Here is a 57671-nt window from a genome sequence, read left to right on the forward strand (position 1 = left end):
GCTTCGACGCCTCGGTGTGGGAGCTGTTCTGGCCGCTGTGCAGCGGGTTGCGCCTGGTGCTGGCGCGCCCGGATGGCCAGCGCGACCCGCAGTACCTGGTGGAACTGATCGAACGGCAGCAGGTGAACGTGGTGCAGTTCGTGCCGGCCTTGCTGCAGCAGTTCCTCGACGAGAACGCCAGCGCCGCCTGCGGCAGCCTCACCGACATCGTCTGCGGTGGTGGCGAGCTCACCGAAGCCCTGGCCTGCCAGGTACGCGAGCGCTTGCCGCAGGTGCGCCTGCACAACGTCTATGGCCCCACCGAGACCACGGTGGATTGCAGCGTCTGGACCCTGGAAGCGCGGGATCCGCTGCCGTCCGGCGCGCTGCCGATCGGCCGGCCGATCGACAACACCCGCCTTTACGTCCTCGACGCCCACGACCAGCCCGTGCCGTTCGGCGTTGCCGGTCAGTTGCACATCGGCGGAGCCGGAGTGACGCGGGGCTACCTGGGCTTGCCGGAGCAACAGGCCGAGCGTTTCATCGCCAGCCCGTTCGTTGACGGTGAGCGTCTGTACCGCAGTGGCGACCTGGTACGCCAGCGCCACGACGGCGTGCTGGAGTTCCTCGGCCGCACCGACCACCAGATCAAGCTGCGCGGCCTGCGTATCGAGCCGGGCGAGATCGAAGCCTGCCTCACCCGTGTGGCCGGGGTGCGCGAAGCCGTGGTGCTGGTGCACGACGCCCAGCCGGCCGGCCCGCGCCTGGTGGCTTATGTCACCGGCGACGTGCCGCCGGCCGAGGCATTGCGCGAAGCGTTGCTCGGGCAACTGCCGGAATACATGGTGCCCGCACTGTTCATTCCGCTGCCGGCCCTGCCGCTGACCGCCAACGGCAAGCTCGACCGCAAGGCCCTGCCGGCAGCGGACCTGCCGACCCGCGACTACGAGGCGCCGGCCGGCGACACCGAACAGCTGCTGGCGCGGATCTGGAGCGAGCTGCTGGGCGTGGAGCGGGTAGGGCGCCATGACAACTTCTTCGAACTGGGCGGCCATTCGCTGCTGGCGGTGACCCTCACCTCGCGCCTGCGCGAAGCGGGCCTGGAGGCCGATGTGCGCAGCCTGTTCGAACACCCGACGCTGGCAGGCTATGCCGCCATCACAGACAGAATGGAGATCGTCCTGTGAGCATCAACGAACTACTGGCGACACTGACCGCCAACAATGTCCAGCTGGCCCTCAAGGATGGCCAGCTGGTGGTCCAGGGCAATCGCCAGGCCTTGACCGACGCAGCCCTGGTGGCACGCTTGCGCGAGCACAAGCCGGCGCTGGTCGCCCTGCTGGAGCGCGGCGAATACGTGGCGGCGCGCCAGGGTAGCGTCGAAGTGCCGGAAAACCGCATCCCCGCCGATTGCGAGCGCATCACCTGCGCCATGCTCAGCCTGGCCGAACTCGACCAGGACAGCCTCGACCAGCTGGTCGCGGCCATCCCCGGCGGGGCGGCCAACGTGCAGGACATCTACCCGCTGGTGCCGCTGCAACAGGGCATGCTGTTCCACCACGCCAGTGCCGGTGAGCATGATCCCTATGTGATGCAGGCGCGCTTCGTGTTTGCCGACAGCAGCCGGGTCGAGGCCTTCGCCCAGGCGCTGCAAGGAGTGATCGAACGCCACGACATCTTGCGCACCTCGGTGCACTGGAAGACCCTGGAAACGCCGCTGCAGGTGGTCTGGCGCCAGGCCCGGCTGCGTGTCGTGCAACTGGCTCCCGGCGCATTGCCCGACATCGGCTTCGACCTGACCCAGGCCCCGCTGATCCGCCTGCAGTGCCAGGCGCCGGAGCCCGGCGGGCAGGTCCACGCCACCCTGCAGTTCCACCACGTGGCCATGGACCACAGCGCCCTGGAAGTGGTGCGCCACGAGATGCTCGCCTTCCTGCTCGGCGAGAGTGCCCATCTGGGCCGACCGGTGCCGTTTCGCAACCACGTGGCCCAGGCCCTGCTGGGCGTGAGCGAGGCCGAACACGAGGCGTTCTTCCGCGACATGCTCGGTGCTGTCGACGGGCCGACCCTGGCCTATGGCCTGGGCGATGTGCAGGGTGACGGCGCGGCGCTGAACGAGCACGCCCTGGATCTCGACCTGGCGTTGTGCCGCGACCTGCGCAGCCAGGCGCGCAGCCAGGGGGTGAGCGTCGCCAGCCTGTTCCACCTGGCGTGGGCGCGGGTGCTGGGTGGCCTGACCGGGCGCGAGCAGGTGGTGTTCGGCACCGTGCTGATGGGGCGCCTGCAAGGCGCCGAGGCCACCGACCGGGCGCTGGGCATCTTCATCAATACCTTGCCGCTGCGGGTCGACCTGGATGCCGCCGACCTGGCCACGGCGATCAAGGCCACCCACCAGCGTCTGAGCACGCTGATGCGCCACGAGCATGCGCCCCTGGCCCTGGCCCAGCGCTGCAGCGGCGTGGCGGCGCCGACCCCGCTGTTCAACGCCTTGCTCAACTACCGCCACAGCGCGCCCTCAGGCTCCGAGGCGGTGCGCCGGGCAGGCTGGGCAGGTATCGAGATCGTGCATGCCGCCGAGGCCACCAACTACCCGCTGACCTTGAGTGTCGACGACTTCGGCGAAGCCTTCCGCCTGACCTTGCTGGCCAGCCCCGAGGTGCCGGCGCAACGCGTCTGCGCCTATCTGCAGCAGACCCTGCGCAGCCTGCTTGCAGCCTTGAACCAGGCACCCGGGGTTGCAGTCCGCGCGTTGCCGATGCTGCCGGACGAAGAGCGCGAGCACATACTGCAAACCTTCAACCAGACCCCTGGCGCCACGGATGCTCATGGGCCGTTGCACCAGCGTATCGAAGCCGTGGCCCAGGCCCATCCGCAGGCCCTGGCCGCCACCTGCGACGACCAGTCGCTGAGCTACCAGCAGTTGAATCAGCTCGCCAACGCCCTGGCCCATCAACTGATCGGCCTGGGCGTGCGCCCCGACGACCGGGTGGCGGTGTTCGCCCGGCGCGGCCTGGACACCTTGGTCGGCCTGCTCGCGGTGCTCAAGGCCGGCGCCGCCTACGTGCCGGTGGACCCGGCACACCCCGATGAGCGCGTGCGCTACCTGCTGGATGACAGCGCGCCAGTGGCCGTGCTGACCCAGCAGGCGCTGCGCGGTCGCCTGGGCACGCGCGCGACGCCGGTGCTGGCACTCGACCAGCCGGACTGGCCAGCGCGCCACGACGATCCCCAGGTGAGCGGCCTGGGCCCGGCGCACCTGGCCTATGTGATCTATACCTCAGGCTCCACCGGCCAGCCCAAAGGGGTGATGGTCGAACACCGCAACCTGAACAACCTGGTGGACTGGCACTGCCGCGCGTTCGACCTGTGCCAGGGGCGCCACACCTCGAGCCTGGCCGGCTTCGGTTTTGACGCCATGGCCTGGGAAGTCTGGCCGGCGCTGTGCGCGGGGGCGACCCTGCACCTGGCCCCGTCCAGCGAAGGCCATGAAGACCTCGACGCGCTGCTGGCCTGGTGGCGTACCCAGCCGCTGGATGTCAGTTTCCTGCCCACGCCGGTGGCCGAGTATGCCTTCAGCCACCAGCTCGAACACCCGACCCTGCGCACCTTGCTGATCGGCGGCGATCGCCTGCGCCAGTTCAACCGCACCCAGACCTTCGCCGTGGTCAACAACTACGGCCCCACCGAGACCACCGTGGTGGCCAGCTCTGGCGTGGTGGAGGCGGGCGGCACCCTGCACATCGGCGGCGCAGTGGACAACGCCCGCTTGTACGTGCTCGATGCGTACCAGCAGCCCGTGCCCCTGGGGGTGCCCGGCGAGCTCTACATCGGCGGCGCCGGGGTCGCCCGTGGCTACCTGGACCGCGCGCAACTGACCCGCGAACGCTTCCTCGACGACCCGTTCAGCGCGACACCCGGTGCACGCATGTACCGTACCGGCGACCTGGTGCGGTGGCTGGCCGACGGCACCCTCGATTACCTGGGCCGCAACGACGACCAGGTGAAGATTCGCGGCGTGCGCATCGAGCTGGGCGAGATCGAAAGCCGCCTGAACGGCCTGCCGGGCATCGGCGAGGCGGTGGTGATGGCCCGCGAGGACCAGCCCGGCCAACCGCGGCTGGTGGCCTACTTCACCGCCCAGGCGGGCCTGGAGCCGGCCCAGCCTGAGCAACTGCGGGGGCAGTTGCTGGCCCATCTGCCGGAGTACATGGTGCCGGTGGCGTATGTGTCGCTGGACGCACTGCCCCTGACCGCCAACGGCAAGCTCGACCGCCGTGCGCTGCCAGCGCCGGAACGCTCGGCCCTGTTCGAGCGTACCTACGTGGCCCCCGAGGGTGAGCTGGAAGAGGCCCTGGCCCAGGTGTGGGGCGAGCTGCTGCACGTGGAGCGGGTTGGTCGGCATGACCACTTCTTCTCGCTGGGCGGGCATTCGCTGCTGGCCATGCGCATGGTTTCCCAGGTGCGCTTGCGCCTCGGCGTGGAACTGGCCCTGGCCAACCTGTTCGCCAACCCCGAGCTGGCGGCGGTGGCCCAGGTGCTGGCCGGCGCCGGGCGCAGCGAGCTGCCAGCGCTGGTCGCGGTGTCCCGTGAGCAACCCTTGCCGCTGTCGTTTGCCCAGCAGCGCCTGTGGTTCCTCGCTCAGCTGGAAGGCGGCAGCCAGGCCTACAATGTGCCGCTGGCGCTGGGCCTGCGCGGAGCACTGGATGCCGATGCGCTGGAGGCCGCCTTGCTGCGCATCGTCGCGCGCCATGAGAGCCTGCGCAGTCGCTTCGTACCCTGCGGCGACAGTGCCGAGGTGATCATCGCCGCGACCCCACAATCCGGCTGGCTGCAGCGCCGGACACTGGCGCCGCAGGCATTGGCCGGGCACCTGCGCGACGAGGCCGCCGCGCCCTTCGACCTGACAACGGGGCCATTGCTGCGGGCCAGCCTGCTGCGCCTGGGTGAGGCGCACCATGTGCTGCTGCTCACCGTGCACCATATCGTCGCCGATGGCTGGTCCCTCGGCGTGCTGACCCGCGAATTGAGCGCGCTGTATCCGGCGCTGCGCGAGGGCAAGGACGACCCGTTGCCGGCGCTGGCCATCCAGTACGCCGACTACGCCGTGTGGCAGCGGCGCTGGCTGGCCGGTGAGCAACTGCAACGCCAGGCCGACTATTGGCGCCAGGCCCTGGACGGCGCGCCGACCTTGCTGAGCCTGCCCAGCGACCGGCCACGACCGACGCGCCAGGATTTCAGCGGCGCCAGCCTGGCGCTGCAGCTGGATGCGCGCCTGGGGGCCGGCCTGCGGGCCCTGGCGCAGCGGCACCAGGTGACCCTGTACATGGTCCTGCTCGGCGCCTGGGCCGCTACCCTGGCGCGGCTTTGCGGGCAGGCCGAGGTGGTGGTGGGCTGCCCGGTGGCCGGGCGCGGGCGCGCCGAACTGGAGCCGTTGGTCGGCCTGTTCGTCAATACCCTGGCCCTGCGTATCGATACCGCCGGGGCGCCAAGCACCGAGCGCCTGCTGGCGCTGGTCAAGGCGCGCCTGCTCGACGCCCAGGCGCACCAGGACCTGCCTTTCGAACAGGTGGTGGAGATCGTCCGGCCGGCGCGCAGCCTCGGCCATACCCCGTTGTTCCAGACCACCCTCAACTGGCTGGCCACCGAGGGCGCCGCGCCGACCCTGGCGGGGCTGCGGCTGGAAGGCGTGGAACAGGTCGGCCAGGTAGCCAAGTTCGACCTGTCGCTGAGCATGGGCGAGCAGGGCGAGGCACTGGTCGGGAGCCTCGAGTACGCCACAGCGCTGTTCGATGAAAGCACCGTGCGCCGCTTCGCCGGGTATTTCGACAGCATGCTGCGCGCCATGCTGGCCAATGACCAGGCGCCGCTGGCCGAGGTCGAACTGGTGGGCGAGGCCGAGCGCAAGCGCCTGCTGGATACCTTCAATCGCAGTGCCCTGGCGTTCCCGAACGGGCAGACCGTGCATGGCCTGGTTGAGGCCCAGGCGGCCCGTACACCGCAGGCACTGGCCGCCAGCCAAGGCGAAATGTCCCTGTCCTATGGCGAGTTGAACCAGCGCGCCAACGCCCTGGCCCAGTACCTGCTCGGGCAGGGTGTCGGCCCCGACGAGCGGGTGGGGGTGGTGGCCCGCCGGGGCCTCGACACCCTGGTGGCGTTGCTGGCGGTGCTCAAGGCCGGCGGCGCCTATGTGCCGGTGGACCCGGCGCACCCGGACGAGCGGCTGCGCTATCTGCTCGAGGACAGCGCTCCGGTGGTGGTGTTGGCACAGCAGGCATTGTTGTCGCGTCTTGCAGGACTGGGCGTGGCGGCGCAGGCACTGGACAGGCCGCACTGGCCGGAGCGTGCGGAAAACCCCGAGGTCCCCGGCCTGCAGGCTAGCCACCTGGCCTACGTGATCTACACCTCTGGCTCCACCGGCCAGCCCAAGGGCGTGATGGTCGAGCACCGCACCCTGGCCAACCTGGTGCACTGGCACTGCAAGGCCTTCGAACTCGGCGCCGGGGATCATACCGCCAGTGTCGCCGGCTTCGGTTTCGACGCCATGGCCTGGGAAGTATGGCCGGCCCTGTGCGCCGGGGCGGTGCTGCACCTGCCACCGGCGCAGTTGGGCAACGAGCAGCTCGACGGACTGCTGGCCTGGTGGCTGGAGCAACCCCTGAAGGTGGCGTTCCTGCCGACCCCGGTCGCCGAGTACGCCTTCGCCCAGGGGCTGCGCCACCCGACCCTGCGCACCTTGCTGATCGGTGGCGACCGTCTGCGCCAGTTCAACAGCGATCCCGGCTTTGTCGTGGTCAACAACTACGGCCCTACCGAGGCGACCGTGGTCGCCACCTCGGGCCTGGTGCTGCCGGGCGGCGTGCTGGACATCGGCCGGCCGATCGCCAATACCCGCGTGTACCTGCTGGATGATGCGCGGCAGCTGGTGCCGTGCGGTGTGGCCGGCGAACTCTACGTGGGTGGCGCCGGCGTGGCGCGGGGCTACCTGAACCGCGCAGAGCTGAGCGCCGAGCGCTTCCTCGACGATCCGTTCAGCGAGGTGCCCGGGGCACGCATGTACCGCACCGGCGACCTGGCGCGCTGGAATGCCGACGGTACCCTGGACTACCTGGGCCGCAACGACGACCAGGTGAAGGTGCGCGGCCTGCGCATCGAGCTGGGCGAAATCGAGGCGCAGTTGCTCGCCCTGGAGGGTGTCGCCGAAGCGCTGGTGCTGGCCCGCGAGGACCAGCCCGGGCAGCCGCGGCTGGTGGCCTACTACATTGCCGGCGCCGAGGCGCAGCCGGTGGGTACCCTGCGCGCCGCGCTGCAACAGCGCCTGCCCGCCTACATGGTGCCGGCAGCCTGGGTACGGCTGGATGCCTGGCCGTTGACCGCCAATGGCAAGGTCGACCGCAAGGCCCTGCCGTTACCCGAGCGCGAGGCGCACAGCCAGGCCTACGAGGCCCCGGCTGGGGCCTTGGAGGCTGCCTTGGCCGAGCTGTGGTGCGAGTTGCTGCAGTTGGAACGGATAGGCCGTCAGGACCGCTTCTTCGAATTGGGCGGCCATTCGCTGCTGGCCATGCGCATGGTTGGCCAGGTGCGCACGCGGCTGGGCCTGGAGTTGTCGCTGGGCGAGCTGTTCGCCGACGACCGCCTGCTGGCGGTGGCGGCGACCCTGGCCGAGGATCGCCATGACGTACTGCCGGCCATCGAGCCGGCGCCGCGCGGCCAGTCGCTGCCGCTGTCGTTCGCCCAGCAACGGCTATGGTTCCTGGCGCAGATGGATGATGCCAGCGCCGCCTACCATATTCCCCTGGGCCTGGCCTTGCGCGGCCCGCTGGACCGTGCCGCCCTGGAGCGGGCGCTGGAGCGCATCGTCGAACGCCACGAGAGCCTGCGCAGCCACTTCACCCAGGCAGGCGCCGAGGCGCGGGTGCGGGTGGCGCCCGGACGGGGCGGCTTCGCCCTGGCCTGGCATGACATGCGCGGCGCGGCGCAGCAGTTGCCCGAACTGATGCAGGCTGAGGCGTTGCTGCCATTCGACCTGGCGCACCAGCTGCCGGTGCGCGGCCGCCTGCTGTGCCTGGCGGCGGAGCACCATGTGCTGCTGCTGACCTTGCACCACATCGTTGCCGACGGCTGGTCGATGGGGGTGTTCACCCAGGAGCTGGCGGCGTTGTACCAGGCCTTCAGCGAAGGCCGCGATGACCCGTTGCCGGCGCTGGCGATCCAGTACGGCGACTACGCCCTGTGGCAGCGTCGCTGGCTGAGCGGTGACGCCTTGCAGCGCCAGGGCGACTACTGGAGCCAGGCCCTGGCCGGCGCGCCGGTGCTGCTGACCCTGCCCACCGACCGGCCGCGACCGGCCCGTCAGGACTACCTGGGCGACCGCGTCGAAGTGCGCCTGGACCGGCGCCTGAGCGAAGACCTGCGGGCGCTGTGCCTGCGTCATGGGGTCACTCCGTTCATGCTTTTCGCCGGCGCCTGGGCGGTGCTGCTGGCGCGCCTGTCCGGCCAGGCCGAGGTGGTGATCGGCACCCCGGTGGCCAACCGCCGGCAGGCCGAGGTCGAGGGGCTGATCGGCTTGTTCGTCAACTCCCTGGCGCTGCGCATCGATACCACCGGCAGCCCCGATGTCGGCGCGCTGCTGGCCCGGGTCAAGGCCTGCGTGAGCCAGGCCCAGGACCATCAGGACCTGCCGTTCGAACAGGTGGTGGAACGCTTGCACCCGCCGCGGAGCCTGGCCCACACACCGCTGTACCAGGTATCGCTGGCGTGGAACGGCGTGCCGGGCGAGGCCCTGCGCCTGGGTGAGCTGCAACTGGAGGCGCTGGGCGGCGCGCAGACCTTCGCCAAGTTCGACCTGACCCTGAGCCTGGGCGAGACCGCCGATGGCTACGGCGGCGCCCTGGAGTTCGCCACCGCGCTGTTCGACCGGGCGACCATCGAGCGGCACCTGGGTTACCTGGAGCAACTGCTGTGGGCGATGGCGGGCAGCGACCAGGCCGTGCCGGCGAAGGTCGAGCTGCTCGGCGCCGCCGAGCGTCGCCAGGAACTGGTGGCCTGCAACGCCAGCGAGCGGATCGGCGGCCTGCAGCAACCGCTGCATGCGCTGTTCGAGGCGCAGGTGGCGCGTACGCCGCAGGCCGTCGCGGTGCAGGCCGAGGACGGGCAACTGACCTACGCCGAACTGAATGCGGCGGCCAACCGCTTGGCGCACCGCCTGATCGAACAGGGTGTGGTCGCCGACAGCCGGGTCGCCGTGTGCCTGGCGCGGGGGCCAGGGTTGCTGGTCGGGCTGCTGGCGGTGCTCAAGGCCGGTGGCGCCTATGTGCCGCTGGATCCGGGCTACCCGGATGAGCGCCTGGCGTACATGCTCGAAGACAGCGCGCCGCTGGCGTTGCTGGTGGATGCCGCCAGCAACCGGCGCTTCAGCGACAGCCCGGTGGCGCGGCTGGACCTCGACCAGCCGGACTGGACCGAGCAGTCGCCGGACAATCCACAGGTGCCGGGCCTTGGCGCCCGCCACCTGGCCTACGTGATCTACACCTCCGGCTCGACCGGCACGCCGAAAGGGGTGATGGTCGAGCACCGCAGCCTGTGCAACCTGGTGCACTGGAGCTCGCGACTGATCGCCCCGAGCGCCGCAGGCGCGCTGCTGCACAAGACCCCGGTGAGCTTCGATGCGTCGGTTTGGGAGCTGTTCTGGCCGTTGTGTGCCGGCCTGCGCCTGGTGCTGGCGCGCCCGGATGGCCAGCGCGACCCGGACTACCTGGCGGCGCTGATCCAGCGCCAGCGGGTCAGCGTGGTGCAGTTCGTGCCCGCGCTGCTGCAGCAGTTCCTCGCCCTGGAGGCCAGCGCGGCCTGCGACAGCCTCACCGATGTGGTCTGTGGCGGTGGCGAGCTGACTTCGGCGTTGCTGCGCCAACTGCGTGAGCGCCTGCCGCAGGTGCGGTTGCACAACGTCTACGGCCCCACCGAGGCCACCGTCGACTGCAGCGTCTGGACCCTCGAGCCCCGGCAACCCGTGCCCGAAGGGGCGCCACCGATCGGTCGGCCGATCGCCAACACCCGGCTGTATGTGCTCGACAGCCATGGCCTGCCGGTACCGCGGGGCGTGGTGGGCGAGCTGTACATCGGCGGCGTCGGCGTGGCGCGTGGCTATCTGGGCCTGCCGGCGCTGGAGGGCGAACGTTTCGGTGCCAGCCCGTTCGTGGTCGATGAGCGCCTGTATCGCAGCGGCGACCTGGTGCGTCGTCGCGCCGATGGCGAGCTGGAGTTCCTTGGCCGCAACGATTTCCAGGTGAAACTGCATGGTCTGCGTATCGAGCTGGGCGAGATCGAGGCCTGCCTGGCCAGCCATCCGCACGTGCGCGAAGTGGCGGTGCTGCTGCGCGACGAGCGCCTGGTCGCCTGGTTCACGGCCGACGATGGCGCGCCGGGCGTGGCGGCATTGCGCAAGCATGCCCAGGCAGGTTTGCCGGACTATATGGTGCCGTCGGCCTACGTGGCACTGCCGGCCATGCCGTTGACGGCCAATGGCAAGCTCGACCGCCAGCGGCTGCCCGACCCCGGTGCCGACGCGGTGCTCAGCCGTGCCTACGAGGCGCCGCAAGGCGAGGCCGAGCGCCATCTGGCGGCGCTATGGGCCGAGTTGCTCAACGTGCCGAGGGTAGGGCGCCAGGATCATTTCTTCGAGCTCGGTGGCCACTCGCTGCTGGCCGTGACCCTGATCGCCCGCTTGCGCGCCGAGGGCCTGGACGCGGACATCCGCGTGCTGTTCGCCGAACCGACCCTGGCCGCCGTGGCCGCGACCCTGGGCCAGCATGGCGCAAGCCGGGTGCCGGCCAACCGCATCGGCGCCGATTGCCGGCGCATCACGCCGGACTTGCTGCCGTTGGTGGCGCTGGAGCAGTCGCACATCGAGCGGATCGTCGACCAGGTGCCTGGCGGTGCCGCCAATGTACAGGACATCTACCCGCTGGGACCGTTGCAGGCGGGGATCCTCTATCACCACTTGGCCAGCGAGGGTGACGACCCCTACCTGCTGCAGGCGCGTTTCGCGGTGGCTGACCAGGCTCGGTTGGAGGCATTGCGCCAGGCGCTGGACCAGGTGATCGCCCGGCACGACATCCTGCGCTCTTCGTTGTACTGGGAAGGTCTGGCGCAGCCGGTGCAGGTGGTATGGCGCCAGGCGGCGTTGCCCGTGCAGGAACTGGCCGCGGATGAGCCGATCAGCTTGCGCCTGGACCTGACCCGCGCGCCGCTGCTGCGCCTGATACACCGCGAGGACCCGAGCAGCGGGCGGATCACCGCCACCTTGCTGTTCCACCACCTGGTCATGGACCACGTGGCCCAGGACGTGTTGCGCGCCGAATTGCAGGGCTGCCTGCTCGGCGAGCAGCTGCGCTTGCCGCCGCCGGTGCCGTACCGCAACTACATCGCCCAGGTGCTACAGGGTGCCGGCGAGGCCGAGCATGAGGCGTACTTCCGCGAGCAGTTGGGCGATATCGACGAGCCAACCCTGGCCTACGGTCCGCATCCACTGGCCCACGCCGACGCCGTGGCCGAAGCCCAGCACTGGCTCGACGACGGGCTGGCGCGGCGGGCCCGCGAACAGGCGCGGCTGCTGGGTGTCGGCGCGGCCAGCCTGATGCACCTGGCCTGGGGCCTGGTGCTGGGGCAGTTGTCGGGGCGCGACAGCGTGGTGTTCGGCACCGTGCTGCTCGGTCGCCTGCAGGGCGGTGAAGGCATGGAGCGGGCCTTGGGTGTGTTCATCAACACCTTGCCGCTGCGCCTGGACGTGGGCCGCCTGCCGGTGCGCGAGGCGCTGCTGGACACCCATCGCCGGCTGACCGGGCTGTTGGTGCATGAGCATGCGCAACTGGCCCTGGCCCAGCGCTGCAGTGCGTTGCCGCCCGGCGCGCCGCTGTTCAGCGCCTTGCTCAACTACCGCCACAGTGCCGCCGCGCTGGCCCATGACACTGCCAGTGGGCGTGCCTGGCAGGGCATCGAGCTGCTGCATGCGCAGGAACGCAGCAACTACCCGCTGGCCCTGAGCATCGACGACCTCGGGGAGCGCTTCAGCCTGACCGCGCAGTGCGCGGCGGGCCTGGACGCCCGGCGGCTGTGCGGTTACCTCGAGCAGGCTCTCGCACACCTGGTCGAGGCCCTGGCGCATGATCCCGAGCAAGGCCTGGAGCGGCTGGACATCGTACCGGCCGAGGAGCGCCGCCGATTGCTCGGCTACAACGCCACGCAGCGCGACTACCCCAGGTCGGTGCCCGTGCACCGCCTGTTCGAGCAACAGGTGGCGCGCCATCCGTTGGCGCTGGCGGCGCTGCATGATGAGCGCCAGCTGAGTTACGCCGAGCTCAATGAGCAGGCCAACCGCCTGGCGCACTGGCTGATCGGCGAGGGGGTGGCGGCCGGCGCTCATGTGGCGATCCTGCTGCCACGCTCGCTGCCTTTGCTGGTCGCGCAGTTGGCCGTGCTCAAGTGTTCGGCGATCTACGTGCCGCTGGACATCAACGCCCCGGCCGAGCGCCAGGCGTTCATGGTCCAGGACTGCCAGGCGGTGATGCTGCTGACCCTCGGCAGCCTGGCGGCGGATTGCGAGACGCGGCGCATCGACCTGGACTGCCTGGCGCTGGACGAGCAGCCCGCGCACAACCCGGGCCTGGCCCTGGAGGCCGACGCGGTGGCCTACGTGATGTACACCTCCGGTTCCACCGGCACGCCGAAAGGCGTGAGGGTGACTCATCGCGGCATCGCCCGGCTGGTGCTGAACAACGGCTATGCCGACTTCAACGCCACGGACCGTTTCGCCTTCGTCGCCAACCCGGCGTTCGACGCCGCGACCATGGATGTCTGGGGCGGCCTGCTCAACGGCGGCCAGGTGCTGGTGATCGACCACCAGACCCTGGTAGAGCCGGCGCAGTTCGCCGCCGCCCTGCGCCAGGGCGGCGCCAGCGTGATGTTCGTCACCACGGCGCTGTTCAACCAGTATGTGCAGTTGATCCCCGAAGCCCTGGCCGGGCTGCGCATCCTGCTGTGCGGCGGCGAGCGCGGCGAGCCTGCCAGCTTCCGCGCCTTGTTGGCCCGGGCGCCGCAGTTGCGCCTGGTGCACTGCTACGGGCCTACCGAGACCACCACCTTCGCCACCGCCAGCACTGTACGTGCGGTAGTCGACGGCACCGAGCATGTGCCGATCGGCGGCCCGATCGGCAACACCACGGCCTATGTCCTCGATTGCCACGGGCGCTTGCTGCCCGAGGGCGTCACCGGCGAGCTGTACATCGGTGGCGACGGCGTCGCCCTCGGCTACCTGAATCGTCCGCAGTTGACAGCCGAACGCTTTCTCGACGATCCGTTCGGCACCGGGCCCGGCGCCAGGCTGTACCGCACCGGTGACCTGGCCCGTTGGCGCGAGGATGGCCAGCTGGAGTGCCTGGGGCGCAGTGACGACCAGGTGAAGATCCGTGGTTTCCGCATCGAGCTGGGCGAGATCGAGCAGCAGCTGGTCCAGTGCCCGGGCGTGGATGAAGTCGTGGTCATGGCCTTGCGCCTGGAACAAGGCCCGCTGCGTTTGGTGGCCTGGTACACCCGCACCGACGCGGCACTCGACGGTGTGGCGCTGCGCGGCTTCCTGCGCGAACGGCTGCCGGAGTACATGCTGCCGGCGGCATTCGTTGTGCTCGAGGCGTTGCCGTTGACCAACAATGGCAAGGTCGACCGGCGGGCGCTGCCGCTGCCGGGCGCGCAAGACCTTGCCGTGGCGGTGTTCGAGGCGGCGGTTACGCCCGTGGAGCTGGCGTTGGCCGCGCTGTGGGCGCAGGTGCTGGAGGTCGAGCGGGTGGGGCGGCATGACAGCTTCTTCGAACTGGGCGGGCATTCGCTGTCGGCGATCCGCCTGGTGGGCGAGATGCGCCAGGCCGGCCTGCACACGACCCTCGCCCAGCTGTTCCAGCACCCGACCATCGCCGCCCTGGCGCCGCTGCTCGACGAGGTGGCGGCCGAGGACGAGGGGCAAGGCCTGGTCACGGTGCGCGCCGCCGGCAGCCAGCCTGCACTGTTCCTGATCCATGAGTTCAGTGGCCTGGACCTGTATTTCCCGGTCCTGGGGCGGCATATCGAAGGTGATATCCCTGTCTATGGGCTGGCCGGCGTCGCCGTCGGGCAGGCGCAACTGAACACCATGGAGTGCCTGGCGGCGCGCCTGGTGCGGCAGATTCGCGCCGTGCAGCCACACGGGCCGTATCGCCTGGCCGGCTGGTCGTTCGGTGGTGTGCTGGCCTACGAGGTGGCGGCGCAATTGCTGGGCGCGGACGAGCCGGTGGCCTTCGTCGGCCTGATCGACACCTACGTGCCGCGCCTGAGCGACCAGGGCAAGGCGCGCTGGCAAGGGCCGCACCTGGTGCAAGCGCAGTTGCTGCTGCATTGCCGCGTGCACTGGCAGGCGCAGGGCGAGGCGGGGGCTATGCAACTGGCCGAGATCGAGGCGTTGCAGCCGGGCGCATTGCCCTTCGAGGCACTGCTTGCCCTCTGCCGTGAGCGACAGTTGCTGGTGCCGGGCCTGGCCCAGGCCAGCGATGGACAGTTGCGCCACTTCTTCGAACGTCACCTGGCCCATGGCCATGCACTGGCTCACTATCGCCTGGCGCCGTTGCCGGTGCCACTGCACCTGTTCGTCGCCGAACAGCGCAGCGCCGGTATCGTCACCGACAGCCCGAGCCTGGGCTGGGCCGAGGCCTTGCCTGGGCAGGAGCTGAAGTGCCAGAGCGTGCCGGGCGATCACCAGAGCATGGTGCAGGACCCGCAAGCCGCCGTGCTCGGCCAGGCCATCGCCCAGGCGATGCAGGCCGCGTCGGCGCTCGCGCCGGCGGCGCACCAGCCGCTACTGGCAATCCAGAGCGGCGTGCCGGGCCATGTGCCGGTGTTCTGCGTGCCGGGCGCCGGCAACAGCGTGACCAGCTTCATCGGCCTGGCCGAGGCGCTGGGGCCGGACTGGCCGGTGCATGGCCTGCAGGCGCGCGGCCTGGCTGCGGGTGAAGTGCCCCATTGCTCGGTCGAGGTGGCTGCGGCGTGCCATGTCCAGGCCATCGAGGCGCTGTACCCCGAAGGACCGTTGAACCTGGTCGGGCACTCGTTCGGAGGCTGGGTGGCCCATGCCATGGCGATACGCCTGCAGGCCAAGGGGCGCGAGGTGCGCTCCCTGACCCTGATCGACAGCGAGGCGCCGGGCGCGGGGGGCAGTTGCGGCAAGCCGTACACCTATACCCAGGCCCTGCAGCGGCTTATCGAGTCGTTGCAACTGTCCACCGGCAAGACGTTGGGCATCGAGCCTGTAGCCTTCGCCGAAGCCGACGATCAGGAGCAGCTGCGCCAGTTGCACGCGGCGATGGTACGGGTCGGCCTGATGCCGTCGCGCTCTTCGCCGCAGGCACTTGAAGGCGTGGTGCGCACCTTCGCCACGGCGCTGCGCACGGTGTATCGCCCCGAGGGTGGCTTCAATGGCTTGGCGCGGCTGGTACTGGTGGCCGATCCGAGCTTGGACGCCGCCGGCAACCAATGCGAGCAGCAGGCGATGGAAGACGGTTGGCGTGAATGGCTGCCGCAGTTGGAGGTGTGGCAGGGGCCGGGCAACCACTTCAGCATCCTCAAGGTGCCGGATGTGTTCAGCCTGGCGGCGTGGTGGCATGACGGGCAGGCCCTGTATCACAGCAGGGTGAAGCAGTAACACCGTCGTGAGAGCGGGCTTGCAAAGCGATGGCGTCACCTTGGAGTGGCGTTATCGCGGGGCAAGCCCGCTCCCACGGGACCTCATCAGCTTCAGGAAGAACGGTTTCATGGAAAAGACGAAGTTTCGCAAGATCACCCTCGGTGTCGCCGTGGCCCTGGTCGCCGGCATCGTGCTCTACGCGGTACAGGCCCCAGCCAAGCCGCCGCAGTACATCACCGCCACGGTCGAGCGTGGCGATATCGAAAACGCGGTGCTGGCTACCGGCACCCTGGAAGGTATTCGCCAGGTCGACGTCGGTGCCCAGGTTTCGGGGCAGCTCAAGTCGCTCAAGGTCAAGCTTGGCGACAAGGTCACCGAAGGCCAGTGGCTGGCCGAAATCGACCCGCTGGTGCCGCGCAACTCGCTGCGCCAGGCCGAGGTCGACGCCGAGAAGCTGCAGGCCGAGCGGCGCTCGGTGCAGGCCAAGCTCAAGCAGGCCAAGCGGGTCTACGAACGCTACGACGTGCTCCAGGCCGACGAGTCGATCTCGCGCCAGGACTTCGAGAACGCCGAGTCCGAATTCGAGGTGCAGCAGGCCAACCTGCGCTCGCTGGACGCGCAGATCAAGAGCGCCCAGGTGCAGATCGATACGGCGCGGGTCAACCTCGGCTACACCCGCATCGTCGCGCCGATCGATGGCCATGTGGTGGGTATCGTCACCCAGGAAGGGCAGACGGTGATCTCCAACCAGCTGGCGCCGGTAATCCTCAAGCTCGCCGACCTCGACACCATGACCATCAAGGCCCAGGTGTCCGAAGCCGATGTGATTCATATCAGCCCCGGCCAGCAGGTGTACTTCACCATCCTCGGTGACGACAAACGTTACTACGCCAAGCTGCGCGGCACCGAGCCCGCGCCGCAGAACTACCTGGAAAGCAGCGACAAGAGCGGCGGCGCCGCCAAGCAGGCCAGCGCGGTGTTCTACAACGCGCTGTTCGAGGTGCCCAACCCCGAGCACCGCCTGCGCATCTCGATGACCGCCCAGGTGCGTATCGTCCTCGACACCGCCCTGGGCGTGCTCACCGTGCCGGTGGCGGCGCTGGGGCCGCGTGATGCCGACGGCAGCTTCCCGGTGCGGGTGCTCGACGGCAAGGGCTTCGCCCAGGTGCGCAAGGTCCAGGCGGGGATCAACAACAACGTCAAGGTGCAGGTCAAGGACGGCCTGGCCGAAGGTGACCGCGTGGTGATCGGCGAGCCGGTGTCGGGCGAGGCGGGGGCGTGAGCATGAACATGAACGTGGAACTGTCGCCGGCACGGGCGGTGTCGGCGCTCGAGGACCAGCCGCTGCTGCGCCTGGACGGGGTCAGCCGCAGCTTCATGGCGGGCGACCGCGAGTTCCTGGCTCTCAAGGGCATCGACTTGGAGATCCATGCCGGCGAGCTGGTGGCAATCATCGGCGCTTCGGGTTCGGGCAAGTCGACGCTGATGAACATCCTCGGTTGCCTGGACCACGCCAGCGCCGGCAGCTACCAGGTCAGCGGCAAGGAAACCCGCGATCTCGACGACGACGCCCTGGCTGCGCTGCGCCGTGACCACTTCGGTTTCATCTTCCAGCGCTACCACCTGTTGCCGCACCTGGATGCCCTGCGCAATGTCGAGATCCCGGCGGTGTACGCCGGCGTGGCGCAGGCCGGGCGTCATGCCCGGGCGCGGGAGCTGCTGGGCCGCCTGGGCCTGGGCGGACACCTGGCGCACCGGCCCAGCCAGCTGTCGGGGGGCCAGCAGCAGCGAGTCAGTATCTGTCGGGCGCTGATGAACGGCGGCGAGGTGATCCTCGCCGACGAGCCGACCGGAGCCCTCGATACCGCCAGCGGCAAGGAAGTGATGAACATCCTGCTGGAACTGCACGGCGCCGGGCACACGGTGATCCTGGTGACCCACGACCCCAAGGTCGCCGCCCATGCTGAGCGGATCATCGAGGTCAGCGATGGGCAGATCGTCAGTGACCGGTGCACCGGCGCCGAGCCGCCCGCGCCGATCGCTGAGGCGGCGCCGGCCCGCGAGCAGGCGCCACGGCGGCTGGTGGCCAGCCTCGGGTTGTTTCGCGAGGCCTTCAAGATGGCCTGGATCGCCCTGGTCTCGCACCGCATGCGCACCTTGCTGACCATGCTCGGGATCATCATCGGCATCACTTCCGTGGTGTCGATCTCGGCCATCGGCGAGGGCGCCAAGGGCTACGTGCTCAAGGATATCCAGGCGATCGGCAGCAACACCATCGACATCTACTCCGGCACCAGTTTCGGCGACAGTCGGGCCAAGGCCATCGAGACCCTGGTGCCGGCCGACGTGATCGCGCTCAACGAACTCTATTATGTCGACAGCGCCACCCCGGTGATCGGCCAGAGTTCGCTGGTGCGCTACCGCAACATCGACGCCGACGTGCAGCTCAACGGCGTCAGCGAGCAGTACTTCCAGGTGCGCAACATCCCCCTGGCCGCGGGGATCGTGTTCAGCGCGGACGATGCCCGGCGCCAGGCCCAGGTAGTGGTGATCGACCACAACACGCGCAAGCGCCTGTTCGGCGACGGCGTCAACCCGCTCGGGCAGGTGATCCTGGTCGGCAACTTGCCGTGCACGGTAATCGGCGTGACCGCCGAGAACAAGAACCTTTTCGTCGCCGGCAACACCCTGAACGTGTGGATGCCCTACGAGACTGCCGCCGGGCGTGTGCTTGGCCAGCGCCACCTGGACAGCATCAGCGTGCGGATCAAGGACGGCATGCCGAGCAAGCGGGTGGAGGAGGAGGTCAACAAACTGATGCTGCAGCGCCACGGCACCAAGGATTTCTTCACCAACAACCTCGACAGCATCATGCAGACCGTGCAGAAGACCAGCCGCTCGCTGACCTTGCTGCTGTCGCTGATCGCAGTGATTTCGTTGGTGGTGGGGGGGATCGGGGTGATGAACATCATGCTGGTGTCGGTCACCGAGCGCACCCGCGAGATCGGCATCCGCATGGCGGTGGGGGCACGGCAGTCGGATATTCGCCAGCAGTTCCTGGTGGAGGCGGTGATGGTCTGCCTGATCGGCGGCGTAATCGGGATCGGGTTGTCGTACGGGATCGGCTATCTGTTCGCGCTTTTCGTCAAGCAGTGGGAGATGGTGTTTTCACTGGGGTCGGTGGTCACGGCGTTCGTCTGCTCGACCTTGATCGGCATCGTGTTCGGCTTCGTGCCGGCGCGCAACGCGGCGCGGCTGGACCCTATCGAGGCATTGGCGCGGGATTAGGCCTGAAGGCGAGCGCTATATGCATGGCGCTCGCTCCCAAGTGTCCTGCGGGAGACTAGATTTCGGCATACATCCAGCGCATCAGCGAGTGGCGTCCGCTGATGCCCAGCTTGATCGCCGCCCGGCGCAGGTAACTTTCCACCGTATTGACCTTGAGCCGCAGATGCTCGGCCTGCTGCGGCGCCGTGCGCCCGGCCAGCAAACCCTCGCACACCTGCATTTCGCGCTCGGACAGGCGGATGCCGGTCTGACGCAGGCGCTCGAGAAAGCGCTGTTCGAGGCTGTCGGGGTCTGCGGGTAGCGGCGCGGCAGGCTGCAGGGCATTGATGTGTTTTTCCAGCATGGGCAGCAGCAAGGGCGAAATGTCCTCCAGGCGGCTGCGATCGGTTGCTGAGAAGCCAGCGCGGGTGTCGGCCCGCAATACGGTGATTTCGTAGCGGAAACCATCCTTGCGCCGGGCCAGGTGCAGGCGCGCCGGATCGTCGAAGCCGTCACCCGTATCGCCGGCGCTGAACACCGTCTCGCTGATCAAGGTCGCGTCTGGCTGGCTGGCGCAAGCCGGGTCGATGCGCAGTTGGCGGATATGCGTGGCATCGATGGTCAGGTGGGTCTGGATCAGGTCGTGCAGGTGCCGGGGGAAATGGCGGCTGCCGGTACTGGCTATGACTTTGCCGATCTGCGGAAAGAGCAGGTGCGAATTCATCGTGTCATCCATGATAGGCGGTGGAACGGAGGCCCTTGCGCCAGCAACCAGCATCCTTGACTGTCGGCCGGGCCATTGGGCTGCTAGCTATCCTAGTACAACGAATCAGTGACGGTTAAATGAAGCGGCGATAATGGCATAACAATATCATGGGTGACGCCAGAGGTGTGTCAAGGCCCGACTCGGGTATGATGCGCATCCCATCCAACAACGAGACCGCCCCATGTCCCTGAGCGCTGAACAGATCGGCGAATTCCGCTCTTTCTCCGAGCAACTGGCCGATGCCGCCGCGGCGGCGATCCAGCCGTACTTTCGCGCCAGCCTGGATGTCGAGGACAAGGGGGGGCGCCTGTACGACCCGGTGACCATCGCCGACAAGGCCGCCGAAGAGGCGATGCGCGCGCTGATCCAGGCCCGCTATCCCACCCACGGCATACTGGGTGAAGAGCAGGGCGCGGCATTGGGCAGCAGCCCTTTGACCTGGGTGCTCGACCCGATCGATGGCACCCGCGCCTTCATTACCGGCCTGCCGCTTTGGGGCACGCTGATCGCCCTCAACGACGGCACCCGCCCGGTGCTCGGGGTAATGAACCAGCCGTTCACCGGCGAACGCTTCATCGGCACCCCGCACGGCGCCTGGCGCAATGACACGCCGCTGAAGACCCGCGCCTGCGCCGACCTGGCGGCGGCCACGCTGATGTGCACCACCCCTGACATGTTCGACACCCCGGCGCGCAAGGCGGCGTTCGAGGCGGTCGCCGGCAAGGCCCGGCTGATGCGCTATGGCGGTGATTGCTATGCCTACTGCATGCTGGCGTGCGGATTCGTCGATGTGATCGTCGAGGCCAGCCTGCAGCCCTACGACGTGCAGGCGTTGATGCCGATCATCGAAGGCGCGGGCGGGGTCATCACCTCCTGGGATGGCGGCTCGGCCCAGGACGGGGGCTGCGTGGTGGCGTGTGGCGATCCGGCCTTGCATGCGCAGGTACTGGCGATGTTGCGTCACGCCATCTGATAGACCCTGCACGAGACGTTTGCCGTGGACTCAATCACCCAAGCCGTGCTCGGCGCGGCCCTGCAAGGCACCGTCCTGGGCCGTATCCAGGGCCGTCGTTCGCTGATCTACGGCGCCGCCCTGGGGACACTGCCCGACCTGGATGTGGTGATCCGCTATGCCGATCCGGTGTCGCAGATGACCTTCCACCGTGGCTTTTCCCATTCGATCTTCGTCCTGACCGGCCTGGCCCTGTTGCTGGCCTGGCTGGTCGCCTGGCGTTGGCCAGGCCGAGGCTATACCCCTGGCAGGCTGTTCCTGGCCTTCTGGCTGGCGCTGGTCACCCACCCGGTGCTCGACGCCTTTACCGTCTACGGCACCCAGTTGTTCTGGCCCCTGCACCTGACGCCGGAGAGCTGGGCGGCGGTGTTCATCATCGACCCGGTGTATACCGTGCCGTTGCTGCTGGCGGTGGGCTATGCGGCGATCAGGGGCCTGAAGGGCAGGGCGACCGCGATGTTGTGCCTGGCACTGGGATTCAGCACGCTGTACCTGGGTTTTGGCCTGGCCGGGCGCATGGCCGCCGAGCAACGTTTCCAGCTGGCCTTGCAGGCGCAGGGGATCGAGGCCAGTGAGGTCCGGGCGGTGCCCATCGCCTTCAACAGCCTGATCTGGCGGGTGCTGGCGAAAACCCAAGACGGCGATTACTACGAGGGCGTGAGCAGCGGGTTCGATCGCGAACCTCCGGAGATGCTGAAGCAGTCGCGCAATCTGCAGGTAGCCAAGGTGCTTGCGGGCGCACCGCTGTACGAGCGTCTGCGCTGGTTCACCGACGACTGGCTGCGCTACGACATCATCGGTGACTCGCTGGTGGTCACCGACCTGCGCATGGGCATGCCGGGCAACTACAGTTTCCGTTTCGAGATGGCCCGGCGTGACGCCGCTGGGCGATGGGCGGTGATCCAGCCCAGGGGCTGGGTTGGTGGCGGTGCCGCCTCCCTGTTCGATGGCGAGCGGTTGGGCTTGATCTGGCGCCGTATCCTCGACCAGCAACCGCCACTGCCACTTGCCATGTGGGCGGGGCATTTGTAGGCGGCTGGTTGGCGAGCAAAAAAAGCCCGCCGGGTGGCGGGCTACAAGGGCTTAGGGAGCAACACACAACAAATTCGGGGTCAGGCGACCAAGGTCTGGTCTAGCAAGCGGCCGGCCAGGGTCTCGGCGCAGCGGCGACTGGTCAACGGGCCACTGATGGCTTCACCGTCGCGCAGCAGGTACCAACAGGCCAAAAGGCCCTGTTGGCGCAGGCTGCTGGGGACTGCGCTGCCGACAACGGACATGATCTGGATCGGGGCCATGGTGGATCTCCTCTCGAACATGGCCCTACCTTACCCAGGCGCCTTCGGGGTTTGAAATCAATGTCCTCGATAGTGGTCATTGCTTTTATCAACTATGCCGCTTACCAGCGCGGCGGGCCGTAGTACACCGGCGGCGGGGCGGGCACATAGCGCTCGACCACGTAGGGCTGGTAATACACCGGCGGTGGCGGCGCCTGTACATAGACCGGTGGCGGTGGATAGTAGGCCGGCTGGCGTTCGACGTAGACGGTGCGGTCGTGGCCGCCCGATACGGCCGCCCCGACCACCGCGCCCACCACGGCCGCGCCGATTACCGGCCCCGGGCCGTACCAGCCGCCACCATGGGCCGAGGCTTGCCCGCTGATGGCCAGCGCGCCGACCAGCAGGGCGATTCCGGGAATGAAACGCTTCATGGTGACACCTCGCAAGACAACCCCACGTTCGGGGTCTGTCTACTATGACCGCAGCCTCGGTCAACTGCGCCCTGGCAAAGGGTAAAGGTTGTGTAAGGGGCGACCGGCGGCAGGGTCTGGTACGCTGGCGCAATCGATTCAGCCATGACAGAGGAACCGCGATGAGCCATTCACCGAGCAGGGACACCGTGTTGTGCATTTCCCTGGCCGGGCGCCCCGGTACGTTCGGCGTGCGCTTTCACAACCATCTGTATCAGCAGTTGGGCCTGGACTATTACTACAAGGCCATGACCACCCAGGATCTGCCGGCCGCCGTGGCCGGCATCCGCGCCCTGGGTATTCGCGGTTGTGGCGTATCGATGCCCTACAAGGAAGCCTGCCTGGCCCTGGTGGACGAGGTCGACCCCTCGGCGGCGGCCATCGACTCGGTGAACACCCTGGTCAATAGCGCAGGCCATCTGAAGGCCTACAACACCGACTTCCTGGCGGTACGGCAACTGCTGGCCGAGCGGCGGATCGACCCGGCGACCGGCTTCGCCCTGCGCGGCAGCGGTGGCATGGCCAAGGCGGTGGCCAGCGCGCTGCGCGACGCGGGCTTTGGCGACGGCATCATTGTCGCCCGTAACGAGCAGGCCGGGCGGCAATTGGCGGATGTCTGCGGCTATCGCTGGCTGCCTGAACTGCAGGACCGTTGCCCGCCGATGCTGATCAATGTCACGCCGATCGGCATGGCCGGGGGCCCTGAGGCCGACCAGCTGGCCTTCAGCGAAACCGCCATCGCGGCGGCCGAGCGGGTATTCGATGTGGTTGCCCTGCCGGCACGCACACCGCTGATCCGCGCCGCCGAGGCGCTGGGCAAACCGGTGATCACCGGTCTCGACGTCATCGCGCTACAGGCGCTGGAGCAGTTCGTGTTGTACACCGGGGTTCGGCCGACAGCCGAACAGGTGGCGGCTGCCGTGGCGTATGCCCGTGAAGGTTGATTGGGTATAGAAGGGTGCCGTATCGCCGGCAAGCCGGCTCCCACACTGTTCGCTTCGCCTGTGAGCGAAGCGCAATCTCTGTGGGTGCTGGCTGCTGGCGTAGGGTTATCAGAACACCCGCTGATCCTTGTCATCCAGCTGCTGGTCAACCAGCGCCCGGCCATGGGCCAGGGACACGTGCTGGGCATTCTCCAGGTCGGCAAAGAACTTCATCGGCATCGATAGTCGCCTGCTGCTGTGGCCGGCAGGGTCGGTGATCACGCAGCCTGCAGCATAGGGCAGGGGCGAGTCGGGGTGGGGCATCACGCTGGCGGTGATGGTGTGGTCGCGGTATTCACAGTGAAGGGTTTGCATCGTCCTTACCTCGCTGTGGCTTGGAACAGGAGTTACTTCCATATACCACAGCGAGGGGCCGGGAGTTCCCGGCCCGACGAGCGCACCTGTGGGTATCAGCCCTTGAGTTCGGTCGGCTGGATGACTTCGACCCAGTAGCCGTCCGGGTCCTTGACGAAGGCCAGGTGGTTCATGCGGCCATCCTGCAGGCGCTTCTGGAACGGGACGTCCAGCGCCTCGAAGCGGGCGCAGGCAACACGTACGTCCGGTACCGAAATGCAGATGTGGCCGAAACCGCGTGGGTCGGTGTTGCCATTGTGGTAGGCGAACTCGGGGTCGTTCTCGGTGCCGTGGTTGTGAGTCAGCTCGAGTACGCCGGGGATCGATTTCATCCACTGATGACGCTCGGCGTCATCGGCAGGAATCTGCGCCGGGTCGACCAGGGCCAGGAAATACAGGCTGAAAGCCGCTTCCGGGAAGTCGCGCTTGTCTACCAGGCGAAAGCCCAGCACGCGCGTGTAGAAATCCAGGGACTTCTCGATGTCCTTCACCCGCAACATGGTGTGGTTGAACACGAATTGGGCGGTGGCGGTATCGGGTTGGGCGGTAACGCCGGGCAGGGTTTGCAGATCGTGCAGGCTCATGGGAACTCCGGAATCAGGGCCTTGAACAGGTTTGCCATGATACGGAAGTCAACCGGCAGCGCAAATGAAAGCGCCCCGCACGAGTGCGGGGCGCCAGAATTAGAGGCCCGCATGTGCGGGCGCGTGATGGGGTCGCTAGTCCTTTAGCTGGTTCGATACTGGGCCTGCGGGTGTGAAAAAAGTGTGAAGCGGGTGTAGAGGTTTCATCAGCGCACCCAACTTTCCACCGTCTGTGCCCCGTACTGTTCCTTCCAAGCCTTCAGCCCGCGGTGGTTGCCGCCTTTGGTCTCGATCAACTCGCCAGTGTGGGGGTTCTCGTACACCTTCACGACCCGTGGGCGGCGTTGCTGCTTGACGGCGGTCGGTGCACGGGTCACGGCTTTCGGATCGAGAATGGCGATGATATCGCGCAGGCTCTTGTCATAGCTCTTCATCAGGCCGACTAGTTTCTGCTCGAATTCGATTTCGCGTTTAAGGCCGGCATCCTTTTTTAGCGCTTCCAGTTGTGCCATTTGTTCCTTGAGCGCTTTTTCGGCAGCACGAAACTCTGCAAGTCTGGACACTGTCATCACTCCTGTAAGTGCCGTGGCTTGGCGTGACGAACATAAACCTGGACTAAACGCCGGCCACGTGGATGGGTATAGCTGTTCGTTGATTGTGAGTGTAGTAGTCGACTGCACGAGGGTAAACAGCAAACTTTTAATGCATTAGCCGGGAACTTTGCAGGTTTCTCGCGCGGTGTTCGACGGGGCCCGGCACAAGGCCTTAGACCATCGTCCCATGGCCTGGACTAGAGCCTTTGGTGGAAAATTACCGATGATGGTCGAGATGTATTCGGCTTTCGCGTAGTGCCGGTGCAGATGACTGCCCGGATGGTTTTTCGTCTTTCTTCTGGATGTTCCCTCGCATGTTTGCCCCTTTCCCCCTCGCCCCCGGGCGCCGAGTTGCCGGCTTGTTCTTCCTGTGTGCCGGTGTCAACGCCCAGGCCGCCGGTTTTCTTGAAGACAGCAGTGCCAAGGTCGAAGCACGCAATGTCTATTTCAACCGAGATTTCCGTGACGGCCACACCACTTCCAAGCAAGGCGCGTCGAAGCGCGAAGAGTGGGCGCAGGGTTTTATTCTCAATGTCCAGTCCGGCTATACCCAAGGCCCGGTCGGATTCGGCGTGGATGCGCTGGGCATGCTCGGTTTCAAGCTCGACTCCAGTCCCGCCGACAGCAATAGCGGGCTATTGCCGTCGTCCGGGCATGATCCACGCCACTCCGCCGACCAGTACGCCAAGATGGGCGTCGCCGGCAAGGTGAAGGTCTCCAATACCGTGCTCAAGTACGGCTCGATGATGCCAGATGTGCCCCTGTTGAAGTACAACGACGGACGCCTGCTGCCGACCATGTTCCATGGTGCCTGGCTGACCTCCGAGGAAGTTCGCGACCTGAAGTTCACCCTGGCGCGTTTGAACCAGTACACCGCACGGGACTCCACCGACCGCCAGGACATCCGCGTGCACTGCAAGAACAAGCGCTATGCCTGCGATATCGAGGCCGACCACTTCGACCTGGCCGGCGTCGACTACCGCTTCAACGACCGTGTCAGCGCGCAGTACCAGGTGTCCAAGCTTGAAAACATCTACCGCCAGCACTTCCTCGGGCTGGTCGCCAGCCAGCCACTGGAAGTCGGAACGCTGTCGGCGGACCTGCGGGTGATCAAGAGCGACGACATCGGTAATGCCCGTGCCGGGCGCATCGACCACCGCGCCTTCAGCGGCATGCTTGGCTACAGCCTGGGTGGGCACAAGCTAAGCGCCGGCTGGCAGCGCATGTACGGCGACAGCGCCATGCCGTACTTAGACGGCACAAACCCCTACCTGGTCAACTATGCCCAGGTCAACGACTTCGCCGCCGCCCAGGAGCGCTCCTGGCAGGTGCGCTACGACTACGATTTCAAGGCCCTGGGCGTGCCCGGCCTGACCTTCTTCACCCGCTACATCAATGGCGCCAATGTGAAGGTCCCTGGCAGCAACGCCGAAGGCAAGGAATGGGAACGCGACAGCGAGCTGAAGTACCAGGTGCAGAGCGGCACCTTCAAGGACGTCAGCGTGCGCCTGCGCAACTCCACCTACCGCAGCAACTACGAGAAGTGGGCGCGTGACATGGACGAAACCCGGGTCATTGTCAGCTACAACTTCTCGATCTTCTGACCCGCTTTGCCAAACGGCCGGTGGTCGGTCGACAATGACCACCGGCAACCAGGCAGGGCAGGCGATGAAACAGCTTCTACTGATCGGCATCGGACCGGGTGATCCTCGCCAGGTCACCTACGAGGCGGTGGAGGCGCTGCGGCGCGCCACGGTGTTTTTCGTCCTCGACAAGGGCAGCGACAAGGACGAACTGGTGCACCTGCGCCGGGCCATCCTGGAGCGCTACCTGCCCGAGGGCGGTTATCGTCTGGTGCAAGTCGAGGACCCGCGCCGAGACGGCCAGGCGCCGGACTATGTTGGCGCCGTGCAGGACTGGCATGCCCAGCGCGCCGCGTTGTACGCCCGGCTGATCGAGGATGAGCTGGGCAGCGATGATATCGGCGCGTTCCTGCTATGGGGCGAGCCGGCGCTGTATGACAGCACCCTGCGAATTCTCGACCTGGTCCGCGAACGCGGCCTGGCGCTGGCCTTGCAGGTGATTCCCGGCATCAGCAGCATCCAGGTGCTGGCCGCCCGTCACCAGATCCCGCTCAACCGTATCGGCGAGCCTCTGACCGTGCTGCCGGGCCGACGCCTGGGCGAACAGTCGCGGATCGACAATGTGCTGGTGATGCTCGACGGCCAGTGCGCGTTCGCCGCCCTGGATGATCCGCAACTGGTGATCTACTGGGGCGCCTACCTGGGCACGCCGGACGAGCTGCTGGTGAGCGGGCCGTTGCAGGCGGTGAAGGCGCGCATCCTCGAGTTGCGCGATGAGGCGCGGCGGCGCAAGGGGTGGATCATGGATACCTATCTGCTGCGTCGTGAAGAGTAACCCGGGGCAGGTGATTCGAAACGCCTGTCAGGCACTTCAAGGCCGCTGTGGCACCACCGAACTGCCAAAGCTGCTGCCCATGCGCGTCGAGGTCGCCGCCGGTGTCGCCAAGCCCATCTGGTTTGGTGCCCTGCGCTGCATCTGCTTGACCGGGTCGAGCTGATCGCGCAGGCCCTTGGCGGCGCGCGGATCGGCCCCTTGCAACTGTCGGGTCAGACAGTCGTAGGCCAGTGCCCGCGCCTGCCCGACCTGCACGTCGATGCAGCCCTTGGGCGGTTCGGCCAGCGCCGGCAGGGCGCAGGCCAGCAGCAGGGGCAAAGTGATCAGCGACAGTCGGGCCATGATGCTTCTCCGTGCAGTTATTCCTTGCGCCAGTCTATCCGCTGCCGGCATGGGACGGGGTGAAGCTTTGATTGCCGCGGCCTGTCACCACAGCGTCATACACAGGCCTCAGGATGACGTTTCCCCGGCGACGGCGGCCAGCAAGGAGGCCTGATCTCCCGTGCGTGCATTGCTTGTAGTCGGCGCGCTGATACTGGCTTGGCTGGTGGCGGCGCCAGGGGCGCGTGGCCAGCCGTTACTGACCTTCGACATACCGGCGCAGGCGCTGGACCGGGCGCTGGACACCTTCGGCCGGCAGAGTGGCCTGGCGGTGCTGGTCGACCAGGCGTTGCTCGCCGGCCAGCGCTCCAGCCTGCTGCGCGGCCGCTACACGGCGCGCGAGGGTTTGCAGCGCTTGTTGCAAGGAACCGGCCTGCAGGCGCGTCACGGCAGCGGTGGATTCACCCTGCAACCGTTGCGCCTGCGCACAACGCCCGGGCGTGGACGCAGTGAAGGCCCGGCGTCGGGCAGTTATGCGGTGGCATTGCAACACGCGGTGGAGCGCGCCCTGTGCGCTTGGCCGTCGACCCGCCCGGGCAGCTACCGGGCGGCCATGCAGGTCTGGATCGATGCCAGCGGGCAACTGGTGCAGAGCCGGCTGTTGGCCTCCACCGGCGACTTCGCCCGCGATGCCGCGCTGGTCGAGCGCTTGCAGGCGGTACGCCTGGAGCAGGCGCCGCCGACTTCACTGGCACAGCCGCTGACCCTGTTGCTGCGCCCGGAACCTATGGATTGCCCTCTTTAGCAAGGAGCTGTGGCGGCATGAAAAAACCTCGGGACAGTGCGCTGGTCAAGCTGTTTCTGACCTCCTACGACACCTTCAGGGTCCGCCTGAGGCGCCGGCTTGGCTCGGATGACCTGGCCAACGACGTGCTGCAGGAAACCTACCTGCGGGTGGATCGCATGGACGCCGCGCACGACCTGCACAAACCCGGTGCCTACCTGTACCGCATGGCCTTGAACGTCGCCGCCGACCGCCGCGAGGCCGATGCCCGGCTGCTCACTGGCGCCGAGATCGAAACGCTGCTGCAGGTGGCCGAGGACCAGGACCCGGCTCGCATCGTCGGTGGCCAGCGCGAGATCCAGAACCTGCTGGGCGCGCTCTACGAGTTGCCAGCCCGGCGCCGGCGGATCTTCATCGCCGCGCGGCTGGAGGAGGCCTCGCACCAGGAAATCTCCCAGCGTTTCGGCATCTCCACACGCACCGTGGAAAAGGAACTCAAGGCGGCACTGGGGCATTGCGCGATGCGTCTGGACAGAAAAGTGTTTCAGCGCTTCGGTCCTGGCGCGGGAAAACCGTCTTGAACGATAGTCGACCTCTTCATGTGAGCACCATGCCCCAGATTCCGCCCGATCCCGACTTGCAGCGCCAGGCCCAGGGCTGGCTGTTGCGGCTGACCTCCGGCCAGGCCACCCAGGCCGATGCCCGGGCCCTGCACCAGTGGTGCGCGCGCAGCCCCGCGCACGCCGAGGCGTTCGCCCAGGCGCGTCAGCTCTGGTGTTTGCTCGGGCCTGCGGCGCAACAGGTCAGCCAGGCGCCATCGGCGCCGCAGCTCGGGCGTCGGGCACTGCTGGGCGGGGCGCTGGCCGCGTCGCTGGCGGTGGTTGCCTGGCGTGGCGGCTGGCTGGACGAGGCCATGGCGCCGCCTGCGGCGTTCGCCACCCAGGTGGATGAGCAGCAACGGGTGGAGCTGGCGCCAGGGATCAAGCTGGAACTGAACGTGCGCACGCGCGTCAGCCGCGAGGCACAGGGTATCGCCCTGCTGGCGGGCGAGATCGAAGTGCAGGCCCACCAGCCCATGCAGGTGCGGGCGCAGGAGGGGGTGATCAGTACCGAACAGGCTCGATTCAATGTGCGCGAGGACGACGATGGCGTCTGCGTCACCTGCCTGAGTGGCGAGCTGCGCATCTTTGCCCAGGGCCGGCTCGAGGCGCTGCCGGCCGGCCGCCAGTTACGTTATGGCGCGCAAGGCGTCGGCGTGCCCGAGGCCTTCGACATTGGCCAGGTGACGGCCTGGCGCGAGCGCATGCTGGTGTTCCGTGATGCACCATTGACCCAGGTAATCGACGAGATCAACCGCTACCGCCCCGGGCGCCTGGTACTGCTCAACCCGTCACTGGGGCGCCGCCGGGTGCAGGCGCGGTTCAGTTTCGATCAGTTGCGCCAGGCCGCCGAACTGATCCGCGTCGCCTATGGCGCGCGCTGCCTGGAACTGCCCGGCGGGGTGGTGCTGGTCAGTTGAATGGCCCCAGCACCTGGCGGTAGTGTTCCTCGCCCTGGGGACCGCGCCGGTTCAGGCGCACCTCGAGCCCGACGGGGTTGTCGTCGGCCTCGCTGGCCGGGGAGCGCCAGCCGCCCTTGGCCTGCCAGGTGCGCAGGCTGAATGCGCTGACGTTGTCCAGCACCGCCACCGCGGCTTGCGGCGCGGGCAATGGGAAGCCTTCGCGCAGTGGCGCGGCGGCGCGGTACAAGGTGCTGCCGCGCACATACCAACGCACCCGCTGCAGGCCGCTGCCAGCCACGGCACCGGCGCGCACCAGCTCCAGGCGCTCGGCGCGGGCACGCATGGCGGGCAGCAAGGGCTTGCCCGGCGGCTCGTGGCCGGGCAACACCGGCTCGGCCAGTTCCACCGTGGCACGCAAGGCCAGGTCGCGCTCCAGCTGCTGCAGCACACGCATCACCGCCTGATGCTCATCGCTGGCCTGGCGTAGATGCTGGTCGGCGCGGCTGACGCTGTCCAGGCCACGCCAGGCGATCAGGCTGACCACCGCCATCAGCAGGATGGCGATCATCACTTCGATCAAGGTAAAACCGCGTTGGCGGGTCATGGTTGGCTCACCCGCACCTGCCCGGCGGCGTTGCGCGCCAGTTCCAGGCGCAGCGTGCCGCTGTGCAGGCGCAGTGTCAGGGGGGCGCCGATCCACTCGCCATCGAGCCATACCGCGCCACGGGGCTCGGCCTGCACCTTCACTGTCTCGGCCTGCCAGCGGCGCGGCTTGAGTGGTCCCTCCGCCAGCACCTGGCCATCGGCGCGTACGAAGCGGTAGCCGTCGCGGTCGCTCTGCCAGCGCAGCGGCTGACCGTCGGCCTGGGCTTCGCTTTGCGCCAACTCCAGCAAGCGCGCCAGGCGCTCGCCGTCTGCGCGCAACTGCTTGCCCGGATCGGGGCGGATGTTCAGGCTGATGGCGGCACTGGCGATACCGACGATCACCAACACCACCATCAGTTCTATCAAGGTGAAACCACGTTGTCCGTTCACGGCGCGCTCCTTGTCCTGGCAAGGCAGCTTGCCCGAGCAAGATGATCGGCGTGTGAAACAAAACCGTGAGAATCACCCGGTATGCTTGGGCGCAGGCACACAAGGAGCGCGTGACCATGCGTATCGTTCGTCCCAACTTGTCACTCGGGCTGTTGTTGCAGGCGCTGGGGTTGCTGGTCGCCATGGCCGGGCTGGCGACCTGGGGGCAACTGTTGTGGCCGCCAGCGGCGGGACAGGCCACGGCCCGGGCTGCCGACGCCCCGGTAGTGGCCGAAACAGCGGCCGGGCGATGGTTTGCCGATATTCCCCTGCAGGTGCAGATCCAGGTCAGCGGGGTGATGGCCGGCAGCCAAGGCGCCGTGGCCATCGTCAGCCTTGACGGCGGCCCGGCACGCGCCGTGCGCAGTGGCGAGGAGCTGGCTCGCGGGGTGCGCCTGGTGGCTATCGAGAGGCGCGGCCTGGTGATCGAGCGCGGCGGCCAGCGCAGCCGCGTCGAGGTGCCGGTACTGGCCCAGACGGCGTTTCCGGGCGAGGCGCCTCAGCCTTCGGCGAACTGACGCAAGCGTTCGCCGTCGAGACGATAGCGGATCCACTCGTCCTGCGGCTCGGCGCCCAGAGACTGGTAGAAACCGATGGCCGGCTCGTTCCAGTCCAGCACGCTCCACTCCATTCGCCCACAGCCGTTTTCGACAGCTTCGCGGGCGATATGCCGCAGCAGCTTGCGCCCCGCGCCGTCACCGCGTTGCTGCGGGGTGACGTAGAGATCCTCGAGGTAGATACCGTTGCGCCCCAGCCAGGTGGAGTAGCTGTAGAAATAAACGGCGAACCCGATGGCCTGGCCGTCGCGCTCGCAAATCAGGCTACGCACCGTGCTGCCTGCGTCGAACAGGCTGTGCTTGATGTCGGCGAGGGTCGCCACCACTTCGTGACGGGCGCGTTCGTAGTCGGCCAGCTCGGTGATGAAGGCCAGGATCTGGGCAGCGTCGGCAAGGACTGCGGGGCGGATGGTCACGGGCATGATGGGGCTTCCTTGTGCGGGATAGGTTGCGCAGGCTTCAGTAGTGTCAGGTATGACGAGGGGAGGCCGCCAGGTGTCTGGCGGAAGATTTGCCGCGCTTTGCTGTGACGATGGCGTGGAGGCACGCAATTGAGTGAAACAGAAATGTGTATTCATTCAATTTCGCTTAACTGTACCGGTCATTTCCTACAAGCCTCCGCTACCGTGGCATTTCGATAATCAGAAAAGCCGGAAACCGCCGCCATGCTTGCCTCGCTCGATCTGCTCAGCGCGTTCGTCCTGTTCGCCTTTGTCTCTTCCATCACCCCCGGTCCGAACAACACCATGCTGCTGGCCTCGGGAGTCAACTTCGGCGTGCGTCGGACGATTCCCCACGCGCTGGGCATCAGCGTCGGCTTCATGGTGATGGTGCTGGCGGTTGGTCTCGGGCTTGGCGAGGTGTTCAAGGCCTGGCCACCGTTGTACAGCATCCTGCGCTACGCGGGCGCGGCCTACCTGTTGTACCTGGCCTGGAAGATCGCCACCTCCGGGCCGATGTCCGGCGACACCGATGGCAGCCGCAAACCGCTCGGGTTCTGGGGTGCCGCGGCGTTCCAGTGGGTCAACCCGAAGGCCTGGGTGATGGCGATCGGGGCGATCACCACCTACACCCCGGCCCAGGGCTACGTATTCAACGTGATCGTCATCGCCATGGTGTTCGCCCTGGTGAACCTGCCCAGCGTCGGCATCTGGGTGATGTTCGGCAGTGCCTTGCGCAACCTGCTGCGCAATCCGCGCGCGGTGGTGCTGTTCAATGTCCTGATGGCCGTGCTGCTGGTGATTTCACTGTATCCGCTGCTGTTTGTAGAATCGGCGTTTTCCTAGAGCCATGAGTGCAGTCGATGGAGTTGATTCCCTGGTCCCATGAATGCGCCGAAGGCTTCACCCTGCGCGGATGGCGAACCCCCGCCAGCGGCAGGCCGCTGCTGCATTTTCTGCATGGCAACGGCTTCTGCAGTCTGGCCTACCAGCCCATGCTGATGCGCCTGGGTGAACATTTCGACCTGTGGCTGAGCGATGTCCAGGGCCATGGCGACAGCGACCATGGTGGCGTGTTCCTTGGCTGGAACCGCACCGCGGCACTGGCGGTGGAGGCCTTCGAGGCCGGGCGTGGCGAATACGGCGACGTGCCGCGCTTTGCCTTGGGCCACAGTTTCGGCGGCGTGCTCACCGGCTTGATCCTGGCCGCCGAGCCGCAGCTCTTCCAGCGTGCGGTGTTGCTCGATCCGGTCCTGTTCAGCCGGCGCATGATCGGGGTGATGGGCGCCGCCGCCATGGTCGGCCTGCACCGGCGTCATGCCCTGGCGCGCAAGGCGGCCACCCGCCGCAGTCATTGGCCCGACCGTGAGGCGGCCCAGGCCTCGCTGCAGGGGCGCGGTATCTTCAAGGGCTGGACCGATGCGGCCTTGCAGGCCTATGTGGAGCATGCCATCGGCGATTGCGGGGAGGGAGTGGTGCTCAAGTGCCGGCCCAGCCGCGAGGTGGAGATCTTCAGCTCGTTCCCTGAGCGCATGTGGCAGCAACTGAGTCGTATCCAGACGCCGACGCGGATCCTGTACGGTGAGCAGACCTATCCGTTCGTGCCGCACTCGGTGCAGCGCCTGGTGGCGCTCAATGGCCAGGTGAGCGCGCAGCAGGTAGCGGGTGGGCACTGCTTCATGCAGGAAGATCCGATAACGGCCACAGAGCAGGTGGTGGCTTTCCTGCAGCATTGAAAGTGGTCCGCTCGCAAGACTGATCTGCTGTCCATTTTGCGACGATTGAAGGCCTGTTCGCGAGCGAGCGACAATCTCAGATTCCGTAATCTGGCGCTCCCCCCACCGGATGGAGCCCAGCATGAACCAGGCGGTCAGCCCAGATCCCCAGCACACCCTCGAGCAAATTCGCGCCCGGCGCCGCCAGCGCCTGCTGCGCTTCGGCCTGGCCGGGGGCCTGGGTTTGCTGGTGGCGGCCTATGGCGCCTACTGGTGGCTCGACGGGCGTTTCCTGGAGCAGACCGACGATGCCTACGTGCGCGCTGACTGGGCGCCGATCAGTGCCCGGGTCAGTGGCTACGTGGCCGAGGTGGCAGTGGCGGACAACGCCACGGTCAAGGCCGGCGACCTGCTGGTACGCCTGGACGCGCGCGATTTTCGCGACCGCCTGCGCAAGGCCGAGGCGCACCTGGCGGTGAGTGAGGCGGCGTTGCAGGTGCAGCGTATGCGCCTGCGCGCTTTCGTCGCCGAGCAAGAAGAGCAGACCCACGCCATCGCCCGCGCCGATGCCGAACGCGGTGGTAGCCGAGGCGAGGCGCAGCGGGCCGAGGCCGACTGGCAGCGTTACCAGCACCTGGCGCAATGGCAAGCGGTCAGTGTGCAGCGGATGGAGCAGGCCCGCGCCACCCGCATCCAGTCTCAGGCGCTGCAGCGCGCCGCCGATGCCGAACTGGCCCGCCAGCACGCACGCAAGGCGATGCTGGAGCAGCAGGGCAAGCAGCTGGAGGCCGAGTTGCTGCAGCGCCAGGCCGACCTCGACCAGGCTGCCGCCGAGGCCGACCTGGCCCGCAGCGCCCTGGCCGACACCGAGATTCGCGCGCCCTTCGATGGTGTGGTAGGCCAGCGCAAGGTGCGCCAGCAGCAGTACGTCACCCCCGGCCTGCCGTTGCTGGCCGTGGTGCCGGTAGCGCAGGCGTACGTGGTCGCCAACTTCAAGGAAACCCAGCTGGCGCACATGCGTCCCGGCCAGGCGGTGACGCTGGAGGTCGATACCTTCGGCCAACACTGGCGCGGCACCGTGGACAGCGTCTCGCCAGGCTCCGGCGCCGTGTTCGCCTTGCTGCCGCCGGACAACGCCACCGGCAACTTCACCAAGATCGTCCAGCGCTTCCCGGTGCGTATCCAACTCGACCCAGAGGGCGATGACAGCCCACGGTTGCTGCCCGGCATGTCGGTGATCGCTACCGTCGACACCCGGCAGGCCCGCCATGAGCGCTGAGGACAAAGTCTCCCTGCGGGCCTGGGTGGCGGTGATCGGCGGCTTGTTCGGCTGCTTCATGGCTGGCATGAACGTGCATGTCACCAGCGCTGCCTTGCCCGAGATCGAGGGTGCGCTGGGAGCCAGCTTCGAGGAAGGGTCCTGGATCTCCACCGCCTACCTGGTGGCCGAGATCAGCATGATCCCGCTGACCGCCTGGCTGGTGCAGGTGTTCTCGCTGCGCCGGGTGATGCTGGTGGGCTCAGCGGTGTTCCTGGTCAGCTCGGTGAGCTGCGCCATGGCCGGCAGCCTGGAGGCGATGATCGCCTTGCGGGTGATCCAGGGCGCCTCGGGCGCGGTGCTGATCCCGTTGTCGATGCAACTGATCATTACCGAGCTGCCGGCCAGCCGCTTGGCCTTGGGGATGGCGCTGTTCAGCCTGTCCAACAGCGTGGCCCAGGCCGCCGGCCCGTCGATCGGAGGCTGGCTCACCGACATGTATTCCTGGCGCTGGATCTTCCTGCTGCAGTTGCCTCCAGGGGTGGCGCTGCTGGCGGCGGTGGCCTGGTCGATCAAGGGCCAGGCCGGTGACCGTAGCGCCCTGCGCCAGGCCGACTGGCTGGGTATCGCAGCCATGGCGCTGGGGCTGGGGGCATTACAGGTGGTGCTGGAGGAGGGTGGGCGCAAGGATTGGTTCGAATCGCGCTTCATCGTCGCTTTCAGCATCGTTGCTGTCATCGCCCTGGGCCTGTTCATTCAGCGTCAGCTGTGGGGGGGACGGCCGTTCATCAACCTGCGTTTGTTGGGCAGCTACAACTTCGGCGTGGCGAGCCTGGCCATGGCGGTGTTCGGCGCGGCCACCTTCGGCCTGGTGTTCCTGGTGCCCAACTACCTGTCGCTGGTGCAGGGCTACAGCGCCAGCGAGATCGGCAAGAGCCTGATCGCCTACGGCATGGTCCAGCTACTGCTGGCGCCGCTGCTGCCGCGCCTGATGCGCTGGCTCAACGCCAAGCTGCTGGTGGCCAGCGGCTTCGCCATCATGGCCCTGGGCTGTTGGCTGGGATCGACGCTGACAGTGGACTCGGGCAGTAATGTGATCATCCCCTCGACCGTGGTGCGTGGCATCGGCCAGCCGTTGATCATGGTGGCGCTGTCGGTGCTCGCGGTGAAGGGCCTGGACAAGGCCCAGGCCGGCTCGGCCTCGGCGCTGATCTCGATGCTGCGCAACCTCGGCGGCGCGCTGGGCACGGCGTTGCTGACGCAACTGGTGTCGCAGCGCGAGCGTTTTCATTCGGTGCGGGTCGGCGAAGGGCTGACGCTGTTCGACGGCGCGCTGCAACAGCGCCTGCCGGGTGGCATGGTCGACCCGCAGTCGCCGCAGGTCATGCAGACCCTGGCGTTGATAGACCAGAGCGTGCGCGAGCAGGCGTACCTGATGGCCTATTCGGATGCGTTCTACCTGTCGTGTGTGGCGCTGCTGGCCTGCGCCGCAGCGTCGCTGCTGCTGCGCAGCCGGTGAGCTTTACGGCTGGCGTTCGGCCACGGCGCGCAGGGTGCGCAGGGTGACCATCGGCGCATCCACCACGAAGCGGTTGGCCAGCCAACCCGGCACATCACCGGCCGGGTCGGCACGCAGCTGGTAGGTGACCTCGGTATCGCGCTCGCCCAAGGGGCGCATGATCCATTCGCCGCTGAGCCGGCGCACACGGATCAGCCCGGGTTCGGTCGGCACCCGCCCGGGCTCGGCGCTCAGGTGGCGCACCAGGGAGTCGTCGTCCAGGCGCTCGGTACGCACCTTGAGCACCATGTCCCTGGGCTTGGCCGGCCAGGGCAGGGCGGTGGTCAGGTAGACCCAGGTGGTATCGCCGTCCACTTCCAGCAGACGCATGTCGGCGCAGGCGTACAGCCATTTGCAGGCCACGCGCAGGTTTTCCTGCAGGTCGCTCAAGGTACGGACGCTAGCCTTGATCCGGGCGACGCCGCGAAATTGCTGGTAGGCCGAACCGTTGACGCTTGCCAGGTAGACATCGATGCCGTTTTCCTGATGCGCGAGTTGCCAGTCGTCTGCCCACGGCAACGCGCCCGGCAACAGGAGCAGCAGGGCAAGTAGAGGGCGATGGAAGGTCATGGCGGGAGGCCGGGAAGGGGCGGTCCGCTCAGTATGGCTCAAGACTGCAGGAGCGGCGGGCTGCCGCTCCTGCAAGGTCATCAACGCTGCGGGTTGAGCGTCAGGTGCACGTGACGGTTGACGTCCTTGTACAGCAGGTAGCTGAACGGGCCCGGGCCGCCGGAGTAGCAAGCTTGCGGGCAGAAGGCGCGCAGCCACATGAAGTCACCGGCCTCGACCTCGACCCAGTCCTGGTTCAGGCGGTACACCGCCTTGCCTTCCAGAACGTACAGGCCGTGTTCCATGACGTGGGTCTCGGCGAACGGGATCACGCCGCCGGGCTGGAAGGTCACGATGTTCACGTGCATGTCGTGGCGCATGTCGGCCATGTCGACGAAACGGGTGGTCTTCCACGCGCCTTCGGTGCCCGGCATCTCGATGACGGTGGCATTGTCGCGGTGGGTGACGAAAGACTCGGGTACCGGCAGGCCCTCGACTTTCTGGTAGTGCTTGCGCAGCCAGTGGAAGGTGACGTTGGCCTTGCTGTTGTTGCGCAGGCTCCAGTCGGCGCCGGGTGCGAGGAAGGCATAGCCGCCCGGCACGAGGGTGTGGTGCTTGCCTTCGACGGTTACGTCGATCTCGCCTTCGACCACGAACAGCACCGCTTCGGCGTTCGGGTCCAGTTCAGGACGCTCGCTGCCGCCTTCGGGGGCGACTTCGACGATGTACTGAGAGAAGGTCTCGGCGAAACCGGTCAGTGGGCGGGCGATTACCCACATGCGCATCTTGTCCCAGAACGGCAAGTGGCTGGTGACGATGTCACGCATCACGCCCTTGGGGATCACGGCATAGGCTTCAGTGAACATGGCACGGTCAGTCAGCAGCTCGGTCTGAGCCGGGTGCCCACCGTGGGGGGCGAAGTAGGAAGGTTTCGACATGAACGGTCTCGACTTTGTTGTTCTCTCCCCATGCCTTGGACCACACCGGCCGGTGCGTGCAGGGGATGCCGGGACAGCATAGGGGGCGAGCGCTGTCATCCACAAATTAAATGTTGAAATACACGGTATCCATTTCTTGAATGACATGTGTAGAGAATCGCCTGGAAATCGTGGCGTCGACATTTTTTTCACATCACCTTGCTAGCATCGCCCGCACTTTCCAGGAGCCGACTTGATGATGCATGTGCTACGCAAACGCGGTGTTCGCCTCGCCCTGGCGTCCTCCACGGGCCTGGTGGCCTGTGCCTTGGGCTTTTTCGCCTGGCAGACCTTCTACCCGGTGCAGGCCGCCGAGGGCTGGAACGTGCAGGTACTGCACAACTCGGTGACCCGGGCCGCTTCGCTGCTGCCTCAGGCCGACGGCAGCCTGCTGGTCAGCCGCGAGCTCAACGGCGGCAAGGGCAGCATCCTGCGCATTACTGCCGAGGGGGACCGGATGGTAGTGCTCGAAGGCTTGTCCAAGCCGGACGGCATGGTCGCCGTCGACGGTGGCTGGGCGTTCAGCCAGGAGGTCGGCGGGGCACCGGTCAGCATGTCGCGCGATGGCCAGGTCAGTCAGCTGTTCGACGGTAACAATGTGCAGGGGTTGTATAACGATGGCCTGCACCTCTACGCCATTGAGGACCGCAAGGGGGATGGCCGATTGATGCGTTATGACTGGCAGAGCGGCGAGCTTGATGTGTTGCGTTCGGGGCTTACCGAAACCGAGGGCCTGACCCGTTGCGCCGACGGGCGCCTGCTGTATACCGAAAAGGCCACCGGCAAGATTCGTGCGCTGAGCGAAGGCGGAAATGACCCGGTGGTGATCGAAGGTCTGCGCAACCCGACCTTCCTGCTCTGCGACCAGCGCGGGCTGTGGATCAGCGAGGATTCGAGCCATCGTGCGCGGCTGTTGCGTATCGATGGTGACGGTACGCGCCGCACGGTTCTCAGCTACTTGAAGGCGCCGCAGGCCATCGTCCCGGATGGCAAGGGCGGATACCTGCTCGCCGAGGGCGGCCGGGACCGGGTGCTGCGCCTGACGCCACCGGCCAAGGCCAAGACTGCGCAGGCCGAAGCCTCGCCGCGGGTGCCTGAAGCCTGAGTCATACCCCTTACAGCTTTTGTAATAGTTTTGCGCTATCGGAAAATTCTGCTTCGATTGTAGGATCGTCGTCCCTAATTGTTATCAAGGTCCCTATGAGCACCTTCGCGGAGCCCCCCAGTCCTTGGCCGTCCCGGCCATCCTTCCCCCGTCCTCGTGACGCATCCCCAGTGAGTACCTGCTAATGGAATGGCTAGCCGACCCCACGGCCTGGCTGGGCCTGTTGACGCTTATCGTCCTCGAGCTGGTGCTGGGTATCGACAACCTGGTGTTCATCGCCATCCTTGCCGACAAGCTGCCGCCACACCAGCGCGACCGTGCGCGGGTGATCGGCCTGTCGCTGGCGCTGATCATGCGCCTTGGCCTGCTGGCCAGCATCTCGTGGATGGTGACCCTTACCGCGCCGCTGATCGAGGTGTTTGGCAAGACCTTCTCCGGCCGCGACCTGATCATGCTGTTCGGTGGTGTGTTCCTGTTGTTCAAGGCCACCATGGAGCTGCACGAACGCCTCGAGGGCCATGTTGCCCAGAGCGGCGGCGTGACCCGCCATGCCGCGTTCTGGCCGATCGTGGCGCAGATCGTCGTGCTGGATGCGGTGTTCTCTCTGGATGCGGTGATCACGGCCGTGGGCATGGTCGAGCATCTGTCGGTGATGATGATCGCGGTGATCTTCTCCATCGGCATCATGATCGTTGCCAGCAAGCCGTTGACCCGTTTCGTCAACGCCCACCCGACAGTGATCATGCTGTGCCTGGGCTTCCTGATGATGATCGGCTTCAGCCTCACCGCCGAAGGCCTGGGCTTCCATATCCCCAAAGGCTACCTGTACGCGGCCATCGGCTTCTCGTTGCTGATCGAGCTGTTCAATCAGCTGGCCCGTGCCCGCCGCAAGCGCAGCGTGCAGCAGCACCGGCCGCTGCGTGAGCGTACCGCCCATGCCGTGCTGCGCCTGATGGGCGGGCGCCGGGTCGAGGCTGACGAGGTGGGCGAGGAAATCGCCGACCTGGTCGAGGGTGGCGAAGAACAGGTGGTGTTCGACCGTCGTGAGCGGGTGATGATCAGCGGTGTGCTGAACCTGGCCGAGCGGCCGATCCGCACGGTGATGACGGCACGCGCCAAGGTCGATGCCATCGACCTGTCACAGCCGGCCGAGGCGATTACCCAGGCATTGGTCAATTCGCCATACTCGCGCCTGCCACTGATCCGTGACGGCCATATCGAGGAACCGCTGGGCTTCGTGCACAAGAAAGAGCTCCTCAAGGAACTGCTGTCCGGTAGCCAGCCCGACCTGCAAGCCTTGGCTCGCGCGCCACTGAACCTGTTGGAAAGCTTCAGCATTCTCAACGCCCTGGAGCAGATGCGCGGGCAGTCGACGCACATTGCCTTCGTGGTCAACGAGTTCGGTGACTTCACCGGGGTGTTGACCATGACCGACATTCTCGAGTCGATTGCCGGCGAGCTGCCGGACGCGAGCGAGGTGGAAGGACCGGGGGTGATCGAGGAGGCAGGCAGCTTTGTTGTCAGCGGCGCCTTGAACCTGGCCCAGGTCCAGGCGCGCACCGGTTTTGCCGCCCGTGCCACCGAGGATTACCAGACCCTGGCGGGCCTGGTCATGAGCCTGCTGGACCGCTTGCCGGTGGTGGGTGATCACCTGGCCTGGAATGGCTGGACCATGACCGTGGTGGCGGTGGAGGAGCGCCGGGTCCGGCAGGTTCGCCTTACACCGAACGGCGACGCTGGCGCAGCAGGTGCTTGAAGCCTTCGAGCACCAGCACCAGCACGGCGGCCCAGATCGGCAGGTAGGTCAGCCACTGGTCGGGGCCGATGGTCTCGCCCAGTAACAAGGCCACGCCGACCAGCAACACCGGCTCGACGTAGCTGAGCAGGCCGAACAGGCTGAACGGCAGCAGGCGGCTAGCCAGTACGTAGGCGATCAGGGCGCAGGCGCTGATCGCCCCGAGCAACGGGATCAGGCCGTACAGCCCTGGATGTTCGGCCAGATCGGTTGTCGATAGCGGGCCCTGGACGACGAAATACAAGGCCCAGGGAAGTAGAAGGCACATGTCGCACCACAGGCCGCCCAGGTGGTCGGTGCGGCAACGCCGCCGCAGGACGAAATAGATCGGGTAGCCGATCATCACCAGCAGGGTTTCCCAGGCGAAGCTGCCGTGCTGGTAAAGTTCGTGGCCAACTCCCAGCGCGGCAAAGCTCACTGCGACCTTCTGCAGGCGCGACAGGCGTTCGCCATAGACCACCCGCCCGGTCAGCACCATGGCCAGCGGCAGCAGGAAGTAGCCCATCGATACCTCCAGGCTGCGCCCGTGCAGCGGGGCCCAGAGGAACAGCCACAACTGCACGCCCATCAACCACGATGTGCCGACCATGCCGAGCAACAGCAATGGTGTGCGGCGCACCCGCCCGAACAGCTCACCGACCCGCTGCCAGTCCCTGGATGCCAGCATGAACAGCGTCAGGCAGGGCAGAGTCAGTAGGGTCCGCCAGCCGAAGATTTCCTCGCCATCCAGGGGCTTCAGGAAGGAGGTATAGAAGTACATCACGGCGAACAGACAGGACGCCATGACCGACGAAACAATGCCTTTTGACACGAATGCCTCGAAAACGGGTAAGTGAGCGGGTAGATCAGCCGCGCATGATCTCAGGGGGACCGCGTTGCGGCAACAGGAGCGGCCAGGGCCAGCAGCAGCTCGCTGGCGGGCATGGGCCGGGCGAACAGGTAACCTTGCTGGAAGTCCACGCCATGGCGCGCCAGATAGTCGCGCTGCACCTCGGTTTCGACACCTTCGGCGACGATGCCCAGGGCCAGCTTGGCGGACAGCTCGATGATGGTGTCGAGAATGTGCTGCGACAGGGCGTCACCTCCGATCATGGCGACGAAGCTCTGGTCGATCTTCAGGTAGTCGACATTGAACTGGCGCAAGTAGTTGAGGCTTGACTGACCAGTACCGAAATCGTCCAGGGCGATCATCACCCCCATTGCGTGCAGTTTTTCGAACAGGTCGAGGGTGACCGGGGTGGGCTCGATCAGCTTGCGCTCGGTCAGTTCCAGGGTCAGCACCACGCGGCCAGGCGGGAAGTGCTGGAGGAAGGTCTGACAGTCATCGAGCAGGCCCAGGTCACGGCAGTGGTCGGCGGTGATGTTGATGCCGATGTGAAACCCGTCCTCGAGCAACGCCGCATGCGGAGCCAGGGTCTGGGCCGTGCGCAGCATCAAGCTGCGGGTCATGGCGACGATCTGGCCGCTGTGCTCGGCGTAGGGTATGAACAGGTCGGGGCGCACCAGGCCCTCGCGTGGGTGTTGCCAGCGCATCAGGACCTCGACACCGGCCCATCGGTAATCACCCTTGCGCACCACCGGCTGGAAGTAGGGCAGGAACTCTTCGGCGTCCAAGGCCCGGTCCAGTTCGCTGCGCGATGAGCTGGCGCGGCGGATCTGCCAACGACAGGACGCGCCTGCCGCCACGCCCAGTATCAGCAACAGGCTCAGCAGAGCGGGGTAGCGCGAGCGCATCAATGCGGCTCGCTTGCCCACGTCATATCCAGCGTGCACGTCGAATGGATAGCGAGTGGACGCATACTGGGTAGCGGCGATGGCCGCGACCGGCGGCTTGCCGTTGTGAACCTGGCCATCACTGCCAATCCAGTGATTGCCAACATGCACCTTGACCTGGTTGTCCGCGCCGATCAGGTGTAGCGCGGTCAGCAGGTGCCGGCCATCGACTGTGGTAATCGCTCCCCGATCGCCGTGTTCCTGCTGGCTGGCCCGATAGACCAGCAGTGCATGCCCCGGGGTGACCGAGTTGCCATTCATCAGCCATAGCTGCCCGTTGGTGTAGTCCCTGGCATTCACTGGTTCGTCGAAATCACCGTATAGCGAGGTGCAATACAACCGGTTGTGATCGAACAGGTTGGTCGAACGCACGAAAGCATTGCGGGTAAGCTCGATGCGCAGTTCCAGTTGCACCTCGTCGCAAGGTTGTCCGGCCTTGGGGAGCAACCGATGTGCGGTTGTGGCCAGGCTGTCCAGGATCTCTTCAATATGGCTGGCTACTTCCTTGGCCGTGGCCAGGCTATCGGCCTGCAGTTCCTGGTCGGTCTGCCAGCGCATCACGGCCAGCCCACAGAGGAGCGGCACCACACCCACCCCCCAGGGCAGCAGGGCGCGCCAGCTCCAGCGGGCAGGGCGTTTGGCGGTCAAGGGCATGGCGCGTGGGGACCTTCTATGCAACGGTATGGTGAGGCAAAGGATAGCCGTTTGTCGGAACAACCTGCGAACTAAAGCGCGACAAACAAATTTACGCACTGTAGAATTGAGTTACGAATACAACAATAAGGTTCTCCGCCTCCCGGGGAATCAAGCCCGCCGAGAATGGGTCCATATGACATACCATGGGTTCAAGCTGATCATTGGTGACTTCCTGGCCCGCAGCGTGCGCGGGATCCCATGCTCACCACCACGCCATCTCCACATCGCAAGCCTGTAATCAACCGTTTTTCGCTGCAGATGAGGACACCAAAATGGCAGATATCTTCGAAAACCCGATGGGCCTGGAAGGCTTTGAATTCATTGAGCTCGCCTCGCCGACCCCCGGCGTGCTGGAGCCAGTATTCCAGATCCTCGGTTTCACCAAGGTGGCTACCCACCGTTCAAAGGATGTGCACCTGTATCGTCAGGGCGGTATCAACCTGATACTGAACAACGAACCGAAGAGCGTAGCCTCGTATTTCGCCGCCGAGCATGGTCCCTCGGTGTGCGGCATGGCCTTCCGCGTTCGCAACGCCCATGAAGCCTATGCTCGCGCGCTGGAGCTGGGTGCCCAACCAGTGGAAATCGAGACCGGCCCGATGGAGCTGCGCCTGCCGGCGATCAAAGGTATCGGTGGCGCGCCGCTGTACCTGATCGACCGTTATGAAGAGGGCAGTTCGATTTATGACATCGACTTCAAGTTCATCGAAGGTGTAGACCGCAATCCGGTCGGCGCGGGCCTGAAGATCATCGATCACCTCACCCATAACGTCTATCGCGGGCGCATGGCTTACTGGGCTGGCTTCTACGAGAAGCTGTTCAACTTCCGCGAGATCCGTTACTTCGATATCAAGGGCGAGTACACCGGCCTGACCTCCAAGGCGATGACCGCCCCAGACGGCATGATCCGCATCCCGCTCAACGAGGAATCGTCCAAAGGGGCGGGGCAGATCGAAGAGTTCCTGATGCAATTCAACGGTGAGGGTATCCAGCACGTTGCCTTCCTCACCGACGACCTGCTCAAGACCTGGGACGCGCTAAAAGGTTTCGGCATGCGCTTCATGACGGCGCCGCCGCAGACCTACTACGAGATGCTCGAGGAGCGCCTGCCAGGGCATGGCGAGCCGGTCGATCAGTTGCAGGCCCGTGGCATCCTGCTGGACGGTGCTTCCGAGGCTGGCGACAAGCGGCTGTTGCTGCAGATCTTCTCCGAGACGCTGCTGGGCCCGGTGTTCTTTGAGTTCATCCAGCGCAAGGGTGACGACGGCTTCGGTGAAGGCAACTTCAAGGCGCTGTTCGAGTCGATCGAGCGTGACCAGGTGCGTCGCGGCGTGTTGAGCACCGAGTAATCGGCCGAGCACACCATCGCGGGGCAAGCCCGCTTCCACACCGGAAGGTGGCGGGAGCGGGCTTGCCCCGCGCTAAGTTGTGGCGAACGTTCATTGTTGCCTGTTCAGGTAGCGGATCACCGCTTCGGCTACCTTGGTGCTTGATGCCGGATTCTGCCCGGTGATCAAGCTACCGTCCTCCACCACATAGGGCGCCCACGGGTCATCCGCCTTGCTGTACTCGCCACCGCGAGCACCCAGTTCGTTCTCGGTGAGAAACGGCACCACCTTGTCCAGCTCAACCAGTTTTTCTTCGGTATTGGAAAAGCCGGTGACCCTGCGCCCTTTGAGCAGCAAGCTGTTGTCGCCGAGCTTGATATTGAGCAGTCCCACTACTCCATGGCACACCGCGGCGACCGCGCCGCCGCGCTCATGGATCCGCCGTGTCAGCTCCTGCAATGGCTGGTTGTCGGGGAAGTCCCACATCACGCCGTGGCCACCGGTGTAGTAGATCGCGCTGTACTGGTCGGCCTTGACCTGGCCGGGGCTCAAGGTGGCGCCAAGGCGGTTCATGAACGCCTTGTCGTTGTACCATTGCCAGTCCAGGTCCGGCGCCATCTGCAGGCTGTGGGGGTCGATCGGTACATAGCCGCCCGCCGGGCTGACATAGTCGACGGTAAAACCCGCTTTTTGCACTGCGTCGACAAAGTGCACGGCCTCTCCCAGCCACAATCCTGTGGCGCGCTTGATATCGGGATACTTGGCGGTATTGGTCAGCACGATCAGGAGTTTCTTGTTCATGTGCGCATGCCCGTCGAATCCATGGGAAAACGTTTGGCCAGCAAGATCAAAAGCCATTTGAGCATAGCCCTCGCCACGCAATGCGCCATGGGCACGGGCGCTGTGCTAGGCTGCTGCAAAAGTCGACGTACTACCGGGAGACGCCATGGATCAGGACACTTCCATATTTATGCAGGCCGCCATCGACGAGGCCCGCAAGGGACTCGAGGAGGGCGGCATTCCGATCGGCTCGGTACTGGTGCACGAGGGCAGGATCATCGGCCGTGGCCACAATCGCCGCGTACAGCAGGGCAGTGCCATCCTGCATGGCGAGATGGATGCCCTGGAGAATGCCGGTCGGCAGCCAGCCCGGGTTTACCAGCAGGCCACCCTCTATACCACCTTGTCGCCCTGTGCCATGTGCAGCGGCGCAATCCTGCTGTACGGCATCAAGCATGTGATCATCGGCGAGAACGTCACCTTCATGGGCGAAGAGCAGTTGCTCGGCGACCGTGGCGTGCGCCTCGAGGTGCATGACGATGAAACCTGCAAGGCGCTGATGCGCCGGTTCATCGAAGCCAACCCAGAGCTGTGGAACGAAGATATTGGCCGCTGACCTGCACACCCAAGGCGCAGATATCCAGGTAATCCACCTGGCACCACCGTCGTCTTCTCTGGCCGAGGTGGGCAGGCCCATCGCCGGCTTCGACTGGAGCGCGACGCCGTTGGGGGCGTTGACCTCCTGGCCGCCTACCCTGCGCATCGCTGTAGACATGGTACTGATGTCTCCCTTTCCCTGTGCGCTGGCATGGGGCTCTGCCCTGACGGTCATCCACAATGACGCCTATCGGGTCTTGCTGGGCGGCGCAGCCGACCACCAGGGGCGTGCCTTCGACGCGCTCTGGGAGCAGTCATGGGAGAGTATGGGGGCAAGCGTATTCAAGGTGTTGCAGGGCCAGGGCAGCCTGATCGAGGATGCCCCGTTGGCAGTGTATCGAGAGGGTATCACTGGCAAGGCCTGGGTCTCTGGCTGCTTCTCGCCTATTCGTGACGACGGTGGTGCGGTTGCCGGGTTTCTCCACGCGCTGTTCGAGACCACTGCCAGTGTCGGGGCCTGCCACGAATGGCGCGAGCTGGCGCAATCCTTCGATGCGCGCCTGGCGCAGTACCTGGCCGATCCTGAACATACCTGGCAGCTGTCGCCTGATGTGATGCTGATGCTCGACGCCGACCTGCGCGTGCGCACGGCCAACCCTGCTTGGCATCGGCTGCTGGGTTGGGATGAGGCTGCGCCGATGCAAATGGCGCTCCCCGACCTGTTCCATCCCGCGGACCGTACCGAAGCGCAGTTGACGCTGATGGCGCTTGTGCAGGGACACGCCGCGCCGCCCTTCGAGGGTCGGGTTCGCCATAGCGACGGTCATTACTGCTGGTTCCGTTGGACTGGCAGTGCCCACCAGCTGTTGCCGACGCTGGTGGGGAGGAACATCACCGCTGACCGCCATGAGGTCCAGCGTCTGGCTGAGGCGGCGGTGCGTGATAGCCAGCGCATGGAAGGGGTTGTGAAGGTGGCGGGTGGGCTGGCACACGAAATGAATAACGTACTGTCGGGAGTCGGCAGTAGCCTGGAGCTGCTCGAACGACGCCTCGCCCAGGGACGAATGGAACGGGTGGATGAATATGTGCGAATGGCACGGGAGTGTGCCCAGCGCGCTATTGGCCTGACCCAGAACTTGCTGGCGTTTGCCCGGAGCCAGCCATTGGCGCCGAATCCGCTGAGCATCAACCGGCTGTTGGAGGAAGCGGAGCCCATACTACGCCAGACCTTGGGCGCCGAGATGACCTTGAATATGCAACTGGATGTGGCGCCTTGGCCCTTGCAGGTCGATCCGGATACCTTGCGTAACGCGCTTCTGCACTTGTGCAGTAATGCACGCGATGCCTGCCTGGGTGAAGGCAACCTGACGATCCATACCGCCAACGAGCGGCTGGAGATGCCCAGCGAAGGGCCGGAAGCCTTGCCGCCGGGGGACTACGTCACGCTGCAGGTCGAGGACGATGGGCATGGCATGAGTCGTCAGGACCTGGCAAGGGTGTTTGAGCCGTTCTACACCACCAAGCCCTTGGGGCAGGGAGCCGGCCTGGGGCTACCTATGGTGCATGGTTTCGTACAGCAGTCCGGCGGCCAGATGTGGATTGAGTCGGCGATCGACCAGGGTACCAGGGTCGTCATGATGTTCCCCCGCTATCAGGGGACGTTGCCGGACAGCATCGCTCATGATGCGACGCCGCGACAGATGCAGAGTGAACGGTTGTTGCTGGTCGATGATGAAAGCAACCTGCGTGGCCTGATGAAGGAGGCGCTGGTTGATTACGGTTTCGAGGTGTGCGACGTGCCTGATGCCAACAGCGCGTTAGGGCAATTCAGGCATGGCGGCCCGTTCGACCTGGTGATAACCGATATCGGCCTGCCGGGTGGGTTCAGCGGTCGTCAGGTAGCCAGGGCACTGCGCATGATGAAGCCAGAACAGAAGATCCTGTTCATCACCGGGTATACCGCCGAGCCGGTGGAACAGTCCCTGCTTGACGAACCGGGCACGGCATTGATGTTCAAGCCGTTTTCGTTGCAGATGCTGGTAGAGCAGATTCAGAGGATGTTGCAGGCCTGAAGCCGGCGATCACAGCCCCTGCTGCAAGTAGGGGTCGTCCGGGTTCTGCCGCTCAAGTTCGGCCAGCAGCACCTGGACATTCTGCAACTGTCCGGTTTCCTTCCAGTACTCGATCAGTAGTACCCGGGCCTGGCGGTTGGCGGGTTGACGGTTGAGCACGGTCTCCAGCTGTTTCTGCGCGGCATCGAGCTGGTCCAACTGATGCAGAGTGATGGCCAGCGTATAACGGTACTCGGTGTTTTCCGGTTCCAGTTCGACCGCCCGGGAAAGTGCCAGCAGGGCATATTCCTGTTGTTCGTGGCGGGTCAGCCACAGCCCCAGTTCATACTGCAAGAAGGCGGAGTCAGGGCGTAGCGCCAGCGCCTTGGCGAGTACCTCGCGGGAGGCGTCATGCTGGCCCTGCTGCTCCAGCAAGCGGACTTGCGTGGCCAGGGCGTCCAGGCCTTCTGGGGCCACAGCCAGGCTGCGCCGCAGGGCCTGTGTGGCGGCGTCATAGGCTTGTTCGTGCATGTAGAGCCGGGCTAGGTGCAGCTGTGCGGCGGCGTCGTCAGGCTGTTGTTCCAGGGCCTGTTCGTACTGTTCCAGAGCCGTCTGCAAGGGCCCGAAGTACAGGCCGATGGCGTCCGGGTCCAGGCCCAGCAGCGCATCCACCGCGGCGAAGCGCACACTCTGCTCGTCATCCTCCAATAACGGCCCCAGAACCAGGCTGCGCTGGGCGGCCGGCAACAGGCGACGGATGCTGCCGATGGCAGCCCGACGTACCAACGGATCGGCGTGCTCGAGGCCCATGCTGGCCAGTTTCAAGGCCTGTGGCGAAGGGTAGTTGGGCAATTCGGCATACAACGCGGCGCGGCGGATGGGGGGCAGGTCGTCGCGTTGCAACTGCTGGTACAACACCCGCGCGGCGCCCGGCAGGCCATCATGTGCCTGGCGCAGGGCCTTGGCGTAACTGTGGGGTGGCAGGCTGGGCGGTGCGGGTTGCCGGTCACGCCACAGATAGCCGATCGCAACGGGCAGTACAAGCAGAAGTAACAGGGCGATCAGGAGGAGGCGGTGTCTGGGCATCTCGCGGTCCGTGGTGGCGGTATCGCAGAGCTTGGGGCAGACAGGTAGCAAATGCAATGATCAGGGTACGATCCCGGGGCAGCGCCGAGTTGCAGGTTCAGCAGCACGTGGACAAGCTGTGTGCTGTCGGCGTGCTTTGCAAGCGTGCAGGGACTGCTTGCATTTCGGTGATGTTCCTCGTGGCGCTCTGCGGGTATCCTCGCCTGAGCCTTTCCTGAACTGTCCTGATTTCCAAGGAGCTGCACGCTGTGTTCAAACATGTCGATGCCTATGCCGGCGACCCGATCCTCTCGTTGATGGAAACCTTCAAGGCCGACCCGCGGGCCGCCAAGGTCAACCTGAGTATCGGCCTGTACTACGACGAAGCCGGCGTGGTGCCGCAGCTGGCGGCGGTGGCCGAGGTGGAGAAACGCCTGGCCGGCCAGCCCCATGAAGCCTCGCTGTACCTGCCGATGGAAGGCCTGGCCGCCTACCGCCAGGCGATCCAGGCGCTGCTGTTCGGCGCCGAGCACCCGGCCGTCGCCGCTGGCCGCGTGGCCACCGTGCAGACCGTCGGCGGCTCGGGCGCGCTGAAAGTCGGTGCCGACTTCCTCAAGCGTTACTTCCCAGGCTCCGAGGTGTGGGTGAGCAACCCGACCTGGGACAACCACCGGGCAATCTTCGAAGGCGCGGGCTTCAAGGTGCACACCTACCCGTACTTCGACCCGGACACCCGCGGCCTCGACTTCGCCGGCATGCTGGCCAGCCTGCAGGCCTTGCCGCAGAACAGCGTGGTCCTGCTGCATCCGTGCTGCCACAACCCCACCGGCGTCGACCTGGACCAGCAGCAGTGGCAACAGGTGGTAGAGGTGGTCAAGGCGCGCCAGTTGATCCCGTTCCTCGATATCGCCTACCAGGGCTTCGGCGAAGGCCTGGTCGAAGACGCCTATGCGATCCGCGAAATGGCCCGTGCCGGCGTGCCTTGCCTGGTCAGCAACTCGTTCTCGAAGATCTTCTCGCTGTACGGCGAGCGGGTAGGGGGCCTGTCGGTGGTCTGTGATGATGCCGCCACCGCTTCCAGCGTGCTTGGCCAGCTCAAGGCCACTGTGCGCCGCAACTACTCCAGCCCGCCCGCTTTCGGCGCCCAGCTGGTGGCCGGCGTGCTAGGTGACGCTGCGCTCAACGCGCAATGGGCCGCAGAGGTGGAGGTAATGCGCAAGCGCATCCTCGACATGCGCCAGGGCCTGGTCGACCTGCTCGGCGAGCTGCTGCCAGGCCAGGACTTCCAGTTCTTCCTGCGCCAGCGGGGCATGTTCAGCTATACCGGTTTCAGCGTGGAACAAGTGCGTCGGCTGCGTGAAGAGTTTGGCGTGTACCTGATCGACAGCGGCCGGGTATGCATGTCCGGGCTGCGCCCGGCCAACCTGCGTCAAGTGGCCGAGGCATTTGCCGCCGTGCACAAGGGCTGACATCGGCGCTGGCCGAACTGGCTTTACCGCGGGGCAAGTCGCATCGGCGCACCGAAGCGACTTGCCCCGCGGTAGTTTTTGCAACCCGAAATCCTGCTTTCTTGTACATACAAGTGCAACCGTCCCTCGGGCGGGGCTTCCCCAAGTGCAACCTTTGCATGCACAATCGCGCCCCTCTTCCCCGGTTGAGTTGGGCGAATCGTCTATTTCGCCATTCTCAGCCTGTTGCAGTCTTGCGAGTGGAGCTTCACCCGGAATGAATGAGCAGGCCCCAAGCGTTGAACAACGCTTTGCAGAATCGACCCCCGCCACCCTCGGCAGCTGGTCGCGTCAAGACACCACCTGGATGCTGGGCCTGTTCGGCACGGCCATCGGCGCCGGAACCCTGTTCCTGCCCATCAACGCCGGCCTTGGCGGTTTCTGGCCGCTGCTGGTCCTGGCTTTGCTGGCTTTCCCCATGACCTACTTCGCTCATCGCGGGCTGACCCGTTTCGTGCTGTCGGGCAGCAAGGGCGGTGATATCACCGACGTGGTCGAGGAACATTTCGGCATCACCGCCGGTGCGCTGATCACCGTCTTGTACTTCTTCGCCATCTTCCCGATCCTGCTGATCTACAGCGTGGCGCTGACCAACACCGTCAGCAGCTTCATGGAGCACCAGCTGCATATCGCGCCGCCGCCGCGGGCAATCCTGTCGTTCGTGCTGATCCTCGGCCTGCTGGCCATCGTGCGCTGCGGCGAACAGGCCACGGTCAAGGTCATGAGCCTGCTGGTGTATCCGTTCATCGTCGCCCTGGCTTTGCTGGCCCTCTACCTGGTGCCGCACTGGACCGGCGGCATCCTTGACACCGCTACCCAGGTGCCGTCCGGCTCGGCCTTCCTGCACACCGTGTGGCTGGCCATTCCGGTGATGGTGTTCTCGTTCAACCACTCGCCGATCATCTCGGCCTTTGCCGTTGATCAGAAGCGCCGCTACGCCGAGCACGCCGACGAGCGCAGCGGCCAGATCCTGCGCCGCGCCCACCTGCTGATGGTGCTGATGGTGCTGTTCTTCGTGTTCAGCTGCGTGCTGACCCTGAGCAGCGCCCAGCTGGCTGAAGCCAAGGCGCAGAACCTGTCGATCCTGTCCTACCTGGCCAACCACTTCGAGCAGCCGGCCATCGCTTTCGCCGCGCCACTGATCGCCTTCATCGCCATCGCCAAGTCGTTCCTGGGCCACTACATCGGTGCCAGCGAAGGCCTCAAGGGCATGATCGTCAAGACCGGCATGCGCCCGGGCGCCAAGGCCCTGGACCGCATCGTCGCCGCACTGATGCTGGTGGTGTGCTGGATCGTCGCCACCCTCAACCCGAGCATCCTGGGCATGATTGAATCGCTCGGCGGTCCGATCATCGCCGTGCTGCTGTTCCTGATGCCGATGTATGCCATCCGCCGCGTGCCGTCGATGCGCAAGTACAGCGGTGCGCTGTCCAACGTGTTCGTGGTGGTGGTCGGCCTGGTGGCCTTGACCTCGGTGGTTTACGGCCTGCTGGCCTGATGCATTTCTGAATGCGGTGTGCCCGGGTGGCTTGTCGCGATCCGGGCATTTTTTTGTCCACAAGAATTGTCTGGCAATGCAACAATTTCATGTTTGGTTATAGGCACTTGCGCGTCTTCATGCTTAACTCGAGGTCTTTTTCCAAACCCGCAAAGGATTTCCGTCATGGCTCAAGTGACTCTCAAAGGCAACCCGGTTCAAGTCAAAGGCGAGCTGCCGAAAGCTGGCGCCCAGGCACCTGCCTTCTCCCTGGTGGCTGGCAACCTGGCCGATACGTCGCTGAAAGACTTTGCCGGCAAGCGCAAGGTGCTGAACATCTTCCCAAGCGTCGATACCCCGACCTGCGCCACCTCGGTGCGCAAGTTCAACGCTCAGGCCAACGACGTGGCCAACACCGTGGTGCTGTGCATCTCCGCCGACCTGCCGTTCGCCCAGGCGCGCTTCTGCGGCGCTGAAGGCCTGGAGAACGTGAAGAACCTGTCGACCCTGCGTGGCCGCGAGTTCCTGGAAAACTACGGCGTGGCCATCGTCGATGGCCCGCTGGCCGGCCTGGCCGCTCGCGCCGTGGTGGTGCTGGACGAAAACGACAAGGTGCTGCACAGCGAGCTGGTGGGCGAAATCGCCGACGAGCCGAACTACGATGCGGCACTGGCTGTCTTGAAGTAACGCCACGCGCCCGTTTGGGCGGCGTGGGAGCGGGCTTGACCCGCGATTGCACGTTGAAGGCAGACGTCATAGCCTGATACGACGCCATTGCGATGCTAGCCCGCTCTCACTGGCGGGTTACACCCTGTTACGGCCTGGACCCTGTTCCAGGCCGTTTTCATTTAAAGTTCACCCCTTTGCCAACGTCAGCCGAAGGTAAAGCACTGGTAAAGCCCCTTTGCTAAAACGATGCCAGTGCTTATCGTTCACGCTCGCCACACCGTCATTCTCTGAACAAGGTTCGTTCAACCCATGCAAGCCTCCAATTCCCGTTCCCCTCGTCGCTGGCTGTTCGGCCTGCTGATCCTGCTGCTGGTGGCCCTGTTGGCCTGGTGGCTGTGGCCCGCAACGACCGCCCATAAAGAGGGTGGCGGGCATCGCCCAGGCAAAGGCATGGGCGGCCGGCCGGGTTTTGGCGCCTCCACCGAAGCGGTGCCGGTGCGCGTCGAGCCTGCGCGGGTGGGTGACTTCCCGCTGTACTACAAGGCCCTTGGCACCGTGACCGCGACCAACACGGTCAACGTGCGCAGCCGGGTGGCCGGCGAGCTGGTCAAGATCCACTTCAAGGAAGGCCAGCAGGTCAAGGCCGGTGACCTGCTCGCCGAGATCGACCCGCGCAGCTACCGCATCGCCCTGCAGCAGGCCGAAGGCACCCTGGCGCAAAACCAGGCGCAACTGAAGAATGCCCAGGTCGACCTGGCCCGTTATAAAGGCCTGTATGCCGAAGACAGCATCGCCAAGCAGACCCTGGACACCGCCGAGGCACAGGTCGGGCAATTCCAGGGGCTGGTCAAGACCAACCAGGCGCAGGTCAACGATGCCCGCCTGAACCTGGCGTTCACCCAGATCCGTGCGCCGATCAGCGGTCGCCTTGGCCTGCGCCAGCTGGACCTGGGCAACCTGGTCGCCGCCAACGACACCACGGCGCTGGTGGTCATTACCCAGACCGAACCGATCAGCGTCGCCTTCACCTTGCCGGAAACCCAGCTCGACACCGTGCTCGCCCGCTACCGCAGCGGTGCCAGCCTGCCGGTCGAAGCATGGGACCGTGGCGATCAGAAGCTGCAGTCCACCGGCGTGTTGGGCAGCCTCGACAACCAGATCGACACCGCCACCGGCACCCTGAAGTTCAAGGGCACCTTCCAGAACACCGACCACGCCCTGTTTCCCAACCAATTCGTCAATGTGCGCCTGTTGGCCGACACCCTGAAACAGGTGGTACTGGCGCCGACCGCGGCCATCCAGTTCGGCAATGACGGCACCTTCGCCTACGTGGTCAACGCCGAGAACACCATCAACATCCGCCCCCTCAAGGTCGGTGCGAGCGATGGTGAGAACAGTGTGATCGTCGAGGGCCTGGCCGCCGGTGACCGCCTGGTGCTGGAAGGCACCGACCGCCTGCGCGAAGGCTCCAAGGTCGAGGTGGTCGAAGACAGCTCGCAAGTGCCGACCACCCCGGGCCAGCATCTGCAGGGGCAGGGCGCCAAGGGCTCGGCGCAGACTGGTGAACCAGGCTCCAAGGCGGGCGCATGAACCTCTCGCGCCTGTTCATCCTGCGGCCGGTCGCCACCACGCTGAGCATGCTGGCCATCGTCCTGGCCGGCCTGATCGCCTACAAGCTGCTACCGGTGGCGGCCTTGCCCCAGGTCGACTACCCGACCATCCGCGTCATGACCCTGTACCCCGGCGCCAGCCCCCAGGTGATGACCAGCGCCGTCACCGCGCCACTGGAGCGTCAGTTCGGCCAGATGCCGGGCCTCGAGCAGATGGCCTCGACCAGCTCCGGCGGCGCTTCGGTGCTGACCCTGCGTTTCAACCTCGACATGAACATGGATGTCGCCGAGCAGCAGGTACAGGCCGCGATCAACGCCGCCAGCAACCTGCTGCCCAGCGACCTGCCGGCACCGCCGGTGTACAACAAGGTCAACCCGGCCGACACGCCGGTGCTGACCTTGGCCATCTCGTCCAAGACCATGCCGCTGCCCAAGCTCAACGACCTGGTCGACACCCGCGTAGCGCAGAAAATCGCCCAGATCAGTGGCGTCGGCATGGTCAGCATCGCCGGCGGCCAGCGCCAGGCGGTGCGGATCAAGGTCAACGTCGACGCCCTGGCGGCCAACGGCCTGAACCTGGACGACGTGCGCACCCTGATCGGTGCCTCCAACGTCAACCAGCCCAAGGGCAACTTCGATGGCCCGACCCGGGTGTCGATGCTCGACGCCAATGACCAGTTGCGCTCGCCGGCCGAGTACGCCAATCTCATCCTCAAGTACAACAATGGCGCACCGCTGCGCCTGAAGGACGTCGCCGAGATCGTCGACGGCGCCGAGAACGAGCGCCTTGCCGCCTGGGCCAACCAGAACGAGGCGGTCCTGCTGAACATCCAGCGCCAACCCGGCGCCAACGTCATCGAGGTGGTCGACCGGATCAAGGAACTGCTGCCGTCGATCACCGATAACCTGCCGGCGGGTCTGGACGTGAGCGTGCTCACCGACCGTACCCAGACCATCCGTGCCGCCGTGCGCGACGTGCAGCACGAGTTGCTGTTCGCCATTGCCCTGGTGGTGATGGTGACCTTCCTGTTCCTGCGCCGGGCGTCGGCCACGATCATCCCGTCGATCGCCGTGCCGCTGTCGCTGATCGGCACCTTCGGGGTGATGTACCTGGCCGGTTTCTCGGTCAACAACCTCACGCTGATGGCCCTGACCATCGCCACCGGTTTCGTGGTGGACGATGCCATCGTCATGCTGGAGAACATCTCCCGGCATATAGAAGAGGGCGAGACACCGCTGCAGGCCGCGCTCAAGGGCGCTAAACAGATCGGTTTCACCCTGATCTCGCTGACCTTCTCGCTGATCGCGGTATTGATCCCGCTGCTGTTCATGGCCGACGTGGTCGGGCGGCTATTCCGCGAGTTCGCCATCACCCTGGCGGTGGCCATCCTGATTTCCCTGGTGGTGTCACTGACGCTGACGCCGATGATGTGCGCCCGCCTGCTCAAGCGTGAACCAAAGGAAGAGGAGCAAGGCCGCTTCTACCGGGCCAGCGGTGCCTGGATCGACTGGCTGATCAAGCACTACGCCAGTGCCCTGACCTGGGTGCTCAAGCGCCAGCCGTTGACGTTGCTGGTGGCCGTGGCCACCTTGGCGTTGACCGTGGTGCTTTACCTGATGGTGCCCAAGGGCTTCTTCCCGGCCCAGGACACCGGGGTGATCCAGGGTATTTCCGAGGCACCGCAGTCGACTTCGTTCGCCGCCATGAGTCAACGCCAGCAGGCCCTGACCGAGGTGATCCTGCAGGACCCGGCGGTGCAGAGCCTGTCGTCGTACATCGGCGTGGATGGCGACAACGCCACCCTAAACAGCGGCCGCCTGCTGATCAACCTCAAGCCCCATGGCGAGCGCGACGTGACGGCAGCCGAGGTGATCAGCCGCTTGCAGCCGCAGCTCGACAAGCTGGTCGGCATCCGCCTGTTCATGCAGCCGGTGCAGGACCTGAGCATCGAGGACCGGGTCAGCCGCACCCAGTACCAGTTCAGCCTCAGCTCGCCGGATGCCGACATGCTTGCCGAGTGGAGCGGCAAGCTGGTGCAGGCACTGAAGGACCGCCCGGAACTCCAGGACGTGGCCAGCGATCTGCAGGACAAGGGCCTGCAGGTGTACCTGGTGATCGACCGCGACATGGCCAGCCGTCTCGGCATCACCGTGGCGCAGATCACCAACGCCCTGTACGACGCCTTCGGTCAGCGGCAGATCTCGACCATCTACACCCAGGCCAGCCAGTACCGCGTTGTGCTGCAGTCGCAGACTGCGGCCAGCCTCGGTCCGCAGGCGCTTGAGGCGGTCCACGTCAAGGCCGCCGACGGCGGCCAGGTGCGCCTGTCGGCCCTGGCGCGCATCGAGCAGCGCCAGGCCCAGTTGGCCATCTCGCACATCGGCCAGTTCCCGGCGGTGATGATGTCGTTCAACCTGGCCCATGGCGCGTCCCTGGGCGAGGCGGTCAAGGTGATCGAGCAGGTGCAGCAGGACATCGGCATGCCGATCGGCGTGCAGACCCGCTTCCAGGGCGCTGCCGAGGCGTTCCAGGCCTCGCTGTCGAGTACCTTGCTACTGATCCTCGCCGCCGTGGTGACCATGTACATCGTGCTCGGCGTGCTCTACGAGAGCTACATCCACCCGGTGACCATCCTCTCGACGTTGCCTTCGGCGGCGGTGGGGGCCTTGCTGGCGCTGTTGCTGAGCGGCAACGACCTGGGCATGATCGCCATTATCGGCATCATCCTGCTGATCGGCATCGTCAAGAAGAACGCGATCATGATGATCGACTTCGCCCTGGAAGCCGAGCGCCATCAGGGCATGAGCCCGAGTGATGCGATCTATCAGGCTGCGTTGCTGCGCTTCCGGCCGATCCTGATGACCACCCTGGCCGCGCTGTTCGGTGCCGTGCCGCTGATGCTCGCCACCGGTTCCGGCGCCGAGCTGCGTCAGCCGCTGGGCCTGGTGATGGTTGGCGGCCTGCTGGTGAGTCAGGTGCTGACCCTGTTCACCACACCGGTCATCTACCTGTACTTCGATCGCCTGGCTCGTCGCTGGCGCCCGCTTGACGATCCGCGGCAGGCCGAAGCATGAACCTC

At 66.0% G+C, this 57671-nt stretch carries 44 protein-coding genes (1 of these 44 running past the window's edge); 28 read left to right on the plus strand and 16 right to left on the minus strand.

What is annotated here, in order from left to right; translation table 11 throughout:
- From BMY03_RS20400 to BMY03_RS20415, 4 genes are all read left to right on the plus strand, one after another.
- Positions 1–1166: non-ribosomal peptide synthetase (locus tag BMY03_RS20400; protein WP_143067573.1), on the plus strand; the 1166-nt coding region annotated here is incomplete at its 5' end.
- Positions 1163–15697 carry a non-ribosomal peptide synthetase gene (locus BMY03_RS20405; RefSeq protein ID WP_094012106.1) on the plus strand — a complete coding sequence of 4845 codons (14535 nt, stop codon included), beginning with the start codon at positions 1163–1165 and terminating at the stop codon, positions 15695–15697. The genes BMY03_RS20400 and BMY03_RS20405, both read left to right, overlap by 4 nt.
- Positions 15698–15806: 109 nt before the next feature.
- Complete coding sequence (gene macA, locus BMY03_RS20410; protein ID WP_094012107.1) at positions 15807–16961, plus strand: macrolide transporter subunit MacA; 1155 nt, start codon at positions 15807–15809, stop codon at positions 16959–16961.
- Positions 16962–16963: 2 nt separating this feature from the next.
- On the plus strand, positions 16964–18967 hold the full coding sequence (locus BMY03_RS20415; protein WP_094012108.1) for a MacB family efflux pump subunit: 2004 nt from the start codon (positions 16964–16966) through the stop codon (positions 18965–18967).
- A gap of 55 nt (positions 18968–19022) precedes the next feature.
- On the opposite strand, the gene BMY03_RS20420 is transcribed toward BMY03_RS20415, so the two are convergent.
- On the minus strand, positions 19023–19670 hold the full coding sequence (locus tag BMY03_RS20420) for a helix-turn-helix transcriptional regulator (protein WP_023632066.1): 648 nt from the start codon (positions 19668–19670) through the stop codon (positions 19023–19025).
- A gap of 223 nt (positions 19671–19893) precedes the next feature.
- On the opposite strand from BMY03_RS20420, the gene hisN reads away from it, so the two are divergent.
- Together hisN and BMY03_RS20430 are read left to right on the plus strand one after the other, a co-directional pair.
- Positions 19894–20685, plus strand: a complete 792-nt coding sequence (hisN, locus tag BMY03_RS20425) for a histidinol-phosphatase (RefSeq protein ID WP_038706051.1) — start codon at positions 19894–19896, stop codon at positions 20683–20685.
- 24 nt (positions 20686–20709) lie between these two features.
- On the plus strand, positions 20710–21756 hold the full coding sequence (locus tag BMY03_RS20430) for a metal-dependent hydrolase (RefSeq protein ID WP_023632067.1): 1047 nt from the start codon (positions 20710–20712) through the stop codon (positions 21754–21756).
- An 80-nt stretch (positions 21757–21836) separates the two neighbouring features.
- Here the strand turns inward: BMY03_RS20430 and BMY03_RS20435 are convergent, their stop codons facing one another.
- Both BMY03_RS20435 and BMY03_RS20440 read right to left on the minus strand, forming a co-directional pair.
- Entirely contained in the window at positions 21837–22019 is a 183-nt protein-coding gene (locus BMY03_RS20435; RefSeq protein WP_023632068.1) for a hypothetical protein, read from the minus strand.
- Between the two features lie 101 nt (positions 22020–22120).
- Complete coding sequence (locus BMY03_RS20440) at positions 22121–22432, minus strand: hypothetical protein (RefSeq protein ID WP_094012109.1); 312 nt, start codon at positions 22430–22432, stop codon at positions 22121–22123.
- A 161-nt stretch (positions 22433–22593) separates the two neighbouring features.
- On the opposite strand from BMY03_RS20440, the gene BMY03_RS20445 reads away from it, so the two are divergent.
- A complete protein-coding gene (locus tag BMY03_RS20445) occupies positions 22594–23415 on the plus strand; it encodes a shikimate 5-dehydrogenase (RefSeq protein WP_094012110.1) in 822 nt (273 codons plus the stop codon).
- A gap of 108 nt (positions 23416–23523) precedes the next feature.
- On the opposite strand, the gene BMY03_RS20450 is transcribed toward BMY03_RS20445, so the two are convergent.
- From BMY03_RS20450 to BMY03_RS20460, 3 genes are all read right to left on the minus strand, one after another.
- The gene (locus BMY03_RS20450; protein ID WP_023630255.1) at positions 23524–23769 is read right to left on the minus strand and encodes a hypothetical protein; all 246 of its coding nucleotides are present in this window, start codon (positions 23767–23769) and stop codon (positions 23524–23526) included.
- A 95-nt stretch (positions 23770–23864) separates the two neighbouring features.
- The gene (gene gloA, locus BMY03_RS20455; RefSeq protein ID WP_023630254.1) at positions 23865–24392 is read right to left on the minus strand and encodes a lactoylglutathione lyase; all 528 of its coding nucleotides are present in this window, start codon (positions 24390–24392) and stop codon (positions 23865–23867) included.
- 206 nt (positions 24393–24598) lie between these two features.
- Positions 24599–24955 carry a histone-like nucleoid-structuring protein, MvaT/MvaU family gene (locus BMY03_RS20460; RefSeq protein ID WP_031314950.1) on the minus strand — a complete coding sequence of 119 codons (357 nt, stop codon included), beginning with the start codon at positions 24953–24955 and terminating at the stop codon, positions 24599–24601.
- Between the two features lie 344 nt (positions 24956–25299).
- On the opposite strand from BMY03_RS20460, the gene BMY03_RS20465 reads away from it, so the two are divergent.
- Both BMY03_RS20465 and cobF read left to right on the plus strand, forming a co-directional pair.
- Positions 25300–26589: an OprD family porin gene (locus BMY03_RS20465; RefSeq protein ID WP_094012111.1), complete on the plus strand. Its 1290-nt coding sequence runs from the start codon at positions 25300–25302 to the stop codon at positions 26587–26589.
- Between the two features lie 64 nt (positions 26590–26653).
- Positions 26654–27403 (plus strand): precorrin-6A synthase (deacetylating), encoded by a 750-nt coding sequence (cobF, locus tag BMY03_RS20470; protein ID WP_031314949.1) that lies wholly within the window; start codon positions 26654–26656, stop codon positions 27401–27403.
- Positions 27404–27439: 36 nt separating this feature from the next.
- On the opposite strand, the gene BMY03_RS20475 is transcribed toward cobF, so the two are convergent.
- The gene (locus BMY03_RS20475) at positions 27440–27745 is read right to left on the minus strand and encodes a hypothetical protein (RefSeq protein ID WP_094012112.1); all 306 of its coding nucleotides are present in this window, start codon (positions 27743–27745) and stop codon (positions 27440–27442) included.
- A 160-nt stretch (positions 27746–27905) separates the two neighbouring features.
- Here BMY03_RS20475 and BMY03_RS20480 point away from each other — a divergent pair, with 160 nt between their 5' ends.
- Genes BMY03_RS20480 through BMY03_RS20490 form a run of 3 tightly spaced genes read left to right on the plus strand, consistent with a single transcriptional unit; the run spans position 27906 to position 30027 of the window.
- Positions 27906–28529 carry a secretin and TonB N-terminal domain-containing protein gene (locus BMY03_RS20480; protein WP_232888228.1) on the plus strand — a complete coding sequence of 208 codons (624 nt, stop codon included), beginning with the start codon at positions 27906–27908 and terminating at the stop codon, positions 28527–28529.
- 17 nt (positions 28530–28546) lie between these two features.
- On the plus strand, positions 28547–29089 hold the full coding sequence (locus BMY03_RS20485; protein WP_094012113.1) for an RNA polymerase sigma factor: 543 nt from the start codon (positions 28547–28549) through the stop codon (positions 29087–29089).
- Positions 29090–29118: 29 nt separating this feature from the next.
- The gene (locus tag BMY03_RS20490) at positions 29119–30027 is read left to right on the plus strand and encodes a FecR family protein (protein WP_094012114.1); all 909 of its coding nucleotides are present in this window, start codon (positions 29119–29121) and stop codon (positions 30025–30027) included.
- Here the strand turns inward: BMY03_RS20490 and BMY03_RS20495 are convergent.
- The gene (locus BMY03_RS20495) at positions 30020–30613 is read right to left on the minus strand and encodes a type II secretion system protein GspJ (RefSeq protein WP_094012115.1); all 594 of its coding nucleotides are present in this window, start codon (positions 30611–30613) and stop codon (positions 30020–30022) included. The two genes, BMY03_RS20490 and BMY03_RS20495, sit on opposite strands and share 8 nt — an antisense overlap.
- On the minus strand, positions 30610–31044 hold the full coding sequence (locus BMY03_RS20500; RefSeq protein ID WP_094012116.1) for a GspH/FimT family pseudopilin: 435 nt from the start codon (positions 31042–31044) through the stop codon (positions 30610–30612). The genes BMY03_RS20495 and BMY03_RS20500 overlap by 4 nt, the downstream gene beginning before the upstream one ends.
- A 116-nt stretch (positions 31045–31160) precedes the next feature.
- Here BMY03_RS20500 and BMY03_RS20505 point away from each other — a divergent pair, with 116 nt between their 5' ends.
- The gene (locus tag BMY03_RS20505; protein WP_052062196.1) at positions 31161–31601 is read left to right on the plus strand and encodes a general secretion pathway protein GspC; all 441 of its coding nucleotides are present in this window, start codon (positions 31161–31163) and stop codon (positions 31599–31601) included.
- Here BMY03_RS20505 and BMY03_RS20510 read toward each other — a convergent pair.
- A complete protein-coding gene (locus BMY03_RS20510; RefSeq protein ID WP_023631011.1) occupies positions 31583–32062 on the minus strand; it encodes a GNAT family N-acetyltransferase in 480 nt (159 codons plus the stop codon). The genes BMY03_RS20505 and BMY03_RS20510 overlap by 19 nt on opposite strands.
- A 243-nt stretch (positions 32063–32305) precedes the next feature.
- Between BMY03_RS20510 and BMY03_RS20515 the strand changes: the two genes are divergently transcribed.
- The 4 genes from BMY03_RS20515 (at position 32306) to BMY03_RS20530 (ending at position 36572) form a co-directional block, all read left to right on the plus strand.
- Positions 32306–32926, plus strand: a complete 621-nt coding sequence (locus BMY03_RS20515) for a LysE family translocator (RefSeq protein ID WP_023631010.1) — start codon at positions 32306–32308, stop codon at positions 32924–32926.
- A 17-nt stretch (positions 32927–32943) separates the two neighbouring features.
- The gene (locus tag BMY03_RS20520) at positions 32944–33816 is read left to right on the plus strand and encodes an alpha/beta fold hydrolase (RefSeq protein ID WP_094012117.1); all 873 of its coding nucleotides are present in this window, start codon (positions 32944–32946) and stop codon (positions 33814–33816) included.
- Positions 33817–33937: 121 nt separating this feature from the next.
- The gene (locus BMY03_RS20525; RefSeq protein ID WP_094012118.1) at positions 33938–35074 is read left to right on the plus strand and encodes an HlyD family secretion protein; all 1137 of its coding nucleotides are present in this window, start codon (positions 33938–33940) and stop codon (positions 35072–35074) included.
- On the plus strand, positions 35064–36572 hold the full coding sequence (locus BMY03_RS20530; RefSeq protein WP_094012119.1) for an MDR family MFS transporter: 1509 nt from the start codon (positions 35064–35066) through the stop codon (positions 36570–36572). Before BMY03_RS20525 ends, BMY03_RS20530 begins: the two co-directional genes overlap by 11 nt.
- A 3-nt stretch (positions 36573–36575) precedes the next feature.
- On the opposite strand, the gene BMY03_RS20535 is transcribed toward BMY03_RS20530, so the two are convergent.
- Together BMY03_RS20535 and BMY03_RS20540 are read right to left on the minus strand one after the other, a co-directional pair.
- The gene (locus tag BMY03_RS20535; RefSeq protein ID WP_094012120.1) at positions 36576–37181 is read right to left on the minus strand and encodes an START domain-containing protein; all 606 of its coding nucleotides are present in this window, start codon (positions 37179–37181) and stop codon (positions 36576–36578) included.
- Positions 37182–37261: 80 nt separating this feature from the next.
- On the minus strand, positions 37262–38098 hold the full coding sequence (locus BMY03_RS20540; protein ID WP_023630973.1) for a bifunctional allantoicase/(S)-ureidoglycine aminohydrolase: 837 nt from the start codon (positions 38096–38098) through the stop codon (positions 37262–37264).
- Positions 38099–38333: 235 nt separating this feature from the next.
- Between BMY03_RS20540 and BMY03_RS20545 the strand changes: the two genes are divergently transcribed.
- A complete protein-coding gene (locus BMY03_RS20545) occupies positions 38334–39242 on the plus strand; it encodes an NHL repeat-containing protein (RefSeq protein ID WP_094012121.1) in 909 nt (302 codons plus the stop codon).
- 184 nt (positions 39243–39426) lie between these two features.
- Positions 39427–40998 (plus strand): TerC family protein, encoded by a 1572-nt coding sequence (locus BMY03_RS20550; protein WP_038706062.1) that lies wholly within the window; start codon positions 39427–39429, stop codon positions 40996–40998.
- Here the strand turns inward: BMY03_RS20550 and rarD are convergent.
- The gene (rarD, locus tag BMY03_RS20555) at positions 40961–41848 is read right to left on the minus strand and encodes an EamA family transporter RarD (protein ID WP_094012122.1); all 888 of its coding nucleotides are present in this window, start codon (positions 41846–41848) and stop codon (positions 40961–40963) included. The genes BMY03_RS20550 and rarD overlap by 38 nt on opposite strands.
- 50 nt (positions 41849–41898) lie before the next feature.
- On the minus strand, positions 41899–43464 hold the full coding sequence (locus BMY03_RS20560; protein ID WP_094012123.1) for an EAL domain-containing protein: 1566 nt from the start codon (positions 43462–43464) through the stop codon (positions 41899–41901).
- 314 nt (positions 43465–43778) lie between these two features.
- On the opposite strand from BMY03_RS20560, the gene hppD reads away from it, so the two are divergent.
- Positions 43779–44855, plus strand: coding sequence for a 4-hydroxyphenylpyruvate dioxygenase (gene hppD, locus BMY03_RS20565; RefSeq protein ID WP_094012124.1), 1077 nt, complete (start codon positions 43779–43781; stop codon positions 44853–44855).
- Between the two features lie 90 nt (positions 44856–44945).
- On the opposite strand, the gene BMY03_RS20570 is transcribed toward hppD, so the two are convergent.
- On the minus strand, positions 44946–45635 hold the full coding sequence (locus BMY03_RS20570) for a type 1 glutamine amidotransferase domain-containing protein (protein WP_094012125.1): 690 nt from the start codon (positions 45633–45635) through the stop codon (positions 44946–44948).
- Positions 45636–45780: 145 nt separating this feature from the next.
- Between BMY03_RS20570 and BMY03_RS20575 the strand changes: the two genes are divergently transcribed.
- Together BMY03_RS20575 and BMY03_RS20580 are read left to right on the plus strand one after the other, a co-directional pair.
- Positions 45781–46230 (plus strand): nucleoside deaminase, encoded by a 450-nt coding sequence (locus tag BMY03_RS20575; RefSeq protein WP_094012126.1) that lies wholly within the window; start codon positions 45781–45783, stop codon positions 46228–46230.
- Positions 46220–48283, plus strand: a complete 2064-nt coding sequence (locus BMY03_RS20580; protein ID WP_177182938.1) for an ATP-binding protein — start codon at positions 46220–46222, stop codon at positions 48281–48283. Before BMY03_RS20575 ends, BMY03_RS20580 begins: the two co-directional genes overlap by 11 nt.
- Before the next feature lie 9 nt (positions 48284–48292).
- Here BMY03_RS20580 and BMY03_RS20585 read toward each other — a convergent pair whose 3' ends face one another.
- Positions 48293–49348, minus strand: coding sequence for a HEAT repeat domain-containing protein (locus BMY03_RS20585; RefSeq protein WP_094012127.1), 1056 nt, complete (start codon positions 49346–49348; stop codon positions 48293–48295).
- Positions 49349–49596: 248 nt separating this feature from the next.
- On the opposite strand from BMY03_RS20585, the gene BMY03_RS20590 reads away from it, so the two are divergent.
- The 6 genes from BMY03_RS20590 to BMY03_RS20615 form a co-directional block, all read left to right on the plus strand.
- Positions 49597–50796, plus strand: a complete 1200-nt coding sequence (locus BMY03_RS20590; protein ID WP_094012128.1) for an amino acid aminotransferase — start codon at positions 49597–49599, stop codon at positions 50794–50796.
- Positions 50797–51052: 256 nt separating this feature from the next.
- A complete protein-coding gene (locus tag BMY03_RS20595) occupies positions 51053–52333 on the plus strand; it encodes a serine/threonine transporter (RefSeq protein ID WP_094012129.1) in 1281 nt (426 codons plus the stop codon).
- 165 nt (positions 52334–52498) lie between these two features.
- Entirely contained in the window at positions 52499–52999 is a 501-nt protein-coding gene (gene tpx, locus BMY03_RS20600; RefSeq protein WP_094012130.1) for a thiol peroxidase, read from the plus strand.
- A gap of 291 nt (positions 53000–53290) precedes the next feature.
- Positions 53291–54571: an MdtA/MuxA family multidrug efflux RND transporter periplasmic adaptor subunit gene (locus BMY03_RS20605; protein ID WP_094012131.1), complete on the plus strand. Its 1281-nt coding sequence runs from the start codon at positions 53291–53293 to the stop codon at positions 54569–54571.
- The gene (locus tag BMY03_RS20610) at positions 54568–57666 is read left to right on the plus strand and encodes an MdtB/MuxB family multidrug efflux RND transporter permease subunit (RefSeq protein WP_094012132.1); all 3099 of its coding nucleotides are present in this window, start codon (positions 54568–54570) and stop codon (positions 57664–57666) included. Before BMY03_RS20605 ends, BMY03_RS20610 begins: the two co-directional genes overlap by 4 nt.
- Positions 57663–57671: the 5' end (the start) of an efflux RND transporter permease subunit gene (locus BMY03_RS20615; protein ID WP_094012133.1), read on the plus strand. 3102 nt of this gene lie beyond the right edge of the window; only the first 9 of its 3111 coding nucleotides appear in the window; the start codon lies at positions 57663–57665; its stop codon lies off the right edge, out of view. The genes BMY03_RS20610 and BMY03_RS20615 overlap by 4 nt, the downstream gene beginning before the upstream one ends.

The sequence above is a fragment of the Pseudomonas soli genome (assembly GCF_900110655.1).
Lineage (GTDB): Bacteria > Pseudomonadota > Gammaproteobacteria > Pseudomonadales > Pseudomonadaceae > Aquipseudomonas > Aquipseudomonas soli.

What these genes read in the sequence shown, in the direction of transcription:
- macA (WP_094012107.1), top strand. Translation starts at nt 15,807, where the DNA reads ATGGAAAAGACGAAGTTTCGCAAGATCACCCTCGGTGTCGCCGTGGCC.
- BMY03_RS20415 (WP_094012108.1), top strand. Translation starts at nt 16,964, where the DNA reads ATGAACATGAACGTGGAACTGTCGCCGGCACGGGCGGTGTCGGCGCTC.
- BMY03_RS20420 (WP_023632066.1), bottom strand. Translation starts at nt 19,670, where the DNA reads ATGAATTCGCACCTGCTCTTTCCGCAGATCGGCAAAGTCATAGCCAGT.
- hisN (WP_038706051.1), top strand. Translation starts at nt 19,894, where the DNA reads ATGTCCCTGAGCGCTGAACAGATCGGCGAATTCCGCTCTTTCTCCGAG.
- BMY03_RS20435 (WP_023632068.1), bottom strand. Translation starts at nt 22,019, where the DNA reads ATGGCCCCGATCCAGATCATGTCCGTTGTCGGCAGCGCAGTCCCCAGC.
- BMY03_RS20440 (WP_094012109.1), bottom strand. Translation starts at nt 22,432, where the DNA reads ATGAAGCGTTTCATTCCCGGAATCGCCCTGCTGGTCGGCGCGCTGGCC.
- BMY03_RS20445 (WP_094012110.1), top strand. Translation starts at nt 22,594, where the DNA reads ATGAGCCATTCACCGAGCAGGGACACCGTGTTGTGCATTTCCCTGGCC.
- BMY03_RS20450 (WP_023630255.1), bottom strand. Translation starts at nt 23,769, where the DNA reads ATGCAAACCCTTCACTGTGAATACCGCGACCACACCATCACCGCCAGC.
- gloA (WP_023630254.1), bottom strand. Translation starts at nt 24,392, where the DNA reads ATGAGCCTGCACGATCTGCAAACCCTGCCCGGCGTTACCGCCCAACCC.
- BMY03_RS20465 (WP_094012111.1), top strand. Translation starts at nt 25,300, where the DNA reads ATGTTTGCCCCTTTCCCCCTCGCCCCCGGGCGCCGAGTTGCCGGCTTG.
- cobF (WP_031314949.1), top strand. Translation starts at nt 26,654, where the DNA reads ATGAAACAGCTTCTACTGATCGGCATCGGACCGGGTGATCCTCGCCAG.
- BMY03_RS20475 (WP_094012112.1), bottom strand. Translation starts at nt 27,745, where the DNA reads ATGGCCCGACTGTCGCTGATCACTTTGCCCCTGCTGCTGGCCTGCGCC.
- BMY03_RS20485 (WP_094012113.1), top strand. Translation starts at nt 28,547, where the DNA reads ATGAAAAAACCTCGGGACAGTGCGCTGGTCAAGCTGTTTCTGACCTCC.
- BMY03_RS20490 (WP_094012114.1), top strand. Translation starts at nt 29,119, where the DNA reads ATGCCCCAGATTCCGCCCGATCCCGACTTGCAGCGCCAGGCCCAGGGC.
- BMY03_RS20495 (WP_094012115.1), bottom strand. Translation starts at nt 30,613, where the DNA reads ATGACCCGCCAACGCGGTTTTACCTTGATCGAAGTGATGATCGCCATC.
- BMY03_RS20505 (WP_052062196.1), top strand. Translation starts at nt 31,161, where the DNA reads ATGCGTATCGTTCGTCCCAACTTGTCACTCGGGCTGTTGTTGCAGGCG.
- BMY03_RS20510 (WP_023631011.1), bottom strand. Translation starts at nt 32,062, where the DNA reads ATGCCCGTGACCATCCGCCCCGCAGTCCTTGCCGACGCTGCCCAGATC.
- BMY03_RS20515 (WP_023631010.1), top strand. Translation starts at nt 32,306, where the DNA reads ATGCTTGCCTCGCTCGATCTGCTCAGCGCGTTCGTCCTGTTCGCCTTT.
- BMY03_RS20520 (WP_094012117.1), top strand. Translation starts at nt 32,944, where the DNA reads ATGGAGTTGATTCCCTGGTCCCATGAATGCGCCGAAGGCTTCACCCTG.
- BMY03_RS20525 (WP_094012118.1), top strand. Translation starts at nt 33,938, where the DNA reads ATGAACCAGGCGGTCAGCCCAGATCCCCAGCACACCCTCGAGCAAATT.
- BMY03_RS20530 (WP_094012119.1), top strand. Translation starts at nt 35,064, where the DNA reads ATGAGCGCTGAGGACAAAGTCTCCCTGCGGGCCTGGGTGGCGGTGATC.
- BMY03_RS20535 (WP_094012120.1), bottom strand. Translation starts at nt 37,181, where the DNA reads ATGACCTTCCATCGCCCTCTACTTGCCCTGCTGCTCCTGTTGCCGGGC.
- BMY03_RS20540 (WP_023630973.1), bottom strand. Translation starts at nt 38,098, where the DNA reads ATGTCGAAACCTTCCTACTTCGCCCCCCACGGTGGGCACCCGGCTCAG.
- BMY03_RS20545 (WP_094012121.1), top strand. Translation starts at nt 38,334, where the DNA reads ATGATGCATGTGCTACGCAAACGCGGTGTTCGCCTCGCCCTGGCGTCC.
- BMY03_RS20550 (WP_038706062.1), top strand. Translation starts at nt 39,427, where the DNA reads ATGGAATGGCTAGCCGACCCCACGGCCTGGCTGGGCCTGTTGACGCTT.
- BMY03_RS20560 (WP_094012123.1), bottom strand. Translation starts at nt 43,464, where the DNA reads ATGCCCTTGACCGCCAAACGCCCTGCCCGCTGGAGCTGGCGCGCCCTG.
- hppD (WP_094012124.1), top strand. Translation starts at nt 43,779, where the DNA reads ATGGCAGATATCTTCGAAAACCCGATGGGCCTGGAAGGCTTTGAATTC.
- BMY03_RS20570 (WP_094012125.1), bottom strand. Translation starts at nt 45,635, where the DNA reads ATGAACAAGAAACTCCTGATCGTGCTGACCAATACCGCCAAGTATCCC.
- BMY03_RS20575 (WP_094012126.1), top strand. Translation starts at nt 45,781, where the DNA reads ATGGATCAGGACACTTCCATATTTATGCAGGCCGCCATCGACGAGGCC.
- BMY03_RS20585 (WP_094012127.1), bottom strand. Translation starts at nt 49,348, where the DNA reads ATGCCCAGACACCGCCTCCTCCTGATCGCCCTGTTACTTCTGCTTGTA.
- BMY03_RS20595 (WP_094012129.1), top strand. Translation starts at nt 51,053, where the DNA reads ATGAATGAGCAGGCCCCAAGCGTTGAACAACGCTTTGCAGAATCGACC.
- tpx (WP_094012130.1), top strand. Translation starts at nt 52,499, where the DNA reads ATGGCTCAAGTGACTCTCAAAGGCAACCCGGTTCAAGTCAAAGGCGAG.
- BMY03_RS20605 (WP_094012131.1), top strand. Translation starts at nt 53,291, where the DNA reads ATGCAAGCCTCCAATTCCCGTTCCCCTCGTCGCTGGCTGTTCGGCCTG.
- BMY03_RS20610 (WP_094012132.1), top strand. Translation starts at nt 54,568, where the DNA reads ATGAACCTCTCGCGCCTGTTCATCCTGCGGCCGGTCGCCACCACGCTG.